Below are 57671 nucleotides of genomic sequence, written 5' to 3' on the forward strand. Positions count from 1 at the left end.
ACTGTCGATGATTTTCCCAAGTGTAGCTTGATCAAAGTCTTCTTGGGCATACAGTTCAACGGTAAAGCCATCTTTTTCCCAAATCACAATTCCATTTGCAAAATAAACCTTAGTCCCGTTGATTACTTCTGTCTTCACTTCTTCTGTAGTGCTGATCCCATTGTCGCCACCCTTGGAGATTAGAAAATTGACAGCTTTATCCCCGGAGTTATACTGCACTTCAACCATGCTGCTCCCCTGAAGAACAACATTCACAAACTCATAGTCTCCCATCCAGTCTGGTGCCGGGAAGTTCATTCCAAGCTCCGCACGTGCTTCATCCAGGCTCAACTTAGGCGCAACCGGTAAATCAATGGCAACATTCTCCCCTCCTTGGGCCTCTTCAGATGGAGTGATTGACTGTGCAGCTTGGGGGATTTCCTTATCGTATTGCGTGATTTCAAGATTTCCCACTTCAAACTTTGCCATGATCGATTGGAACATGTCCTGTGCATAGGAGGTTGCAGAGAATGCCCCACCCAGACAAATGACTGCACTACCAATCACTATTGCATTTCTCCAGCTACTTTTTTTCATCGTTATCCCGTCCTTTTTCTCTGATTGGGGTTCAAGAGCTCCTTGGTCCAGCTTGTATACTAAACGGTTATAAATTCTATCTTTGGTGGCGGTGCTATCCTGTTCAACATTCTCAAGCAGCTCTATGGTTTTGCTGAATTTTGAGAGATCATTTTTCTTATTCATGGTTGAATCCTCCTGCTTTTAAGGAAATATGCAGTTTTTTCAAACTTCTGTGCAATACAACGCCAATATTGGACTCACTGACACCCATGATCTGTGCGACTTCAGAATTTTTAAGTCCAGCCCCATATTTCATCGCAATGATATTGCGTTCCTTCTCACGCAGCTTGGAGAGCGCCTTAAACAGTGCTTGATTATTATCCTCACGAATCGCCAGTTCCTCCGGAGACGGCTTCGGAAATATCAGCTCCAGTAAAGTATCCAGTGAGGTGTAGCTTCTTTTCTTCTGCCCCCGGAAGTAATCCGTCACAGCGTTTCTTACAATGGCAAACAGCCATACCTCAAAATTCGATTTTTCCTCTGAAAAGCTATAATACTTGCACATCACTGTCTCAAACACCTGACTGCAAATGTCCTCCGACACGTGGTGGTTATTAATACGATAACTAATATATTTGTAAACACGCTTGTAATACGTATCATACATCCGGGTAAATTCCTCTTTTGACATGATGGCATCGCGTGATCTTTCGATATTCTTGTAACGATCCACTGTACCCTGGATAACCTCCATCTCCACCCTCCTTCCACCTCACCTTCATCGAAAAGCTAAACAAATTGCGCAATTTGTTGTGAAGAAACTTACATATGTTAATACGTAGAAACGCCCAAACCATTAACAAATCTTCCTATGTAATTGTGGGATAGCAAGAAACCATCATACAACTTATAGTTCACCAAATGGAGACGGAGGACCTTTTTCAGGGTTCGTTCATGGGGTTAACAAATCACAACATAAAAAACGCACCCTCGAAAGGCTGCGTTAATGTTAATCCCTTACTTCCTGCTCCCCCTAGCCTAATTAATTATTTTTGCAGGTGCAAGCTTAAGCAATTCCACGGTAAGGCGTTGCTCTGCTTCCTCATCAATACGATACCCATCTGCTTCTAAGCGTTCAATTTGGCGATCCAAAAAATAAACTGTATTTAAAATCTCAGTAGCACCCAGTACAGACAAGACGGGTTTTAATGCATATTCAATGGCTAGAAGATGGCCTAACGAACCCCCAATAGCAATAGGTACAATTCGCTTACCAACCAGCGATTTTTGCGGAAGAAGATCTAAATAGGTTTTTAAGATCCCCGTATAGGAGGCTTTATAGATAGGCGTTAATACGGCAACAATATCTGCTTCTTCCACTAGCGCATTGGCCCCTAGAATCTCCTCGCTGGCGAAATTGGCCGTAAGTAAATCAACTGCAGGTAGCTCATGTACATAGATCGAATGATGCCTAATCCCCTCTTGCTCCAAAAATCTTTCTACCTGCTGATGAATAGCTGTTAACCGAGACTTTCTAGTATTTCCTCCATTAATAATGACTGCTTTGCTCATTACACATTACCTCCTGTTCTCGCACCGATTAGTGCTTTTTCAAGTGTTGGTACAACAGGTACAGATAGCCCTAAATTCCCTCGAAGCGTATTACTCTCATATTCAGTACGGAATAAGCCTCTACGCTGTAATTCAGGAATCACCAATTCAACAATATCGTTAAAGCCCTCTGGGAAATGGGGAGGCATCACATTAAATCCATCTGCACCTTCGTTTAAGAACCATTCTTCTAATTGATCTACGATTTGTTCAGGGGTGCCAACGATTTCCCGGTGTCCTCGCGCTCCAGCGATCCGTTCATAGATGGCACGTATAGATTGCAGGTTCTCACGTTTGGCAATATCACGAATAATTTTGTAGCGGATACGCGGATTGGTCTCATCTTCAATGGAACTGAATTCCGGTAGTGGTTCATCGACGTCGTACCCTGACAAATCAATGTTGGTGAAAGCCGACAAATACGATAACCCTACTTCAGGCAAAATATAGCTGTTTAATTGCTGCTGCTTCAGCAAAGCTTCTTCCTCTGTTTTCGCTACAGTAATAAACACACCAGGCATGATCTTCAAGTCCTCCGGCTTACGACCATATTTAGCCAACCGACCTTTTACATCCCGATAAAAGGTTTGGGCTTCTTCAAGCGTCTGCCATGCAGTAAAAATAACTTCCGCAGTCTTCGCCGCCAGCTCTTTTCCAGATTCAGACGATCCGGCTTGAACAATCACAGGATGTCCTTGTGGTGTTGTTGATGAATCAAGTGAACCTTGTACTTTGAACCAGGCTCCTTCATGGTCAACGGGATGTACCTTCTCTACATCTAAATACTGGCCTTGCTCCTTGTCGATGACTAGCGCCTCAGACTCAATGGACAACCAAAGCTGTTTGACAACCTCCACAAATTCCTCAGCACGTTCATAGCGGGACGCATGCTGCAAATGTTTATCCTTACCAAACAGGAGAGATTCACCCTCATTGGCTGATGTTACTACATTCCAGGCAGCACGCCCTTTAGACAAATGATCAATGGCTGCGAATTTACGCGCTACATGGTATGGATCGTTATAGGTAGTAGTCAAAGTGGCCGTTAACCCGATATTCTTAGTTACCGCTGCGAGTGCCGAAATAATAATCACGGGGTCCAGCTTCAATGATGATTGTGCATTTCCGGACAGCTTTTGACCTAATACATCTGCAAAAAACACCATATCGAACTTACCGCGCTCAGCCGTTTGTGCAATCTCCGTTAAATACTCCAAATCAAATGCCCGACTTGCCCCTGAAGAAGGATGACGCCAGCTTGCTACATGATGACCGGGTAGATTAATGAATGCCCCTAATTTCATTTGTTTTTTTGTCATGCTAACCACTCCTATTTTTATTTTTCGGATCAAAGCCAAAATCAGCGGTTGACCGATTGAGAACAAGCCGCTACGGGTTCGGAGGGTTCTTACGATCGCTGTTAAAGCCTGAATTCTCGATTTAAAAAAGATTAGCGGTTGAAATCAGGCTTTAAAGGCGACCACTGACGTTTCTCCAGAATCCCTCCGACCCTCCGCTCTATTCGCACATCAAGTCAACCTCTAATTTTTTGATAGAGCCCTTTATATAAAAATTTATTTAGCAAAAGGATTAAATTCGTTCGTATATAACTCTTCCGGTTTCAATTGGCCTTCCTTTAGCTCCCCATTTGCCACAAGCCAATCGATCCAAACATCGTATTCCGATGGTGTGATCACACCGCCCTCTTCCGAGATGCCCGTACTCTTCCAAAACTTAAGATTGTCTGTTGTTTCCTTTCGTTCACGCTTATTAATAATTTCCTCGAATCGTGTGATTACTTCCTCCCTAGGTGTGGTTCGAGCCCATTCAATGGCCTTCGCAACCCCATCTACAAATTGCCTTACGGTATTCGGATTATCCTTGATATACTGATCGGTAAAGAAATAATCACCCGCAGTAAATTCTGAGCCAAACACATCAATATCTTTAAAAATTTCTGTAAGCCCTCCTGTTGATAACGCCCGATCCCGAGCAATCCCGCTTAACAAAACAACGTCGATCTGACGATTTCGCAGAATCTGTTCTGCACTTGAACTCGGCACCGTCACTAAGGTTACTTGTTCAATTTCTTTTTCGGTCAAGTTAGCTTGGCGTAAATAATCTTTAATGACAAACTCCAAATGGGCACCGAGAATATTCACTCCAACTTTTTTACCAATAAAATCTCTATGCGACTTTATGGCTCCCCCCTCGAGGGCATACGCACCGATATACGTATTTTTATCACTGCCATAGGAACCAATGACAGACTTTATTTTTACGTTTTTGGCGTAAGATTTAATAATGGCCCCATTAAATGCTGCACCAAAGTCAATTTGTTTCGTCGCAGTTAATTGAATACTTTCTGGACCACCCACGCTGTCACCTATAGATTCCAACTTCAAATCTCCTAAGTAGCCTAAATCCGCAGCTAGCTCTGGGAAAGAGACACTTCCAGGCGAAGACTGATATTGCAGTATCTGATCTTCTCCACTTTTGGCAGAGGACTTCCCCTCTGAGCAGCCAGATAAAATACCACTAACCAAGCCTACAAATATAAGTAGTGCTGCTGTTTTGTTCATCTCGCTTCTCCTCCACTTTTCATTTTATTTGATTAAGTCCAACTCATAATATTATTAATCTAATATGTTTAGTTGGTATTACCACTAAAAAAACTTCTATATAGATTGAACTTGAAAATATTCAAAAAGGGAAAAGTGATGGAAGGGAATTTTGGAACTGTAGGAGCGGTAGCGTCCGCCTTTGTCTGCGGATTTCAACCGTTAAAAACGGTATAAATCAAGAAATCTGTAGACAACAGCGGCCGGAAGTCCAAACATTCTCTGGAGTCACGACCAACCCGAAATAGGGAAATCATCAGTTCAATCTATATATAAACATCATCCTTCTATTCATTCACCGGCTGCTTCCTTCCATTTAGAAAATTTACGTTCGAGCAAGGTCAAGCCTTGGTTGATTAATAAGCCCAACAAGGCAATGGTTAATATACCGGCGTACATTTGCGGGATTTGAAAGTTATATTGAGAATAAGTGATTAAATAACCCAAGCCTTCTTTGGCCCCTACCATCTCTGCAGCAATCAATACTAATATCGCCCCTGTTCCTGCCATCCGAATACCCGTGAAAATAGTTGGAACGGATGCCGGCAAGATCACCTTCAGAAATAATTTAAACGACTTAATATTCATGGATTTGGCCGCTTTAATAAGTAAAGGATCAACGTTACCTACAGCAGCAATCGTATTTAACAGAATAGGCCATGTGCAAGCAAATAGGACGATCGTAATCTTGGATGTTTCACCAATCCCTAACAGCAGCATAAATACCGGAAGTAACGCTAGTGCAGCCGTATTTCGGAACAATTCCAGTACTGGATTTAACAGCTCTCGGGCTAATGGATACCAACCAATCAGTAATCCTAACGGGATCGCAATCAATAACGCTAACGCAAATCCACTGAACGAACGAATGATACTCGCTAAAAAATGCGTGAAAAGCTCACCTGAGACGATCAAATTCCACAAGGCAGTGATTACTTCAGAAATAGGTGGGAAAAATGCTGCGTCTACTAAACCCGTCCGTGGTGCGATTTCCCATAGTAAGAACAATAAGACTAAGACAATAGACTGTTTAAACACCTTAAGCAGGCCGGAAAAAGAAACAGAATTCCGTTTCTTAAGCTGTAACGTTGAATGAGCAGTCTTTACAGATTCGATGGGAATACACTCCTTTCTCAATTAAATATATGCACCTTTGTATTCAGGCTCATGTAAATAACCCCACACTTCATGACGAGCCTTCACAAAATCAGGATGTGAGCGAATATCCGCATCTTCCAATCGTGATTTTAGCGGAATATCTACAATCTTCCTCACCGTACCAGGCCCTGGTGTTAAGACGACTACTCGCTCCCCAAGATAAACAGCCTCATCAATGCCATGCGTAATAAAAATGATGGTTTTTTGTGTCTTCTGCCAAATTCGTAAAAGCTCACTTTGTAAGGATTCTCGTGTTTGGGCGTCCAGTGCGGCAAAAGGTTCATCCATTAACAAGACGTCTGGGTTAAAGGCAAGACTTCTGGCAATGGCTACACGCTGCTTCATCCCCCCAGAAAGCTCATGAGGATAACGGTCACCGAAATTACTGAGCCCAACTAACGAAAGAAAATGATCAACCTGCTCTTTACGTTCGTGCTTCGGGATCCCCTTTGCCTCCAATCCAAATTCAATATTGCCACGCGCGGTCTTCCACGGAAATAAAGCATACTGCTGAAACACAATGCCCCGATCAAGCCCTGGACCTGTTATGGGGTGACCATCTATTAAAATGCGACCCTGTGTTGGCGATGATAAGCCGCTGATCAAATCAAGCAAAGTTGACTTACCGCAGCCACTTGGACCTACTATGGTTATAAATTCACCTTTTCTTACGGAAAAGTCCAACTCTTTTACCGCTGTGAATTGCTGCGTTGCCTCCTTTTGCTTGGGATCTCGGACACTAAATGTTTTCGTGACACTCTCAAACCTGATTTTTTCAGAAGCAGCCATGGACTTCACCTCTTATAGTTATTATTCGGATAAGTAAACAAAAAGGCTCAGATGACAACGACTAGCGTTTGTCCTCTGAGCCTCTGGTTGAACCAGTCAGCTTATTTTGTTTTACACTTACGATTACTAAAATTCAAATAAATAAAATTTAGATTAATCCGATGTGATTACTATATTTTAATCGGGTGGCATTGTCAACAATAAATTCAACTCTACTTAATAAATCAAACCCAGTCTTGGCAGTGTCATTTAGCGAATAAAATGCTGCATGATAAATGGTGCTACGGACGAAGCTGTAATTAAGCTGAACAATGAAAGTGCATAGTCGTTCAAAATATGCGCGATACTAGATGCCCAGATGTTCTTAGTTTTCATATAAGCCCCTGTAAGAACAAGACGTACCAGGCCAATACCTACAATTGCTTGTACGAGATTCCAATGATAAGTTGGTAGGTGAATGGCTCCGAAGATTACAGCTGTAACAAGAAATGCAATCCAGATTCCCGCTCTGCGAGAAAGCTTGAAATTTGCCACACACAATTGCAATATAAACAGGAATGGTAAAATTGTTAACAATTCTTCACCAACAAGTTGAATCCCCATTTTGACAAACATCAATACTTTACCAAGAGAATCAAGTTCTGCAAAGACATTAATTGCCGCATCAGCTACAGTATTAACTTTTACTACATAGACTAGAATGAGACCGACAATCGGAGTAGCGATGATATTAAAGATAAAGAACAGCACACCCCACTTAACATCATTCTTTGTAATTTTACGAAACAGGTGATTCGCATGACCCTTAGATGCCCACATGAATGCAACAAGCGGAATTCCCGTGAATAAGATTGGTGCTAAATATTCATTAACTTTCAATGGAATAAATGGTATGCGAGTGGTCAACGCGATAAATCCCAATACAATCCCTACCATTACTACGAGCCATTTCATAACAGGAATTTGAACGGGTAATTCATTGTAAAACGGGTAATCTAGATTTTCTTTTGCTTTTCTCATGGATTATCTTCCTTCCATATTTCGTACTAAACTTTTGATACCCTTAAGTTACACTACTTATATGAACCAAATATGAACTGGATGAATATACAGAAATTTTTCAGAAAAAAACAAAAAAAGTGCCAATCTCATTAGGAGTGGCACTTATCTATTCCATTTGATTTCGTTATTTGCCCGTCGCTTTTCTTTCGCCAAGCAAAGAATTCAACTGCTCCAACAGATCCCCGCCACCCGTAAAAGATATGGATCCGATTTTCTCGCATATTCTCTCGAGGAATTCCAGCTCTTTTAGTCGGAACAGCGTCTCATTCTCGTCCATCAGCTTTGCGGTGTTAAGCAAACTTCGGGTCGAGGCCGTTTCTTCACGACGAGTAATTAGATTTGCCTGTGCTCTTTTCTCCGCAAGCAGAACGGTGTTTATAATATCTCTCATTTCCCCTGGCAAAACGACATCCTTAACCCCAGCACTCAGGAAATCCACTCCGAACTCTTCACCCTTCTCACGTAAACGGGATAGGATGAACGACGCAACATCCTCTTTTCGTTTCAAAAGATCATCCAATTTGAGCGTTCCAACATATTCTCGAAGCAAAAGCTGAAGCTGGATATGGATTTGCTCGTCAAATGACTTCATTTCCAAAGCACGTAATGGCTTTACGATCTTGTACTGACAAACGAAGTTCATCCGCAGCGAAACTTTGTCTTCTGTCATGATTTCTTGGCCGATGAGATCCATTTGCTGTTGTCTTAAATCAATCGTCTTTACCACAGTCGAGACTGGACCTCTCCAGAAGTGGTACTTGCCAGGAGGGAGCTCTCGTTGTAATACGTGATCATAAAACAAAAATCCAGATTCGTAGCTCGCAATTTCGCAGGACAGCACATTAGCTGTTAGCTTCGATACAATTGCACGGTTTACCTCGACAGGCAATTCAGGTTGTCTGATATCTGCATGGAAAAAGGTATTCTCCTTAAGTATGTTCCAGAATGCGTAGACACCAGGCTTAAGTAATTGAACAAATTGTCCGTCCTCGTGGTACAGAACGTACTCGTGATCTTGTACACGTACGACATCGAGCTCACGCACGAGATCTTCATCATGAAGGAATAGCTTCATATCTTTTCCATCCACATTAAACGGTTTAGCGATATTCAACACCACAACGGTGGATTTTGACCACATTGAAAAGTGATAGATCCCCGGCATCAGCTTTTTCACATAACTTCCTTTATGAAATAGCAAACCACGTTCGTCAGCTTGAATCGTTACTTTGTTCAACATAATGTTTCCCCCTAATTAGTTCGACCATTGGACTTAGAATCCCACTGAAGTTACGGCGGAATCTCGTTTTAGCTAAGCGATTTATCTGTTGTTTTCATGGATATTCTCACGCTTTAATCCAAGAAAACTTCCTGAAACTTCGCTCTAGCGGTATCCACGGATTGCAAAGCCTAACTTCAGTGCACTAAAACTAGCTGCCAGGGATTCTAGCCTTTGGTCTTTTCTTCAAATTTTCGCTCGATTATCAGTCGAGTGCTCTACCAGAATCGCGTCCAAGGCGATTGGGGAATCGAACCCCTAATAATGGGATTCTTACCGACCCGATCGTACAGGATACCGTAACATACCATGCACGGCACTGCGGGATAAATCGATATCCGCGCCTCGTTACGACCGTCCAAATAAGAACCAATGTATGATGAAACGCCATTTGGCGTTTACCAACTTGCTAAATGCGCCTTACAGGTTCTATAATCGCTCATTTCAGCATGAACGAACATGGTGAAAGTATTACGACTGCATATAAACTTTTCCATTACACCCAAATCCCTCCCCTGTTACAATGGAAGAAGATGCTTCATTTGAACGGAGGATACCCTTGGCTAAGGAAAGCTTTGATAAAGAAATACAGTTTCTACGAATGCTGGTGCTTACGAGCGGGGCATTCAGCAGACAACAGTTCGCAGACAGATTGGGCATTTCCGTTCACACCTTTGATAAAACGATCCGACGACTCAAACAAGTAGCTAGCTCCACGCACCAGCACTTGGCGGATGAACAGAGCAGGGAATTTTCCGAGACCTTTCGCCTCAGATATTATGACTCCACCGATCCATTACTCTTATTTCTATTTCGCGCCAAATCCGTAAAGGAATCTGAAAGTCAGCGAGTCTCACTGCTTCTTGGTGCGATGAATGGACATGCCTTGACTGCGAAAGATTTATTGGAGAGGTGCTGCAGCAGTTTACCTTCCGATCTACCTATGCCTGACGAAAAGACCATTCGGTCGGATCTCAAATACTTGGAGGAGGTCGGAGTCATTAAAAGAGAGCCGGGACCTCGCCCGTACCGGTATCGAATCCAAGACGACTTGATTCGAAGCTTATTGGATGAAGAGCTTATCGATTTATATGATTTTGTAGATGTGATGGCGAACACTCAAGTCCCTTCCGTTCAAGGATATTTACTCCGTGATGGATTGAAAAAGCATCTTCTCCGCAATCAAGTTGAGCGGCATGCCGTAGAACCATTTTTATATAAGTATCACTATTACTCGAGGATTTTGGATGAGGCGCATCTGTTTACACTTCTTCATGCCATGCGTCATCGCTGCAAAGTCAGGTTTCTGTATTTTTCACCGAAGTCTGAGAAAAGCTACGCATCCAAAAACACCAATCCCCTGTTTGAACGTGAACCAGAGGGCAAAGCTGAAAAGGTGGTTCCACTTAAAATTGTGTACGATCATCAATATGGAAGATGGTATTTGCTTTCCTATGATAGACAGGGTATTCGGAAATACCGGATGGAAGGAATTACGCAAATCGAAGAAGCTGAACCTGTGGATGAGATCTGGTACGACGAAAAGAATAAAGAACTTGCCGAGAAGATTAGGTACAGTTGGTTGATAGATACTGGCCGGCCGGTGACCGTACGTGTCCGGTTTTTTAATCCGGGAGGTTCGGAACCGAACTTCATCAAGGAACGGGTACTCTTGCAGGGACAATGGGGGGAAATTGTGTTTGAGGATGAACATTCGTTTATTTATGAAATCATCGTAAACGGGGTTACTGAAATTAAGCCATGGCTGCGTAGCTTCGGTTCTAGCTGCGAGGTTCTGGAGCCCGCTTCGTTTCGCCAGGAAATCATTGCAGAATGGAAGGAGATTCAAGCTTACTATGAATCTGTTTGAGAAAATATTCAATCACCAGATCATTTCCCGATTGGAGGATTCCGGTACTTTCATGATCACTTCGCACGAACGGGCCTGGCTGAAGACGATGCTGGAGCATCCCTCGGCAGCTGATGCTTTCACTGCGGATACTATGGACAAGCTACGTACTGCCCTTGAGTCGGAACAGGGGATGGATATTTCAAATCATTTGATTGAAAAAGCCCGTACGCTAGAAAAGCAGGTCTACCACCCTCTTCTGCGATCTTTGCGTCGGCACATCATGAATAAAACGGGCATTCTTATAACTTACGCGGTTAAGGGTGACCGTATTAATAAGGATCATTTGGGGTTTCCGTATAAGCTGGAATACTCCATGGTCAAAAGAGAATGGTATTTGCTCTGGTATCACACTAGGCATCACTCCTTGATGAGTACCCGGCTAAAGAAGATCCAGTCCGTCACATCAGAACCAATCGAACCCTCAGCAGCAGAGAACATTCTAAGGAAGATCGGAAAAACGCTTGAATCGCGCAAAACCGAAGTCATCATTGAAATTGTCCGCGTTTATAACGCAGAGCTATCCCGTATTCTATACGCCTTCTCCAGCTTTGAAAAAAATGTTGAGTATGACACGGAGAAGGATACCTATCGAGTCAGAGTTTCTCTGCTTGGGGATGAGCTCGAGTATTTACTTTCCAAGATACGTTTTCTTGGAAAGCGGGTTTGGGTGGTCGAAGGCGATTATTTGAAAAGACGGATGCTCGAATCCTCTTCAAAAGCTTTAGAGCGTTATGGAATCATACCAACCGATGAAGAACTCTCTTCGTAATCTGAGACAAATAAGAGTCATGTAGTTAGCAATCTATGCCTACATGACTCTTTTGAATTACCTATTAATATTTGGTCAATATAGTTGTTAATACTTCTCCATCAATGTTGCCTCCGCTTATGACAAGAGCAATGTTAGTTCCACCAATTCGTTCTCTGTAATCCATGATGGCTGCAACTGTTGTGGCACTTCCTGCTTCTACAATATATTTCTCTTCTTTGGCCATAAAACTTACAGCTCTAGCGATAGAGTTTTCTGATACTGCTATGAAATCATCAACATAATCTTTTGCCATCTCATAACTCAGTTTCCCAACGCCACCAAGAAGAGCATCACACAATGACTCCTCGTTAGGATATTCTTCATAGAAAATGTTATCTTCGTAAGATTTCAACATAGCAGGACAAGCCTCTGTCTGTACTCCAATAATACGGATAGCTGGATTAATCGCTTTAGCCGCAACCGCGATCCCTGTAATAAGACCTCCACCACCTATCGGAACTACTATGGTATCAATATCTTTATTCTGTTCCAGAATTTCAATTGCAACGGTCCCTTGTCCTCCATAGATTTCTGGATCACTATAGTATGCGTCAATATATGTTAACCCCCGTTCATTAATATACTTCATGCCTAAAGAATGAGCCTCATCATAGCTTTTACCTAATTGCAATACATCGGCTCCGAAATACTTGATTTTATCTATCTTACTTATGGGAGTACCTAGTGGCACAATTACAATTACATTTTTTATTCCTAGGATTGATGCTGCATAGCTTACAGAGCTTCCATGGTTTCCTGAAGAAATTGCTGCTACACCACAGTTTTTTTCTTCTTCAGTTAACGTCATCATTTTGTTTAAAGCACCTCTGATTTTGAAGCTTTTCGCCCTTTGTTGAGACTCAAGCTTGAAGAAATATCTTCTGTCTTCATCACCTAAATAAAAGGACTCTTCAAGTGGGGTTCTGTTCACATAGTTCTTGATCCGATCATAAGCTCTTGTCACATTTTCATAATTAAAAGTCATCTCATTCTCTCCTTAATTGTTAAATTCGACACCGAGATCATTTTCTTCTGCACTCTGTAATGCTATTTTCGCTGCGTAGATATCCAAAATCGCCATACCTGTAGCATCAAAAATCGTGATTTGCTCATTATCCGTCCTACCATTTATTTTCCCAAGAATTAAATCACCTATTTCACCAGATATATTCTTCTCAGTAATAATGCCCTGTTTAAGAGGGATCTCTATCTCGCCAACTTGCATACAGTGTTCCTTGTCATCTAAGAAAATACTGGCATTTGAAACAATGCGTGAGTCTATTTCCTGTTTTCCGGCCATATCCGCACCTATGCAAGAAATATGCGTTCCTTTTTTTATCCACTCCATTTTTATGATCGGTGTTCTTGAAGACGTCACAGTGATGATGATGTCACTATTGCTCACTGCATGTTCTAAACAATCCACTGCTTCAAATATAATTGTTCCAGCATCCATCCCAAATTCAGATTGAAGTCTATGGGGTAAGCTATCGACAAAGCTTTTCAATTTCACTTGATCTCTGGCAGCAATCCTGACTACTTTCAAATTCGGGAGTGCATACAAAGCAGATGCGATTTGATAAATGGCTTGGTTTCCAGATCCTACAACAAGCAGATTCTCAGATTCTTTTCTAGCCAAATATTTTGCTCCGATAGCCCCTGAAGCTCCTGTCCGTATTCCTGTAATGAAAGCAGCCTCAGCAATCCCTAACGGTTGTCCTGATTCAGCATCAAATACAGTAATTAACCCCATTAAAGTTGGAATATTCTTCTGTTCATTATCAGCAAACCACGTGACTGTTTTATGTCCAAACACCTTATCTTTCTTTAGGTAGCCTGATTTAATGTCCATATCTGCCTTGCCTGGAACAAAATCATAAAAAATGGTTGGCCATGTCTCCGTTTTATGATCACTTTTAGATTTGTAAACTGCTTCAACAAGATCGATTACCTGCTGAACATTCAATACTTTTTTAACATCCTTATCACTTAATATGCGCATTTGTTATGACACCTCTATACATTAGAATGGGTTTAAGAAGAAACGGCTTTGCCGTCCTTTTAGGGACGGTATCCGTTTCTTCGAAAAATAGAAGGATAAGTTATCGTGTGAAACATATAAATTCTTATATTTTAAAAAAAGGCATTGAATCTCACCCCTCCTATAAATAGGCCCTAATGGGAATGAGATTCAATGCCTTTGTAAGTTTTTACCCGGGGATAAAAACAAGCATGATATTTATTTGTAGCAATATTATATCTAATTACCGTTGAATCTACAACAATAATTCATAGCCCTTGAATAAAGCCTTCGTTCTATACTAAATTCCAAAAAAGAACGGTATTCGCCAACATATTGTGCAACCATCCATAGAAAAAATAGATGCGATACGATACGACATAGCGCCCTCACATAAGCAAAAGAAATTAATCATTGACACAACACGCAATCTTCTGGGATAATAATAAAAATTTAATCAGATACCTTTAATTCAGTCCCGTGAGGCTGACAAGGACAGCGGAATGATGATCTATAATAGGGTACGTGTGTGTTTATCACGTCCTTTTATTTCAATGTGATCAGAACGGCTTATTGTCAGGAACTTGGGCAATAAGCTTTTTTTATTGCTCAGCAACCTAAATGGTATGCGTTTGTTCTATGACATGAGTGAACTCAGCATTCAATGCAGCTGTATTTCCCTAAGGTATCCATCACAACTAGATCTGATGGAGGATTGTACATGGAAAAAGTAGATTTGGAATTTTCATTACAGGCAGTACCGCAAGCACATCGTAATGGTTTTTGGAAGATTCTCGCTGTTATGCTCGGGTTCACATTCTTCTCGGCAAGTATGTGGTCGGGCGGAGCACTTGGAGCTGGACTGGATTTCACAACCTTTATCTGGATCGTCTTGGCGGGGAATTTAATTTTAGGCGTTTATACTGGAGCATTGGCGTATATTGCCGCTAAGACTGGATTATCGACACATTTGCTGACCAAATACGCTTTTGGTGTGAAAGGCTCTTATCTCTCTTCTCTTCTACTCGGCTTTACTCAGGTTGGCTGGTTCGGGGTCGGTGTTGCGATGTTTGCAGTTCCGGTCTATAAGGCAACAGGCATTAATGTATACTTATTGATAGTATTATCAGGAATTCTAATGACAGTAACGGCCATCTACGGGATCAAAGCGCTCGCCATTCTTGGGGTTATCGCCGTTCCTGCCATCGCGATTCTCGGTAGTTATTCGGTCTTTGAGGCAACCTCAACCGCTGGTGGATTTCAAGGTCTGCTCTCCTTTCAACCGACCGAAGCTATGAGTCTTGCCGGAGCGCTGACGATTTGTATCGGTTCATTTATTAGTGGCGGTACACTTACAGCTGACTTTGCACGATTCGCGAAGACTACCCGTTCTGCCGTTACAGCTACAGCCATTGCGTTCTTTGTTGGCAATTCACTGATGTTCTTGTTCGGCGCTGTAGGCGCAATCGTATATGGAAAAGCGGATATTTCCGATGTAATGATTATGCAGGGCTTGCTGATACCAGCCATTATCGTATTAGGTCTAAATATTTGGACGACGAATGAAAATGCGCTGTACGCATCCAGCTTGGGATTTACCAGTATTACAAAGCTGCCGAAGAATGCGATTGTTATCTTCAACGGTGCGGTTGGAACGATTACAGCAATGTGGCTGTACAATAACTTTACTGGGTTTCTGACGCTACTAGGTTCAATTCTGCCATCGATCGGTGCCATTCTACTTGCAGATTTCTTCATCTTGAATCGCGGAAATTATAAGAAGCTCGAAGAGATGACCTTTAAATCCGTGAACTGGATTGCCATTCTGGCATGGGTCGGCGGCATTATCATTGCGGAGGTCGTACCAGGCATCCCTCCGGTCAATGGCTTGATTGGTACAGCAGTACTATACGTAATCGGCATGAAAGTATATCCCATAACATCAAACACATTAAAGTCAGCAAGCAAAGGGGCATAAACGATGATTATTCAACAAGCAAAGCTTAGAGGAATCGAAGGATTATGGAATTTGGAAATTGTGGATGGCTGTTTTCGAAATATTACACAACAGCCCTTAAGCACAGAAGGTCACGAAGTAATTGAGGCACATGGTGCGCTGCTTTTGCCACCTTTTATTGAACCACACATCCATCTGGACACAACTTTAACGGCGGGTGAACCGGAATGGAATCAAAGCGGAACCCTATTCGAAGGCATTCAACGCTGGTCGCAGCGTAAACAATCCTTGTCCATTGCTGATGTCAAAGATAGATCAAAAAAAGCACTTCAATGGCAGGTCGCACAAGGCATTCAGCATGTAAGAACCCATGTGGATGTAACGGATCCTACGCTCACAGCATTAAAAGCCTTGTTGGAAGTAAAGGAAGAGCTGGCGCCCTATGTGGATATTCAATTAGTCGCTTTTCCACAAGAAGGCATCCTATCCTATCCGAATGGAACCGAGCTGCTTGAAGAGGCGTTGAAGCTTGGTGCAGATGCTGTAGGAGGAATTCCTCATTTCGAGTTTACGCGTGAATATGGCGTAGATTCCATGAAGCTTGTATTTGATCTGGCAGAGAAATATGATCGCCTGATCGATATCCACTGTGATGAAATTGATGATGAGCAATCCAGATTCGTAGAAGTCGTAGCGAAGGAAGCATATGAACGCGGGCTCGGTAGACGCACAACTGCAAGTCATACAACAGCGATGGGCTCATATAATGATGCCTATGCCTACAAGCTGTTCCGGTTATTAAAAATGTCCGAGATTAATTTCGTATCTAACCCGCTTGTGAATATCCATCTGCAAGGCAGATTCGATACCTATCCGAAGCGCAGAGGTTTAACACGTGTGAAGGAGCTGCAGGAAGCAGGCCTTAATGTGTGCTTCGGTCACGATGATATCTTCGACCCATGGTACCCACTTGGAACAGGTAATATGCTGCAAGTGCTTCATATGGGTATTCATGCCTCACAGCTGATGGGATATGATCAGATCGTGAACAGCATTGACCTCATTACGAAAAATAGTGCCAGAACGCTGCAAATTGAAGAAACGTACGGAATTGAGGTGGGCAAGCCTGCTAACTTCATCATTCTAAATGCGGAGAATGAATACGAAGCGATTCGCCAGCAAGCCACCGTCCGTTACTCTGTCCGTCGTGGCCAGGTGATCGCGGAGACAAAGCCGCAGGAAACTACAGTAAAGCTCGGCGATCTGGAAGAACGCGTATTGTTTCATAAATAATAAATTATGTACAATTTTGGGAGCTGTCTCCAACGTCATAAATAATGACGAGGGAGACGGCTCTATTTTATATATTGGATACGAAAAAAGCTCAAGTGAATAGTAGCTTAAGCTGAATCACAACAAAAATAACGTATCACTATAGCCTCATATAATTAGTATTCAAAATCCCCTCTTTCCTCTCAGTCTATTATATAGAATAATCCCTCTTAGAAAGGAGGGATGCCTTGTGACAGTGTTTGAAGCAATGATGGTTATGCTAACCTTTGGTTCGCTTATTGTAGCGCTACTGTCCAATAAACGCACTAGTTTTTTTGCTTTATTTTCTGTACATGAAGCTTGCGAATCTCCACATCGGTGATATTGACCTGAAGCAAATGCTCATAAATCGATTGTATTTGCGCCGGAGAGATAGAAGGTTCGGGAGTTCCTGTTTTTAAACTGAGCAGTTTCCTAGAGATAAACTCACTTAGTTCCACATCATAGACAACCAGTTCGTCCGAGTGGATTTTCCGAAGCTCCGGGTCAATACTAAATCGACATCTCATCGTGAATGAAACCATAGAGATAAATTTCACTGCAGCTATACCTTGTATCAGACTCTCGATGGCCTTAATATGTCCATAGTTTTGCTTCAGCGGATTATACATCTTGTATCGGTTGCTAACTGTCCATTGTTGGTCCGTTCGTCCACCTTTAACTTCACCAGTGTAGTTTTTCGTCTCAATGACAAATAAGCAATAAGGGGAAATAACAACATGATCAATTTGGTTGTAACCTGTTCGAGACTTGGAATTAGGAAGCATTAGATCGCTTAACGATTTACACTCTTTAGGTAGCTGGTCAAGTTGGATATTGATTTTATGCTCGCCTAGCTCTCCAATTCGTGTAGGAGCAACCTTCGGTTTCGGCTTGGAGGTTGGTGCGTTACGCGCAGCTTGTGGCGGTTTGGATTCGGATCTTTTAAAGAGAGAAAATAGAGTTTTCAGCATAATAGAACCTCATATGATCTAGATTTACAATATGTATGGGTATTCGACAATATGGGAACATATCCCTTTTTTCCGATTATGAGTGGAAGTCTGCCCACTTTTTGAATGAATAACATCGAAAAAAACTAGAATTTCAAACATATACAAGAAAAAAGACTGTCGCATGTGCGGTCCGAAAATAAAGTATGCGTTTATCCCCTTTGGTTCCGATACCTATGTGTTTTTCCAGCAGCTATAGGGCATGCCTTAGTCCGAGAGAACTGAAGGAGCAGTAAAGGCATTTGCAAGCTGCACGCCATCCTTTAGTCCTTGTAGATATAGGCGTTCATTGAAAACGGCTTGCTTTAATTGAAACTTATCCTCCCAATCCTCAAACTCAGGTATACGTGCAACGTCCATGGAGGCAAACAACGCTTGGAAAGCCGCACTCTCTTCTTCGAAAACATATCTAGGCTCGGATTGATGCTCAATCTGTGCAGTTACCTCATCCAATCGACCTTGAATCGTCTGTAAAAACCATACCGGAAAGCCCACCACATCCCCTCCAATACAAAAGTTCAAACGAAAAAACGCCGTATGTCCAACTTTTTCTTGATACATCCGATTAATGAGTTCGTCCACCTTACGGCTCTGGGCCTGAACCGCTTCATTACTGCTTAACGGAATTCCCTGCTCCAGTGATTTCTGTCCGAGTTCATTCAGCTTGCGTTTTTCCTCCTCATATTTGCACTTCAGATGTTGCATTGCACCCCCACCTTCTTGGAAAAGCTATGTCTGTAGACATCACTCACACTGATCATGAACAGTTTTTAATACTTTCAGTACGTATACCTTTTTCATTAGAAGTATTAGTGCACTCAAGAATGGGATAAAAATAGATGCTAACAAGAACAATAAGTTTCTATTCGTTACGCTTATGCGTACCATACTTGGAAATATTATACGGTACGCTTATGCGTATAGTCAAGATTTAAACTCAGAAAAAGCGAGGAGATCCTAGTGGGAAAGAAAGTTATCGTGAAAATATCTCAGTTGACGAAAAAGCATGGAATCTCTCTACGAGAGTTGTCAAGAATATCCGATGTTAGACATGCTGCTTTGAGCGAATTGGCCAACGATAAAAGAGAAGGTATTAACTTTAATCATATTATTAGAATTGCAGAGTCTTTAGAAATTAACGATATTCGAGAGATTATTGATTTAGTTGATACTGACGATACAAATTGACTAGTAATACTGCGAGTAATCTCATGGTCAACTTTCTAGGAATTAAATATCAATTTAAAATCAATAAAAAACGAGAATACCTGATTCTAATACGTCAGATGATATTCTCGCTTTTTCGTCTTCAATCATTTACTTCAATCTTTTTTATCTATATTTCATTCTTCCGTACCATCAGTATTATGACTCAACCCGAATGGGATGAATGTCCAGTGTAAACAAACTTTATACGATGGGTCCCCATGAAGGCTTGATACATGACCGCTTGCGAGATAGCGTAGTCATTTGAAGTAGATTTACCTGGTGCATTTACCGATCTTGGCTCTCCACAAATACTATTTTCTCTCCCTTTATGAGTTCAGCGATAGAATAGTATCGTGCACCAGAGTTATTAATCAATGGCTTGGGTAGATGCTTCAAATGAATCACACCCTTACTACAAAGATTATAGAAACGATACTCTTCTCCCGGATGATTAAATCCATAACCACCATTTATACGATTTGATATATATTCTTTAATTCTGGTAGCAAAATCTATCTGTATACCTTCTAATAAAATGTTGAGTGAAGGGGACAGCGGATCGAGCACAACAATCTCATCAATCTTATATAGAAACTCCATTTCCCCACCACCACTAGATCTGAACGTTATATATATTGGAGTTTTATATGAAAAGCCCCTCGCAGTATGTGGGCATGCATGAACAAAATGATTTTTCGTTAACTCATGCGTCTTACCCGCTGCAACCGACAGAACTTCAACCTCGTAATATTTCATTCCTTTTCTCACCCCTTTAATAAAATCGATAAATTCTGTTGCAACAGTTACATCCTCACCTCTTCTTTTCTCTTGACTAATTACATCGTTTATCATTTCTATAATGTCTGTCCAAGTAAGACCGACAAATCCATTCTCAGGTGGATGAAGCACTCTATACTTTGTTAAGGTTACACCTACCTTAGGCACATTAGCATCGAGCGGAAAATTTGTTGGATCAAGATACGACTCCAGCTGTCTTGTGATATCCTGTTGCTGTACAGAGGCACTTACACTCTTTGCTTCAATTACTATAACTAGTTTTTTAGTGTTCCCGTGGAATAAAGACAAAGTAATATCGCGTCTTATTTTCTTTGCTCCAGCTGATAACATTTCTGCGTCTACTTGAACAAAATCAATTCCCTGCTTAAATTCTGGGTACTTATATTTAGACATATGATTAATTTCTTTTAAAAATAACTGTATCAAGTTAGGATATCTTGAAAATAGGTACGAGAGTCCTTTGGTCTGCTTCGTCTCTGTATCCCCATGTATCAAATCAAAAAAGGTCGAATGGTAATCCGTATTTCCTTCATGATAAAGACGTAGCATAGTTTTCATTATCGATTCTCCCATACAAGATAAATAGGTTTCGTATTCACTAGATGCTATCATTCATTCGATGAATAGTCTGTCAGAAATCTTTCATAATATCCCTCAGTAGCCCAAAGCCCTAAAACGGGCTACTAAAGCTCTAGCTTATAAGTGGGAATTCCCTGGGGGCAAAATTGAGAAAGGCGAAACGCCTCCCTACTAAATTCACTTCAAATAACTCTGTGCGCACAAAAATACCCCGAATAATGATCGGGGTAAGATTATCATTCCATAAGCTTACTTAACATCTCTAAGCATGTTCAGGCCAAAGTACTAAAATGAAAAAGTAAGGAGATAACAATGTGGTAAAAGTATAGAGGTCATATAGCCGAAAATCCGAATAATCGAATCCCATTATTTTTTTTGCAGAATGACATCTTATTTAACAACTTTTTAAACAAGCTTAGGTAAGTCCCTAAAGGCCTCTCCTACCGTTACATAAGGATTTGGAGTTAACAAATCCGGTATCTCACAATGTGTTGGAACTGGAAGTTCCATACGACCTAACTCTTTTTTACAACCTAGGAAGAAGAGACGTTTTCTAAGTTGTGGTGCACCATAATCAGCTGCTAACAGCGGGGATACAGTCACATTATAACCAAGTTTATACATTCGCTCTAATATGTCGTTATAAAGTTCACCCCGCTGAACCCCCTTTAAATTAGCAACATTTTCCATTATAAAAAAAGGAGGTTTAACTGTTTCTACGAATCTTAAATATTCATAAATCAAATTTCCGCGTGGATCGTTAAGAGCTTTTTGTTTACCCGCTTGACTAAACGCTTGGCATGGCGGTCCTCCAAATATAATGTCCGGTGCCTGATCACAATTAGATTCTTGATACCAAAATAATCTTGGATCAACAATTTCAGAAATGTCACCTTCTAAAACTTTAGTCCTACCTTGATAGTATCCTCTAAGTGTGTCACAAGCATCTTTCCAATTATCCAACGTAACTAAAGTCTTTACTTTCATTGATTTATATGAAGCTTGCTCCGCACCAATATCCAACCCTCCGGCACCACTGAAAAGACTAAATGCAGTTAAGTTTTTTTTCCCATATCCCAGTTTCCTTATTGAAATCAAAACAGCTTCAAACACCGCTTTAGATAACTGAATAGGTACTGCATTACCCACTTGCAACTGAGTACTTGTTAATGATCCTTCAAATTTAACATAATCAGGAAACCCCTGAAGCCTAGCAGCTTCACGCATACTTACAAAACGATTTTCATACGGATGTACAAACTTATTGAAAATATATCCAGTTACTGTTAATGATGGTTTTGACGGGTCTAGTCGAATCATTCTCATATTAGGTCCGCCCCGTCTATTTTGATCTTCTTTTACATAGTAACGAAAACTCTCATGCCATAGCTCCTCCGGCAAATCCTGCATTTTTTGTCCGATCTTCAACGCGTTTATTCGCTTTTGGACCTCAGTCCCAGAGCGACGGTAAATGTGGTTTGGTATCTCTTTACTTTCATCCTTAGAATTTGAAATTTTCTCTAATCCATTCATCTCTCGGGTGATTTCGTGTAAAGGAGATGATTCCGTCAAACAAGTTGTAAATTGGTGCTTCATTATCCAGCTCACCCGCTTTCTTCGCTAGTCCTGTTTCATCTAATGTCCAAACTACATCCTGTAGTGATGTAAGGTATTCCTCGTAATGTCTCGCTGCATGTATATTTGAAAGAAGTGCCGTTTTAATGTGATATTGCTTGTTAAGAGGCTTACTCGCTGTACCTAACTTAAGAACCTGATAGATTCCTTTTTTTATATCATCAGTTCTATCCATTCCAACACTAGTCTTTCCATCAGAAATGGATTCAAAACCAGTTCCCGATCTTGGGGGCCAATCAAACGGTCTTGGTTTAGGGTGTCCACATCCGTTGGTCAACCAGAATATATTACTTGTTCTGTCTTTAGCGTGATATGCAGCTTGGTATGCTTCAAATGCCCTCATCCAGCTATCTAAGTATAAATCAAATAATTCAGTATTTGCCCTAAAAATATTTTCCAGTTGAGCGTATGCCCAGTTGGTTCCAGAAAGATTTTCTTCTTTAGTTTGGAATTGTATTAATTTGTTGTGCCAGGTTCCATCTTGATATATTGGTAGTAATAAGCATAAATCTGATGTCGACAATGACGAATTATCAACAGCAGAATGAGGTAACTCTACTATTTCATCATCGATTAAATCAGTGAGCTTTTCCTCCTTATAAACCATCAAGGGCAATGTAATGAGCGGAGCCGCCTTAACCTCAGCTAATAATAATATGTTTTCAACTTCATCATGAATTAATATATCGATTGGTTCATTCCCCTTAAAGATTTTGAAGTTTTTAGATGTTTTTGCGAAAATTCTATCTAAGAAAACACAAAGCAGTCGGGAGGTCGCTTTTCCAATTTTCGCAGATTCCGGCTTGTTAGAGCGATGATAATAAAATTTACCCGATAAAACACATGCTGGACATGTATTTGTATAAGGGAACAATAAATATTGGTGCTCCGGGCAATAACACCATCCCCGATTGGTTAGATTTCTATAATACTCTGCACTTACCAATAAATCGAACGCAGCTGCTAAAGTCAAACCAATAGGAACGTTCGTTCTCTCCATTGTATTGTAACATAGATCAAGTAATGTATCAGCTAGATTTTGTTCGTGAATTTCCAATTTTACAGGCTGTGCTTTAGTCAACATTTCGCTAGCCCATAATGACTCTATAACCTCATCCATATCTTATCTCTCCCTGCAATTAAAGGCATAAAAATAGTATACCTGTTTTGGTCATTGCTATCTATTGTTTCAAACGTTCTCACGTACCTTAACGCAACTTTACACTCACTCTCTATCCTGTGCTTAATGATTGAAAAGGCTTTTTTTTTCGAATAACTTCCCCCTTGTTTTCCCCATAAATACCCCGAATGATCGTGGTAGGTTAATCATTACTTTAGTTTGCTAATACGATAAACTAGTGCCGTAAATCATAAGGAACACTCTTAACTTCCAACATCTTCGAGTATACCTCGATCCGGTCACCCCATGTGTGACGGGTCAGCATACGACCTTCATTTGTACAGAATATAGGCGTTTCTTTCTTCCATTCCTTGGGGTGATGTGCTATTTATTAGATCGCTAAAGGCTTTAGCTGTCTGAGAGCTTATATTTAGCGTCCTAGAGACTCTTGTTTTAGCATTCTCCGCCCTTACATACAATTCATTTGCCCGTGGATTAAATTCATTGGGCAACAAGGTAAAAGCTTCCTTAGGACGAACTCCAGTATCAAGAGTGAGGAGGATCAAGGCATAATCACGCTGACCTAGAAACGTCTTCTGATCTGGTGCATTAATGAGATTAATTAATGTATCCCCATTATGATCCCCTCCCCTCATCCATACGCATGTTGAAGTCTTCCAAGGTGTTTTGGCTAAGTAGTTCTCTTTTCTCCACGCACCATTTAAAAAACGCCCGTAGATATACGAGACGATTATTATAGGTTGCTGGTTTGATTTTATCCGCCAGGTAATCACAAAGTTGATTTTCCAGTTGTTGTTGCTGACACCCAAAAGCATCAGGATAAAGTTTAAAGAACTGTCCTATATGCCTTTTGTAATCATCAAGCGTTTGTATACTAAGCCCCTGAGCCTTCATCCACGATATGAATTGCTCCAAGGTTTCTTTCCACATCGTCGGGATATGCTCACTTATTTTCATTACTCTTGCATTAGCCATACTATTAGACTCCTCTCATTCTGATCTACACTAACAATCGCTGCATGTAGGCATTTATTTGAGAAAGGAAGTTGAGATTTTTTCACTAAATCCTGTGTAACAAAAAAAGCCCTGATGTGGTAATTTACCACACAGGACTCCTTATGTATTCTGGTTAGATACCACCTATAGAAAGTGATAAAACCTAGTGATGCCGAGAACAGGGGTTGTACCCGTACGGTACTCACTCACCGCAGGATTTTAAGTCCTGAAGTGGTCTTCGTAGCCCCTTTTCAACACTGGAAAGCTCGGAAATAAATCCTTTAACCATGCGAGTTCAGAGTTTTTTTGTTTCATACTCTCTATGATCGGGAATTTGTATTTGCAGCCAGGTAGCAAAAAATAAAGGGCAGAATCTTTGCTTTACTGCACTTTATTTATAAAAGCGTTCCTCATCACTGCCAATGGAGTAACGAGGGTCTGTAATATAAGAATAAACATACGAGTGCCTTCTAAGATAATGTCTTTTTATGTTCCTTCGTTCAAGCACACGGTAATGCTCGGACAAGAAAAGTATCACCAAAAATATGACTATTAGAGAACGAAAGCCTCTAAATATTTAAATTTCATCACCAGTAATATCTTGATACCTTATTAACGTTTTTCTAATTTCTGAAGCAATAAGCTCAGCTTGCTTTGATGGAACACCATTACTTATTATTTTGTATTTTGTAGATAATGTGATATCGCTAGGTAAAACATATTCATCTGGAACTGTCTGAAGCCGTAACGCTTCACGTACAGAGATTCTTCTCGGTTCAGTTGGATGCAAATGAACCTCATTATTTCCATACGCAACTGTAGGACTGTATCTAAAGCGATGTAATCTTTTAAAAGATTTACGTCTTGTATCACCTTCTGATATTACTGAAAATTTGTTTGATTTAGGATTAAAACGATCTAATTGATTTGGGGTAGTGTCATTCAGACCATTAAAAGCGTAATTAACTTGCAGTTTCTCGTATTCTCTAGGAATGAAAGAAATTCTGTCTTCACCAGTTCCAAAGTCCCACATACCAGGCCAATCAACGCTTATTTTCACATTTTCAAACTGAACTTTAGGCCACTTAAAGATAAAATTATCATTATCTGTAGTTTTTAAAAGAGCATTATCCATTGAAAAGATAAATCCTCCTGCTAGCAGCCTTCTAACTATTCCCTTCCTAAAACCAACAACTATTATTCTTGGTCTATCCTGAGGTAAGCCATAGGAAAGAGGATTAACTATATCATACCAAAGTATGTAACCAAGCGATTCTAGCTCATTACAAAGAGCAAGAAAACTAACTCTATGTGTTTTGTTTTTATATAAGCCCTCAACATTCTCAAAAAATAAAAATTTGGGATGAGTACGTTTCACCAAATTAAGGTAACTGAAAATGAGTTTACCTCTGCTTCCTTCAACACCTTCATTTTTACCACCCACGGAATAATCTTGACAGGGAGGCCCACCAATTAATCCTGTAATTCCTTTTAACCTTTTGCCCATAGATATTTGAATTTTTTTATCCGAAACATCTTTTCCTTGTAATATCTGTTTATGCATAATTTTTTTTGTGTGTACAAAAAAATTACTGGAATTTTTCAAATAATTGTCTATAGCGTAATTATATCCTTGAATAAAGCTTTCATTTATTTCTAAAGCTTCTTCAATTTGAAATCCGTTATTGATAAATCCCAAATCTAACAACCCTCCTCCTGAGAATAAGGAGAGTACAGAAAATATCTTTTCATTCTGTTCCGGCAAATCAACAACCCCTGTCTTAGCTACCCATAGGCAATGTATGCATTTCTTCAATCGATTCCACTTCAATTATACCATCCATTAGATTAATTCTTATATTTAATTCTGGTATTAGGATACCCCTTTTTAATGTAGGTACATCTAATTGATTAAACTTGTCTTTATTCACATTGAATAGATAATTTTTTTGTCTTTCATCCTCTTTAAAAATATAATAAAGCGTCAGTGCTTTCTCTTTAGCTATTCTTTTTTGCTCACTATTAAGTAAGTCTGTTACTAAGAATTTATCTTGCTGCAACAATACTTTATGTTTTCCTACTTGATACGGTAAAATGATTTGAATAGAGTCAACTCGATTTCCTAAAATAATTTTTTTGAATATAATTTTTGACGACTTATGCTCATAAACTACTTTTTCTAACTCAATTATATTTTCTTGGATATTGCTTAGTAACGGGTATTCTTCTTTTAGAGATTCAATATTGATGAAATACGACATTTTCTTAGGATCTATATTTCTTTTCCTATCAGTTCCCTTTCGGATATACACATCAACATTCATATCTTTTATTTTTTCAAATTCCAATCCTGGTAATCCAATTTTTAAATCCAAATAGTTTATCTTCTCTTTATCCAGATAATTTATGGTATTTATACCAACCCGTTTTTTATATTCCCAGTAAGAATTCAGAACTATTTCACGAAATTCGCGTTTGATTCTTGCCACTCTCTTTATAGGATAACTAAAGACATCATTTTCAAACTCATAATTAACTGCTGATAGGTCATTGCTCTGCAATAGTTCTAATTCCAAGCCATTAGTCTCACATAGTTCACGGTAGCTTTTATATTGATTTAGGACACCTTGCATTTTAGTGAAATATTTAGACCAAGGCATCGGTAACAGTGCTTTAATTTTTTCATCGAGTTCGATTCCAGTTTCAAGCTTACTTTGTCCATCACTATTCAAAGAGCATAGATCTAGAATAATAAAATCGCTAGTAGATATTTTTTCATAATCAATCTTTAGAATTCCATAATTATTATTATCCAATGAACTATCCTTGAAAAAATAGTTCAATTCAAGTGATTTAGATTTCTTTTGGTATTTATCATAAATTTGAGTCGCTATAAATTCAGCGTTCAGTAAATCAACACTTTTTGCTTTTCTGACAACTTGCGTTCCCCTTACCATAAAATCACAATCTTGACCAACTAAGATTCTAAATGTTCCATCAGACATTCTATAAACATCACCTGGGGTCGGAGGTTGGTGTTGATAATTGATTGTATAATCAAAAATTTCAAATGAATTTAGACCTTGTAGACTCTCCCAATTTCCTTCTTCTAAAAATAATTCACTTTCTAAAAATTCACCACTCAAAAATTTAGTTAATCCTACCAAATTGTGATATTGAAATATTGTGTTTTCTTTAGTGAATGCACTTTCCAGTTGATATTGCGTAGCAAGCTTAAACCAATTAGAAATAGCTTCGTATGGCGTTATACCCTCTTCATTTGCCATGCTTGCTAAATAAATCATGTTGTCTTTTCGTGAAAGAGCTACTTGAAATGCCTCATCAATAGAATTTTTATGAATAAAATTCAATCGGCTGAATATCTCAACAAATGTACATAGAGAAACAGCAGATGTTAATTTAGAAATAATTTCCTTATCACTCTTATCAACCTCAATTACATAATAATCCACTAGGGTCTGTGGAGTTGTATTTTGCGGTTGACTTGTGTATATAATACTGATGATATTTTTGTTTTCAGTATTCGGAATTAGCTCATTTTTCAGGAAATGAACTCCATCTTCTTCCTTGAGTACTCTATCAACGATACACAAACAAAATTGATTAGGAGCTAAAGATTCATTAATGTCTTCTAATATACAATCAAGACTTGGTTTTTTATTATATACTCTATAATTAATACTTTTGGTTAGATCCATCATATCAGAATAACTATTAACACTCCCTAAACCGACACCAAATCTAAGGAAGAGTTCGTGTGTTTCTCTCTTTGTTTTAAGAATTTGATCAATACTATTGATAAGTTTATCTGCCAAAATCTTATTATCAGTATTGTTCAAGTTATCATAAAGTTCTAAATAACGAATTATCATTTTCAAATCAGTAAATAAAGGAATATGCTCCTCAAGTAGCGGAAGAGTTTCAAATATATCGCGAAATTCTTTGATTTGTAACACTAATTCCGAATAGTCTCTCTCATTAAATTTTCCAAGTAATATTGAGAAACTTTCACTCTTCAAGAGCAATAAATCACATACTATTTCTTCCAGAGCAGTATCCATAAAAATAAAATCATCATCTATAAAAATAATTAGACCTGTTTCTAATCCTTTCAAAAGTTGAAGAAACTTCTCCCCGCTATTATTCATCTCCATGACTGAGTTCTTCCTCCACTTTAAGATAAATAGCAAATATATAACGATTACCAGCAGTATTTCTATCAGGTAATAGCTCAATATCTCCACCAAAAGATCTTAATAGTTGTCTCACTATATATAGTCCCATGCCGCGTCCATTTTTGTCTTTTCCAGATTCTAGCGGTTGAAACAATGTGTTTTCCATTCTCTTAATTATCCCTGTACCAGAATCACTGTAGTAAATAATATCTTCGCTCTTTTTTTCAATCTTTATAACATCAGATTCATTTCTAAAATGTATTTTATTATGTTTTTGTTTTAACCGTCTTTCCTTTATCCAATATAAAGAATTATCCATTAAGTTATAGAAAATATGTATTAATACACCTCGTGGAACTATCCATTGCATGTTAATATCTTCATAAATGAACTTCACTTTAGTATCGGTTAATCTATAATCCATTCTTCTTTCTAGTACATTAAAAAACTCAAATAAATTTTCTTCCTGAAAATCATCGATTGTTCCATTATAAAGAAACGTTTTCTCCATAAATGCATAAAAATGACTCAATTCCCGAACTCGTTCATTAAAAAATCTTGCTTGATCTCTAATCGGAAATAAATGTGTTTTTGTCAATGCATATTCTTTATTATCTACCAAGTAATCTTCAATAGGCTTAAAATGTAATTCATTTATTTCCTTTTGTTTAATGTTTGTTAGAATTGAATGTAGTTCATGAGTTAGAACTTCAGTTACTAATCCATTCGCCATCAATTTGTAATTATTATAAGATTCTAACGCAATTAATTGTTTCTCATGTTCAACTTGTTTTACAAGATTCTTAGATTCTTCTAATTGTGTTAAAGTACTATCGATGGTTTGTTTAAAAGCTGCCCCTGAAACTGAGATACTATTAATAAAATTGTCTGCTTCCTCTTTATCAATTTTTGTTTCTGAACTTATGTAGGAACTCACTTTATCAAGTAAAGCCTGAAATTGAATAAACTGTTCCCTACTATTCTTAGCTTTTTCATCTGCCTCATTGACTTTATCTTTCAATTTATCAAGAGAGCGTACTGGTATGCATCCTTCATCACTCAGTATTTCACGGGTGATATAAAATGCGGACTGACTAAACGTATAAAACTTTTCATTAAAAACACCTTCCAAAAAAGCTAATAATGATACGGAGTAGATATTATCGGTTAAGTTCAACCTTGAGCTTGTTTCTCTAATATAATCCTGATAAGGATCATTTATATCAACGTAACCAATTGTATTACCTAATTCAAATCTGAAAAATTGTTGACCTTTTGTACGTGCCTGTTGCAACTTAAGCCAATCGTTATCTGTGTCTCCTAATTTCGCTATTCTAAATTTCCCCCTATACAACTTTATGCCATTATGCGAATCTAAAAATCTCTTTATATTGTTTACTTTATAATCCCTGTCAATTTTTTTAGTTTCTTTTGCCGATCTTATTGCTAAAGCTGATAGAGCAGGGTCTCTTTTAAAAGAATATACTTTCCCTTCGATTGGTAATATCTCCATCAAGTTTTCTAATTTCACATCTTCAAAATACCTTATAAGATCTGTACCAATCAATTCTATTTTCAAGCTTCTATCATATTTTTCTTTATATTTCTTTAGTAAATTTTCATATTCAACCGGTGACTTCCTCCACTCACTAAACATATCCTTATCAATTAATCTCTTATGAATTCTTTCAATATACCAAGGATTTAAGGTCATAGACATTTCCAAAAATTGTTGACCTTCCTCAAAATCCAGTTTAAAATAATGCTCTGTTTCAGATATATTTATTGCTTCATTTTTAAAATCCGAATTTACCTGGTCATTATTCAAATATACTTTTATATAAAAATCTTCATGTAAGTTATCGAATGGTGACATAAGAAAACTAAACGATGATAAAAGGTCATCTTTTAGTTTTAAGCTCAGTGAAGGATCTTCAATCTCCTCAAATAAACTCAATTGTTTTTCCCTGTTATCTTCTACGAATGTTTTAAACTCGAAGTTTAATCCAATAAACCAAAATCTAGTATATTTTAACGAATATTTATTGAATGTATGACTTTCCATTTCTATCTCTTCTAGTTTTTCACTTTGATCTATAAAATCGGACCAATTAATTTTAATCAAATTAGTTTCTAAAGAATTTTCACTAGTTGTTTCAATTATTAATACCTTACTGAGGCGCTGAGCAGCTAACCTCCCAATACCTTTTTCCCCTAACGGTAAGCGAGAATCAGAAGGATCTTTTTTATCTTTTCTTCTTTTTTTCACATCAGTTCCGATGGTAAAAAAACCTTCCTCTAACTCCTTATATGTCATTCCACTACCATCATCTTCTAATACCATGATATTTTCATTATCTATATTTGAAGCTTTAACAAACGATAGTATTTCATTATTTATCGGGACTAAAGCTTTTTTTTTAGAATTAAATTCGTTTATATTATCAATGAGATGTATGTAAACTTGTTTAGCGTATGCATCATATGAGTTTTTCACCAATTCAGTCAATGCTATTTCATCGCTGTTAATCAGATCTTTTCCTAAATGTTCTAGAACCCGCGAATTAATTGAAAAGCGCATTTATTTAACCTCCATTTTTAATTTGTACATAGGAAGATTTCTCAGATATTTCTATAGGTAAAATTCGACATATTCTCTCTTTCCCCTCTTTTGAACTATAAATTCGTTTCAAAAAACCTATTGTGCGAAAGTGAAATAGTATGTCTATAAAAATCAAATCTACATTCCTTCAAAAACTAAACAGCAAAAAAAATAGAGTTACCAGTACTACGGGAAGAGCACCACTCTTCCCGTTTATTTTGCGTTAATCCCTAAAAATAGATAAAATTCATGTATAAAGTAATTGAAACTGCCGGGAGGTCAGCGCTGACCGCAGCAGGTCTCTTAATTGGAGGAGGAGTCGGTGCATCACTAGGCACAGCGATATTTCCCGGCGCAGGAACAGCCGTTGATTGTTTATTTGGTATTGGGTATGGAACACTCAGCGGCTTGAAACTTGGAACCATTAATCTAAATAAATTATTGGAGGAATAGAAATGGATGAGTGATTTTTTGGAACGTGTACAGCTAAAGATGCAGTGAAGCAAACAATCGAAAACAAGTTTGATGTGATTTAAACCGCGCAATATTTATATGATAAGCATAAAAAATCCACTTATAAAGTTAAAACAGAAGTCGAAAAGACAATACATTGAGAAGGAGGCTTTTTTCTATTCATAATGCTGATCTCCAAAGTATTTTGCATCATACCATCCAAATTTGGGAGCAAACTAACACCCCATTCTGGAGGAAACAGATTAGACTGCAATTCCTCATCCTAATGCGAAACATTTTCAAAGCCTCCAATAGCGTAACAGACCTCTGTTACAGATATCCGAAATGGGTTAATAGTTCCCTTGCCTTGATCGAAACGATGCTGAGGCGATCTGCGATCAATCATTTTTAGAAAATCGCACCACACCACCGCATGAAGGCTAGAGTTAATAAAAAAACCGAGAAAGGACACTTCATTTAAAAGTGTCTATTTCTCAGTTAAAGTTTATTCATCCGTTATGTTAACTAGCTAATTACCCTTCCATCGTTCTAATGGATTCATCAACCTTCACCATCATGGAACATTCTAGTCTCTTGTGGTAGATGTCACAGCTGAAGTCATAGGTTCCGTCCAGGGAACCAGTCGCGTGCAGCGTATTGGCAGGACAACCGCCGCTGCAGTAGAGATGCGCCCAGCAGTTCTTGTATTCCGGCTTCGAGTAGCAGTTGCTCTCTTAAATTGACATTGCAACTCTGTGCTCTTCATCTCCGACGAACTGGTGGTAAGGAAACAAAAAAGAGATGGAAATGATGCCATCTCTTTATTAAAATACTTACATTTTTCAATTGATTTACTGTTCTAAAAAAGATTCAATAACAATTTTGTCTCATTCGTGACTGTAAAGTCCAATAAATATAAGAATTCATTACACTGTATCATTCCTTACCAGTAGAGCGACACTCTCCACATGTGTGGAGCAATCAGTGCGGATAAGCTTAATATGATGCGACCCCTTCAAATGAAAGTCCGAACACAGAACATCGTGGTCCGGCACTTGTTTTTCAAGCGACCGATGATCATAATCCAGAAGCAGAGGCCAACCTTTAAATTCCATTCCTACCTCACCCAATAATCTTAACCGCATTCTCTTTAATCTGTGTAACCATCTCTACAAGTCTTCGTTGCTTCGTCCCGTCAAATAGCTTGATGAAACTCTGCGGCTTGTCAAAAGGCGGCTTAATCAGCTCAGACACATTGTCGATATAACCGTTCTGAACTATATAATCAATTACCTTTTTAACAAAGACAATCTGCCCTTGACTGAGCGACTGATCATTGATGAATTCCGAAAAAGCAGCCGTTGCCGCCTCGTACTCCAGCTTAGCGATTTTGCGCACCAGTAAGCCAAACGGGGTGTCCTTGAATTCTCGTTGATAGTCCTCCGCGGTACCGAGTTCGCCTGTAAAAATCATCTCCAAGGCTTCATAGTCCAGAGCAGTTAACGGGATATTATTTCGGAGCTTGTGAATCACAAGATTGTCCCGGTTCTTCTCAATATATCTGTTGACCTTGAGCTTATAATCCTCAAAGGTATAGGTCTCATACATTGCTTTTCCCTCATGGACTTCAAGAACTTCATCGGCAAGGTTGGTATAAATCGGATTCCTACCGCCTTCATCTACGATAAATTTAATGAGACTGCGTAGCTCAGTACGTACTTTTTCAAAATTCAGTATATTAGCATTTTCCCAGAACTCGTCCGTCCCTATGGTTTGGATAAGCGTTATTTTTTCTCTAACCTGCGGTATAGTTGCACGCTGCAATAGGGTTGTAGCTACCTCTATCAATTGCTTCTTACTCTTCTTGTATTGTGGCGATTCCTCAACCTGTGCAAGCATAAGACCATATATCAAATTATCAAAACGTTTGGCATGCTCATCTACATCATCCATGTAGACAATAGGCGCGAGATACTTAATCAGATTGGATTGATCCTGCTCCAGCAGGCAGACAAAAGCCGCATTATGTTTATACTTCTCTATGTATTGCAGCTGCATTTTTACAGATACTAATTCCGTATTAAGGGCTTGAATTTGTCCAATTACTATTTCTATTAAATCAGCACGAATCAATTGATAGGGTTCATCTATAAAGAAAGACTGCTGCATATGATGAATTAACCGAACCCGCTTGGCAAAAATAGCTTCGGACAAGCTGTGGGCTTCATTCCCCTGCAATCCCTCCTTATGTTGACGGAAGAACTCGAAGTTGCCCAAATAATCAAAAATAACAAAAATTGTCTTGTCTTCTCCCTCTCCAAACAGATCTTTACGAAGCCTTGTCCCCCGGCCAATCATCTGCCAGAACTTGGTTTTGGAGCGAATCCGCTTGAAGAATACCAGGTTGACAATTTCCGGCACATCTATTCCTGTATCCAGCATATCTACCGTTACGGCGATATAAGGACTTTTATTGGGTATTTTGAAATCATCAATCAGGCTTTGTGTGTAATTGTCACCCGATACAATTCGCTGAGAAAAATCCCCCTTATACTGAGGATACAGTTTATTAAATCGATCTACGATGTATTGTGCGTGTTGTTTGGTTTGTGCAAAAATAATCGTTTTTCCCAGTCGGTCTCCGCCTGACACTTTAATACCCTGAGTCATTAGATCCTCCAGCACTCGATCCACGGTTGCCTGATTAAAAATAAAATCGTTGATTGCTGGAGAGGGAATAAATTCAGGCATCTCACCTTCATCATCTGTAAAATCCTCTTCATATCGCGCCTTATCATCCTCAGAAAGAGTCTCATAAGTGATGCCCTGCTCCAGAAACTTCGTCGTAACTTCAATATTATGATAAGGCACCAGAACGTGGTCAATCTCTACAGCCGTCTCGTAGGGATAGGCGTAGGTCGGCACGCCGCTCTCCATCTCGAAGAAATCATAGGTGTTACGATCAACTTCCGTCTTGGGAGTAGCTGTCAGCCCCACAATAATGCCGTCAAAATATTCAAAAATGGTACGGAATTTCTTAAAAATACTCCGGTGTGCCTCATCCACAATGATTAAATCGAAATGGGCGGGAGTGAATAAACGCTTGCCGTCATCGCTCTTAGCCCTATCAATAGCATTCAGCATCGTAGGATAGGTGGAAAAAACAATGCGCGCCGTCTTGTCATCCTTATTACTAAGTAGATTACAAAGAGACATATCCGGCAGGTAGTTCTTAAAGTCGTCCTTTGCTTGTTTGACCAGGGCTTTTCTGTCGGCCAAAAATAGAATGTTGGTCACATACCCTCCACGGGATAACACATCAGTTAGACTGGAGGCTGTTCTTGTCTTCCCGGTTCCTGTCGCCATTACCAGCAAGGAGCGTCTATGACCTGTTCCAATATTCTCGCATACCGCACGAATCGCTTCCTTCTGGTAGTAACGGTCTGTGATCTTATCATCAATAACCACTTCATCCAAAACTTTGCGTTCCTTCCGCCGATTCATCAGCTTCTGCAAATCAGACTTGGAGAACACGCCGCTCACCTTACGCTGTGGAGAGGTAATGTCATCCCACAGATTGGTCTCGAATCCGTTGGTCGTGAACATCATCGGCCGTCTGCCAGTCATTTGCTCCAGACAATCTGCATACAGCTTGGCCTGATGGGTTCCGACCTTCGGGTCTTTGGAGCTACGCTTGGCTTCAATAATCGCCAGAGGTAAGCCATCTTTTCCATAAAGCACATAGTCGGCATACCCTTTTCCCTCATTATTAGGCATCCCGTACAGTTCCACTTCTTCCCTTACATCATCACCGATTGTCCAGCCAAGTAGCTTCAGGTCTACATCTATGTATTTCTTGCGCGTGCGGAACTCCGAAATATCCTCTGGAGTAAAATGGCGCTCTTCCTGATGCTGCTCTTTATCCGCGGTAAGCTTGTTACTCATCGCCGCGATCTGGGCACGCAGAGCTTCTATTTCAGATTCCTTTTGCTCGATTAAACTGTCTTTCTCTTTGATCCTGGCTTGATCAAGGATTACCTTCTCTACAGGGATATTACTCTCTGCGAAATGGCGTTCTTCATAATTAGCACCGTAGCAATAATCAATCCACTGTACGAATTCAAATAAAGCGGCAAGTGACAACACTGCATCACTACTGCTGATCGCCTTATCCGTATGTACCGCAAGGTTTCCCAGCTTGATAATATAGGAAAGCTTACCCCAAGTCTGGTTATCCATTGCGAATTTAAAGGTGGATTCATGAATCAATGCCTGCAAATTGTCCTTATACGGCATAGTGATAGTGTTATCGGCAGCGTACACCCATTTCACAGCAAGCTCAAAAGCCTTGCGACTGCCCACCGCCGCCATTGCCGGAGAGGTAGCAAGCACTCTCTCCGCTTCAATGGAAGCTGTAGCAAATAACTTATATTCCGTTTGTCCCTGTAAGAATTCAAAGTTAGCAGGCATTGGATTCACCTCACGGGTAGAATGTGGTAGAGATTAATTGAAAAGAGAAAATGATTAGGATAAGCAATCCGCTCGTTATTCGAAGTACTCGCTCATTAGGCTGTCGAAGAGGTGCTGCGTTTCGTCTATGGCCTGTTTGACGAGGGCTTTTTGTTCTTCTATTTTGGTGACGAAGTTGGCGAATTGGGTTTGGAGTTCGATTGGCGGAGAAATAATATCTAGTTCATTCAAAATCCTCAAGTTAATATTTTTTTGAGCAGACTCAGGTGCTTGCGCTTCAATAATTTTTTGAAAGAAGTCAAACCATATATATACAAATATATTATTTGTCTTCTCATTCGCATTAAATCCTACAACACTATCTGGAAAACACGCATCAAACCCTAAAATAGCAGTTTTTGCGATATTTGCTGCTATTGTTATACATAAGGTTCCAGCTTCCCATTTTTTAGATTGTTTTAAACCTAAATCTGAATATGTTTGCTTATACTGCCGAATAATAAAATCAGCATTTGCAATATCACCTGTTTGAATAAGTGGGTGAATACCACCTAAAAGAGTAGGTTCATTTCTCGGTCTATGTTTTGAGATTCCCCTATTCAAATCGCCTATTTCTGATAATCTTTTAATTCTCCATCCTTTTTCATTAGTCACAGGATCACCAAACATATCATAAAAGGTGGATTTAATAAGATTGTCCAGCTCAGCAAGCTGCTGTTTACGCATGGCAAGCAGTTCTACGGCGGTGTCTAATGATATGGAAATTCGCTTTTGTGTTACGAGAGATGGTAAAAATATCTCTGTTTCTTTAATAAATCTATCTAATTTCAAGTTAGAAATACCAGTAGTTTTATTTGTAAACTTTCTTGTACCACCCATTCTATAATTATAAAATAAATGATAAAACAAATATTTAGGGGAATTAACATTTTTATCTTTTAGACGTATTACCGATGTGAAATTATTAAAGAGATATTTATTATTCCCCCCTTCAAAGAATACCACTCTGCCCACTGGTTGTGCTGGACTCCCACCTGATTTTTCTATAATTATATCTCCGTTTATTAAATACTTCTCTTTCATTTTTTTAGCATCTATTGTCCTTGTAACGACATTTGAGTAATCAATGGTACCGTTATTAGTGAAATTCGTAGTGCGTAAAACAGGTGTTCCTTTACCTGCATCATCGTCACTCCCCCATTCTCCAGGTAACGGTTTTTCAATTATGTCTAATAACTTACTCACCCAGTACCCCCCTCAATTCCTCCATCTTGGAGACAATATCAAGGTTCAACTCATCTAATCGAGCCATGATTACTTCTGGCTTATCGTACTCTACCTTCCTATATACAACCTCTTTATATCTATTAATAGATAGATCATAGACATTGGCTTCAATCGCAGACTTGTCAACCAGGAAGCTTTGCTCTGTAGGTAGACGATCAGCTTCACCTTCAAGTTTATGGTAACGGGCAATGATATCTGGGATATCGTTAGCTTCAATAGGAGAACGTTTATCATCCAATGAATACCCATCCGCTTTCATATCATAAAACCATACTTTATCCGTACCACCCGCACCTGTCTTGGTAAACAACAGAATCGCCGTGCTAACTCCTGCATAAGGTTTGAACACGCCGCTCGGCAGGGAAATTACCGCTTGAAGCTGATGTTTCTCTACCAGCTCTTTACGAAGTGATTTATGCGCCTTGGTCGAACCAAACAGAACGCCGTCCGGAACGATACAAGCGCAGCGTCCACCTTTGCGGAGAATACGAAGGAAGAGGGCTACGAACAAAAGCTCTGTCTTTTTAGTATCCGTTACTGTTCTTAAGTTATCGTTGATGCTCTCAGCGTCTACAGTTCCGGTAAAAGGGGGATTCGCTAGCACAATATCATAGGCAGATGCCGTATTATTTTGTCTGGAAACACTGTCCACGTAATCAATGTTCGGCTGGCTAATAGAATGTAGCATTAGGTTCATGGTAGACAGGCGCAGCATCGTTCTGTCGGTATCATAACCTGAGAACATTTCACCTGAGAAATGCTCCCACTGCTCACTGGTCATTTCAGACTCATATTTTTCACGAATATATTCGGCAGAAGAGACAAGAAAGCCTGCTGTACCGCATGCAGGGTCAACGATCTTATCATTAGGTGTGGGCGCTAGTAGATGGACCATCAAGTCGCGAATATGCTTGGGTGTTCTGAACTGGCCGTTTTGTCCAGCCGAAGCCAGTTTGCCTAGCATGTACTCATAAAGATCACCCTGCATATCCAGGTTCTTGATATCATGTTCATACAGTTCATCAAGACCTGTGATCATCTTTTGCAATACTTGCGGTGTTGGAACTAGGAACATGGCATCCTGCATATAACGCGAGAAAGCCGTCATGTTCGTTCCATTCATTGCTTTGATAAAAGGAAATACCTTCGTGCCGACAATATCATAGATGATACGGGCATCTTTGGTTTTGAATTTACTCCAGCGCAGCTCTTGCCCCTCTTCGTCCTGGGGGAAAATCTTCGCCATGACTTCACCGCTTAAAGCCTCAAAGCTCTCATTCTCCAGTTCCTTCTCATCAAGGGAACGAATAAACATCAGATAGGTAAGCTGTTCAATAACCGTTAAAGGATTACTGATACCACCCGCCCATATATCAGACCATATTTTATCAACCTTATTTCGAACTTCTCCTGTTAGCATCCATATTGCTCCGTTCTATTCCATAGTCATTCTTTATTCAATAATACTCCTTTATTATACACCTATCTTCTCGATCAAAGTACCTAGATTCCCTATACTACCGCTGCCCTCAGTCAGATCTACAAAATAAATATGAATCGTAACTCCGTCATTACTTCTATATATAATTGGTGCTGTGATTTCAGACATCGCGGTTGTCCAAGGATAGACCAGAATCACGGTTCGGGCGTTATATTTTCTATGATACGCATAGGCTTGATACATGTCCGCTTGCGAGATACCGTAGTCTTTAGAAGGCGACAGCAGTTTCCATTTTGTATCCAAAACCACTATACTCTCACCACTGTTCACCACGATATCTGGTCTTAGCGAGAATCGTCTTGGATCATCATAGAGATGATGCAGGCGATCCTGAGCCGTTAGAGAAACATGCGAAGACCTCAAAGCTCCTCTTAATTGTCCAACAACATAGCTCTCAAACACCTTTTCCATAGGGAACAAAAGAGCATAGGCTACTCCGCTCCCCTTGAACGGAGTATAGCTATTTTGATTCAGGAACACTTTACACCATTGCAGGATGTTCCCATATTCACTCATATTCCGATCGGATGTCACCTTAGCGAAATCCAGTGTATGATCTGAAGAGAGATCTACAGCCTCAAATGCGGCTAATAGGGTGTGTAGATCCTTCTGTTTTTTTCTGTTAGAACAGACTTTTCTCAGAAGCTCTATTGTTGTTTTGATTAAGCGGTTCTCGGGACGATTCACGCTGAAGATTTCATATTCTATATAGAAACGCTCTTTGTGAGCTGCATTTAATCGGATATGCTGAGAGAAATTCAGCTTCCCTTTATAAAAATATTCGTTATCTTGATGTTCAGTATACGCAGACTTCAAACCGCGCTTCACCAGTATATAAGCTTCCTCAATGAACATCCGAATAAATATCTCCAGAATTGTGTGTGTATCCAGGTTCAGATTCGAGAAATTAAAATGCTTAAAGGGCATTTCCTTAAGCGATCTTAGCATATGCAAAAATACTTTTTTGGTATCATCCGCTGAGCTTTCGTCGTTCCGAGAATAGATTTTGGGCAAAATCTCAATCTCTGTTCCATTCTTCATCGTGATCAACCCCACATAGTTGCGGGCGCTGATAACCTTACCTATCCCCCGTTTGCTTGTTAACGTCATTAATTCTATAGCTTCCGTGTCGGTAGCGGACTCTTGCCGATTGGATAATACAAACTGCTCTAATTGATCAAAGACAGGCTCAGGTAGAAAGTGATAGGTTGCAGACGTTATATTCGGATTTTTGGTAAAAGAATCATATTCTTTAATGGTATACTTCATTCTGTTCATCATTGTCACCTATTATGGTAAATCTTGCGGTATGCTTCAATACGGCTAAAAGCCTCTTCATGGATCTCATAAGATACTTCGTCATCCAAATCATAACCGTTCAAATCTCCAAACAGTGCGTTTATATTCAACTGCTTAGCATGTATAAACTGGTCTTCTTTACTTTTATTATTGTCACCCAATACCAGCCTGATTTTGTCATAATCCTCATAGAAGTATTCCTGCAGAAGAGGGATGATCGTATTCCGAAAAATATGGCCAAGCTTGTCCAGTGATGAGTGCTCACTTAATGACATGAAATAAGCATGCCCAATCATATGCTCTCTGTCATACAGCACCTCGATACGACGGTTGATCATATTAAGCATTTCTGAGAGCTCAATTATTCCGGCATCGGTCACCAATTCCTGCAAAATCTCCGGCCTAGGCATCATCTCTGCAAAATAAAAGCGGCGGCGCAGAGCCGTATCCAGTCTGGCGATTGAGCGGTCAGCGGTATTCATTGTTGCCAAAATATAGACATTTCTGGGAACCCCAAACTCATCTTGGGAATACGGTAGGCGCAGTCTGATTTCTTCCTTTTGCCCCATACGCTTCGTTGGCTCAATTAATGTAATTAATTCCCCGAAAATCTTTGAAATATTGCCTCTATTAATCTCATCAATAATGAACACATAGTTATTCCCATTCTCCTGAATAGCTGTGCTGAGAGAAGTATTCAGTTTGTTCATAATGAGTAGTATATCTGCTAGAGTAATTCTATTCAGTCTATACACAGACCCCAATGTCATAACCTTGTTGCCGTTAAGATGATAAATGTTCTCGCGGATATCTTTAACCAGCCATTTCACTTTACGAGATCTTTTGTAGTCGTCCATTTCCTCCAGCCACTCATATTCACCAGTTACAACGCCAATCGCATCAATAGTTTTCTCATTATGTAATGCCAGCACAATATCACCGATCACCATTTCATTGATAAAGCGGGACAGAATAGTTTTTCCCCCGTGGTCTTTAAAATCTGTTTCCTCTGTAATCCGCTCTCCATATGAATCCCAGCCGATGCGTATTCGATTATGGTGAAAACAATCCCGCTTGACCGAATTGTCCCCTGAGCCTCCCAAAGATACTTTCCAGATTGTTGGATCTTGACGAATACCATACGTATTACTGTCTTGAATCACCGGTGTTTGCGCTCTTTCACAGAATTGCTTAAAGACCCCCGCCTTGATCTCGTACGCAATCTGATCATTGCTCTGGTCTGTGTCGCTATCCGATAACATCTTAGGTTTAATACCTTCGATAAACTCCTCGTAGCCATATGATTGATGGAATGTGGTAAATTCGATTTGCCCATTCTCTTTATAGTCGTGATAGCGTGTCAGTACCCTGTCATAGCCACTAGTCCTAACTTCTTGTAGAACTGTATGTACAGGCTTATTTTCAATAATAGCAACGGCATAGGCAATCGTATTGTATGTTTTACCGGTTCCTGGCGGACCGTATAAAATGATATTTTTATCGTTTAGGTCTACAAGATTATTAGTAACTATTGATTCCGTTGTAGACGCTTCTTCTAAAAAATCATAGCCCCTCTCCTGCTCTCGTAGAAAATCCTCATAATAAGCAAGCGCGTACTGAAAGGCTCTATTCCCAGCTTTAATATTCACTTGTTCAAAATTCTCGGCCCCTTCCATCAGAAGCCTCATCTCATGAAATTGATTAGCTGAAGTAATCTCAAATATATCAGCTGTTGGCAGCTCAATACCTATAAGTCTTGCTGGCGCCGTAGATAAAGAAGAGACATAAGAGCCCACAGTATTTTCTGAATATAACTTGCCGTTTGATTTGGTCTTTCGCTTTAGCCAATCTGCATATTGTCTTTTTTGAAGTTTAGATAAGTCACTCATTGTATTTAGGCTCCTCTGCTACAAAAGTCCTGTTTTTGAGATTATTATAATATGTCCTTGGCTCACAATACCATTTTTTTCAATTTCATAGATAACCTCAAATATCTCAGTAAGGTAAAAAACCTCCAACGAAGCCACTAGAGTATTATTGAACTGCAATAACGCTTTGATCCAATCTCAATAGATAACTGACCATGGAAGACATGATTATTGACCTGCATCGGACGGAATTGTACCCGGCATATTCCTATCATAACTAAAGATAGGAACGTGAATATACCACGTCCCTTTTCGTCCAAAACCATAGGCTACTAATTGTGGGTTTCTGCTATGATTTATCAAGTTCATAACCATTTCAGCAATGAAAGTATTCCTCTTATAGTGCCACCAATCTTTTATGATACCAAAATTGGAATAATTACCATTCTTCTTTACTTATCCTTTATATCATCTTCTTGCAATTTATTTATCCCTACGTAATCTTTTATTATCAATTCCTCTTCCATCGTAGAACTAATGATCTCATTAAGATGAGTATTCTTCGAATAGACTTTTGAAAACCATTGGAATAACCTGCCATATGTAATTATCTGATCTTTGTCCTCTGCTGTGAATACTTGCGTGTCAGAGTCAAGAAGCTTAGGTGGGTATTCTTTAACACCATTAAATTCGCCAATCCTTGTTAATCTTCTTTTTTCGTTTACTGCACGTAAATAATTATAATTATTTTTTAGATGATCCCCGTCGCACCATTGGCTGATTCTGGCCGAATTTACTTTATTGACACAAATTTTTTGGGCTAAATGCTGAATTTCAGTTTGCTTCAATGACACAATACATTTGACTTTTGTTAACTCAATAGCCTCATAAGTCAGTATTAATGCAGCTAACCATACAGACCCGAAAACGTCATCTGTAATATTTCCATACACATTTAAACTCATATACACACCCCTTACTTTTATCGTTATTCCAAAAACACTAGCCACTCCAGACTGCGCAATCGAAGTTTACTTTTATACTAAGCAGATGTCGGTTTATCTATTAACACTCTATGATTTTTTTCTCGATTGGTATATACATACTCTCATTGCACCTCAAAAAAATCCAATATGATAATATGGCATACGCGGAGTAAAGAGAATACTTCGAGTTCTGTACGTAAGATTGGAACATGCAAGTAGAATCTCATCAAAGTACCTAAATTCCCTATAGGAACAGTAATTTCAGACATAGTGGTTCTCCAAGGATAACCTCTAACATAGACCCAGCCAAACAACAAAAAAGCGAATTCAGCCCTATGCTGAATCCGCTTTTCCATTTCCCATCACAATTTAATCAATAAACCCAGACTTCTGCAACAACCGCTGAATCAGAACTGCCACTTCCGCGCGGGTGACATTAGCCTTCGCCTCCAGCTTATTGTCGCCACGGCCGCTGATTAAGCCTGCCTTGGCTGCAAGTGCCAGACTATCCTTAGCCCAGACGCCTATGTTGCCTTCATCTGTAAAGGCAGCAAGTACACTTGTCGCATCTACTGTACCAGTCTGGTCCGCAAGACCTGTTAACTTCATCGCTTTGGCGATAATGTTCATGGCCTGTTCGCGAGTGATTGGAGCATTCGGCTGGAATGTTCCGTCCTCAAAACCGGTGATCAGACCGTACTCGGATGCCGTTTCAACCGCTCCTGCATACCAGCTATTCGCTGGTACATCCGTAAATGCTGTCTTCCCTTCCCCAAGTTTCAGTCCCAGACCGCGTACGATGATCGCTGCGAACTCCGCCCGGGTGATATCTGCGTTCGGGTTAAACGTCGTTTTGTTCACTCCATTAATCACTAGACGAGATCCCATATCGTTCACTGCGTCCTTCGCCCAATGATTCTCCACATCCGAAAAAGTCAGCGGATGCCAGATCACCGAATACGAGCTGTTCGTCATACTCTTAATAACTGCGTAGTATTTGCCGTCCTTCAGAACGAATCTGGTCGGTACATGGCGTACTGTTCCATCTGGCTCCACAACGACTCCAGTCGTAATCCGGTTTGGATCAATACCATCCGGAAGCACCACTATCCGTTCCACATAAGCGTTGAACTGGCTCACTTCCACTGTCGATGTGCCGTAAGTAGCGGTAACACTGAAATCTAGTGATGGTGTAACGAGTGTGAAGCCACCTCTACTTACCGCACCCGCCACTACCTGATTCATGGATGGCGAGGTCTCGCTGATCGTAATCTTCAGTGTGATATCTTCCAGCTTCAGGCCTTTTCCAAGTTTCTCAGCTAACGCACCGATGTTGATTTCGTTGGCTGCCAAAGTATAAGTACCTTTGTTTGTCTGAAATACCAGGGTAGCCGATGCGTTCTCCATGTTCTTGATCATCTGACCGTTTAACTCAGCGACGATGATGTTGGAATTCAGCGTCACTGGAACTGTAACTACCGCCCCATTACCTTCCACGTCCAGCTTCGCTTGGAGTTTAGCTGGATCAACGACGATAATCGTTGTTCCCACGTTTCCTAAGGTCGTTGTTGTTGCTGTGCCCGCATTCTCTTCCTTACCATTAACAAGAACGATCACATCGGTAACAACTGTGTTCGCATTACCGGGGGTTATTCCGCTATTCGAGTTCCCTCCGGTTTCTGGGCGGACCGGATCAGTACCAGGTGTTAGGGTATCAGCCGCCACAGCTGCTGTTGCACTACCGTATTTCACCGCCTTACCGTCAGCATCTACCTCTGCAATCCCAATCGTATCCCCATTGGCCGCAGGAACCAATCCCTCACTGCCTACAAGATTGTATCCAGTCAGGACATCTCCCACATTTGGTACGACGACGCTACCTGCGCCAAAATTTTTATAAAAGAACTTATGTCCTTCAGTCAGTGCAGGCGTAACGGTGATTTGCGTATAGCCGTTATTTGCCGATCCACTCGGATCGATGGCGCTCACGTTCAAGCCATCCGCAGGGATAAGTGTATTAATTGTAAAGGTCAGCGTAGTTGCCGGTCCCGCTGGAACGGACCCGCTAGCTACCACCCGTACCTTAACGATGTGCTCACCGCTCAAGTCTGGCAAGTTGGTTCCGTCGTACCGTACGTAAGGTCCGTCGTCCAATGAAAATTCCATACTTGTGTCCAGACCAACAATCGTATTGTTCTGATCATCAGCCGTGACTTCAGGCGCAGACGGGATGACCGCATTCGAGTCATGAACAGTAATCTGAGCGGCAATAGAAGCGAATGCTGTTGCCGTTGCCTTTTCCCGAACATAATACGTGTCCGGCGCAAGGTCAGTAATAACTGTGTCTGTAACTTCTGTCCAAAGGCCAGTACTGCCTATTTTGTACTCCATGTGAACTGTCACATTCTGAATGGTGCCGTTATTAGCCCCATTGTACGTCACATCCGTAACAGTCACACCCACCGGAGCCGCTGCACGAGATGAAATGCTTAACGTCTGTACCGCACTGTCCGCAGTTGTTGAACCGTCACCTTTCTTAAGGATGCTCAGTGACGATCCCAACCAACTACTATCAATTTCCAGCTTGCCATCTGCTGTCGCCACAACCGCCGTGCCATTTACCGTGTACAAGCCACTTGGCGTCAAGCCTGTCAACTGCTCAGCCGCGTAGTCGATAACGGCCGCAGGCGTCGCTTCCGGCGTTGCCACGAATGCAGCCACCGTTATGCTCTGCACTTCTGACGCAAATGCCGTCACAGTCGCTTTCGTCCGCAAATAATACGTGTCCGGAACAAGTCCTGTTACGGTTGTGCCTGACATATCCGTCCATGCACCTGCAGTGCCCTTCTTGTATTCCATCACGGTTGTTACGTTCGTCAATGTGCCATCATTAGCACTTATCGCCGTTTCATCTGTGGCGGTTACGCCAGTCGGCGCCACTGAACGGGACGGAATGCTTAGTGTCTGCGCCACACTATCCGTTGTCGTTGAGCCATTGCCTTTTTTCACAATGCTCAACGACGTTCCCAACCAACTGCTCTCAATAGCTAGTTTACCGCCTGCTGTCGCTGTTACCAAAGCCCCGTTTACTGTGTACGAGCCGTTTGGCGTCAAGCCTGTCAGTTGTTCAGCTATATAATCAATAACGGCTGACGGCACTACTTCCGGTGTTGCCACAAAAGCAACCACCGCCACTTGCACTGAAGCTGAAGCAAATGCCGTCGCAGTCGCTTTCGTCCGCACATGGTACGTGTCCGGAGTTAGTTCCGTTACGGTTACACCCGGTACACCCTTCCACGCACCTGCCATACCCTTCTTGTATTCCATCTCGGTTGTCACGTTCTTCAATGTACCATTGTTAGCATTTATCGCCGTTTCGTCCGTCGCCGTTATACCTATCGGCGCCACTGGACGGATCGGAATGCTTAGCGTCTGCGCTGTGCTATCCGTAGTCGTCGAACTGTTGCCCTTCTTCACGATGCTCAGGGAGGTTCCCAACCAACTACTATCAATAGTTAGCTTGCCATCAACTGACACTGTTACCAAAGCGCCGTTTACCGTGTACGAGCCACTTGGCGTCAAACCTGTTAACTGCTCAGTAGCATAGTCAATGCTAGCTATCGGTGCTGCTTCCGGTGTTGGCACAAACGTAGCCACCGTAGCGCTCTGTGCTTCTGATGCAAATGCATCCACAGTTGCTTTCGTCCGCACATAATACGTGTCCGGAACAAGTTCATCTACGATTGCACCTGGTACATTCGTCCATACACCTGCTGTACCCTTCTTATATTCCATCGCGGTTGTCACGTTCGTCAAAGTACCATTGTTAGCACTTATCTCCGTTTCATCCGTCGCTATCACGCCAGTCGGTGCCCCTGCACGAGACGGAATGCTTAGCGTCTGCGCCGCGCTATCCAATGTCTTCAAGCCATTACCTTTCTTCACGATGCTCAGCGACGTTCCCAACCAAGCACTATTAATATCCAGCTTACCATCTATTGTTGCTGTTACTGCCGTACCGTTAACCGTGTACGACCCACTTGCCGTCAAGCCTGTCAACTGCTCAGCCGCATAATCAATGATGGCTGCCGGTGTTGCTTCCGGCGTTGCCACGAACGTAGCCACCGGAACGCTCTTCGCTTCTGACGCAAAATCCGCCGCAGTCGCTTTCGTCCGGACATAATAAGTATCCGGAACAAGTCTCGTTACGGTTGCACCTGAAACATCCGTCCACGTACCCGCCACACCCTGCTTGTATTCCATCGCGGTTGTCAGATTCGCCATAGTACCATCTTCAGCACCTATCGCCGTTTCATCCGTTGCCGTCACACCTGTCGGCTCCCCCGGACGGGATGGAATACTGAGTGTTTGTGCCGCGCTATCTGTTGTCGTCGAGCCGTTGCCTTTCTTAACGATGCTCAGTGACGTTCCTAACCAACTGCTGTCTATAGCCAGCGTACCATCTGCTGTCGCCGTTACCCCCGTACCGTTGTTAACCGAGTACGCGCTGTTTGGCGTCAGTCCGGTCAGTTGCTCAGCTGCATAGTCAATGATGGCTGCCGGTGCCGGAGATCCTTTCTCAAATATTTTGGCGGTTATTCTATAATGATCAGCATCCGTATTATCAGTTGTCACTAAGACAAGATTATCCCCAAAGGTGGGATACAATCGGAAGCTTGGATAATATTCCACAGCATACATCCAAGTGTCTTCATTGTAACCCTGCATAACCACCGGAGCGGAATCTACAGGCTGATCCGATGAAAAGACCAAATTGCCGTCATTGTCATAATAATTCAGGTAAGCATACTGCGTTCCCGACCATTCTTTACCGTTGTTGTATGCATCATTGATGGCATCAGTAGAAGCGGAGTCCGTACTTACTGTTACAAATCCCGGATTTACACCATCCCTATAAATAGCAGCCGAGGATTCACCTAGATAGCCACTTACCGTAAAACCGCCCTTTCTCGTACCATCCTTATCATATAAAGAGACCGTTGACGAGTTGGTTCTATAGTTATATTGGCTGAACATGAAGTTCCCGTTGTTCAACGTAGACAAAAACAGCTGTTTTTCATCCGTTCTTATTCCTTCATCAATCGTTTTTAACAGAGTCCCATTATTACTGAATATTTTCAGAAAAATTCTATCCGTACCAGGTCCCGAATTGTACGCAACCATATATACGCCGTCTCCAGCAGATACATAAGACATGCTCGCAACATACTGAACCAGAAGTGTTTCGCTTGAAACAGGTGTACCAGAGACTGGGTTACCCGAAACAGTGAACACACGTGTAGCCGTGCTAATATTGTCGTTTCGCTGCCAGGAAAAAGCTACATTGCCGTCCGACAACTCCGTTATGGATACAAAGCGTGTGAGTGCCGGACTACTAGCAGAAAATGTATTTATCTGCGTCTGACCGACCACCTTTTGTCCGGACTGGTTTAGCACCATAAAATAGGCATTAGGAGTGCTTTCCTTAACGGTCCCCAATTGCAAATTGCCAGCACCGCTGTCGCTTTTATGGTAAGTAATCAGAATCCTTCCATCACTTAGCGCAAGCATATTTACATCAGTCATTTGGTAATAGGTATCCATTAAGTTACTTAGAGGAACATCCGTTTTAGGAGCTCCTGCGCTATCAAATACCTTCAGAAAATAAGTATAAACGGGGGAATTTCCTTGGTAAGCGAATGTGTTCAGCACTACTGCGGTACTTCCGCCAGGAAGAATATCAACATCAGAAACATTCTTGCCCGAGGCGTTTGTAACCGGAGTCTGAATGGGAAAGTCCAGTGTTTTGGTGAATGAAGGCATAGCAGCGTATGCCCGGAGTGAAATCATTGGCAACAGTCCAATAACCAATATAAAAGCCAATCCAATCTTGCCTATCTTTTTTAACATTGCTTTCCTCCTTGTCGAATGACTATTCATATAATTGTTAACGCTTCCTTAATTGCAGTTACTACAGAAAAGAAGATTTCTATCCTATTATATCGACATTTCTCGGATAAAAGTTTATTTTTAGACAAATAAAACTATTGAATTGCGAATTCATTGTGCCTTTTGTCATATATATATTATTAAATTAAAGTAAAAACCCGGGATTTTCGCATTAAAAAAAACCGAGAAAGGACACTTCATTTAAAAGTGTCTATTTCTCGGTTATAGTGTATTCATCCGTTATTTTAATTAGTTAGGCTGTTCTTCCATCGCTCTAATGGATTCATCTACCTTCACCATCATGGAACATTCAACCCTCTTACGGAAGATGTCACAGCTGAAGTCATAGGTTCCGCCCAGGGAACCCGTCGCGTGCAGCGCATTGGCAGGACAACCGCCGCTGCAGTAGAGCTTCGCCCAGCAGTCCTTGCATTCCGGCTTCGAGTAGCAGTTGCTCTCTTTAAATTGACATTGCAGCTCAGGCTGTGTGATTCCATCCCAGAGGTTTCCCATGCTGTACTCTTCATCCCCTACGAACTGGTGGCAAGGAAAAAGCTCTCCCCAAGGGGTGACAGCAAGATATTCCGTTCCTGAACCACAGCCAGTAATTCTCTTTTGGATGCAAGGTCCTTCCGAGAGGTCTAGCATGTAGTGATAAAAGGTAAACCCTTTGCCTTGCTCACCACGCCCGATCATTTCCTTGGCGAGAATTTCGTACTGGTTGTATATCTCCGGGAGGTCCTCCTCGGTAAGTGCATAAGGTTCCTTTGGATCACAGATGACCGGCTCCATCGAGATCTTGTCAAAACCAAGGTCTGCGATATGAAAGATATCATTGGTGAAATCGACATTTTCACCAGTGTAAGTTCCTCGTACATAGTACTCTTGGTCCCCACGCTTACGAACGAATTCCTGGAACTTCGGAACAATATGATCGTAGCTGCCTTTTCCGTTAACCGTTTTGCGAAGTCGGTCATGAACCTCTTTTCTTCCATCCAGGCTTAATACGACATTGTACATTTCCTGATTTAAAAACTCGGTGACCTCATCGTTCAGCAGCATCCCGTTGGTCGTGAAGGTGAAGCGGAACTTTTTTTTGTATTCTTGTTCTTTGCTTCTTGCATAAGCTACGATTTGTTTAACTACTTTCCAGGCCAAAAGCGGTTCCCCGCCGAAAAAGTCGATGTCCAGGTTTCGATGATGACCCGAATTTTCAAGCAGGTAATCGATAGCTTTTTGTCCAACCTCATAGCTCATGATTGCCCGATCTCCGTTGTATTTCCCCTGGCTGGCGAAGCAATAGTCGCAGGATAGATTACAGGTATGCGCAACATTGAGGCAGAGCGCCTTAACATAAGTTTTTCGTTTTTTTAAATCGAGCGAGAGGTTCTCATACTCATCTTTTGTAAAAAGCTGTCCATCATTTTTAAGTTCCTCGATATCCGCGATGGTTTCTCGAATGTCGCTCTCGGAAATGCTGGAATCATCTTTATATTTATCCAACAGCGTTGTCACGATTTTTTCGGGGGAAGTTTTCTCATAATCCGCTATAATTTCATATGCTAGGTCATCAACAACATGCACCGAGCCACTATAGGTATCGAGCACGATATTGTATCCGTTTAGTTTATATTGATGAATCATACTTACTAATCAAGCTCCTTTTGCACACAAGTAGAAACGGCTTTGCCATCCTTTAGGGATAGTATCCATTTCTTAAAAATAGCCGCCCATCAGCAGAGCAATGGGCGGTAAAATTCCGAATCCTATCTGTTCATTGCATTTTCACACTTCTGGTTTGCAACGCCGCAGGAAGTTTTACAAGCGGACTGGCAAGATGTCTGGCATGCGCCGCATCCGCCGTGTTTTGCGGTATCCATCAGTTTGCGGGTGCTCAGTGTTACGATTCTTTTCACGATAAATAACTCCTTCTGTAATTTCTTGTGATCACTTTCACTTAATTTCCATGGAACATCGTAGCAACCTCACGTAAGTACGTCTATGATTCCCGTCACCTAGCAGAGCAGAGAGGGCTTAAACATAAGCATCAACGTTAATTTTCGTGCAGTCTTTCATGCTTGTGATCGTAGGATGCCGTAGAGGGAACCAGAGTCAGAGCAATGCTAAAAAAGTGACCAAAGAAACAAAAAAGAGACGGCAATGATGCCATCTCTTGAATAACGATTTTTCCTCATACTTGTCCGTAAAGTCCAATAAATATAAGGATCTCATAACACTGTATCCTTCCTTACCAGTAGAGCGACACTCTCCGATTCCATATGCACCATATGCGAACATCCCTCTCATTATCATGGCTATTGTTATGGTGGGAAGAAGTCGCGTAGAATTAGGGATTTTTGTAGGGAGTGTTTCTTGAATATTCAATGAAGTTATTTATTTTTATAATGTACTACGCCGTAGTTCATAAAAATATTGCACAATTGGATGCTTTAACTTCATCTTCTCGCTCATGTTTAAAATCCGCTTTTTTCCAACTCGTCTGTCCACTAAGGCTAGAATATTCAACAAGATATCGTCGCTTTCTAAGCTCTCCTCTATGGAAATAGATAAATACTTAGTAGCTTTAACAATAAAATTCGATTTACTTAATGACGTCTGTGCTGACAAAAGCTCCTTTGCAACTTCTGATATTTTTCTACTTCTTGCAATGACTATTAAACGATCCTCCGGGATGATCCCCTTGCTATCTTTTCTAACCGCTTCAATTTCTTCATGGTTGATAGGAATTTGAAGATCTGAATCATTCTTAATCTCCTGCTCTTCTGATACCATCTAATTGAGCTAGTTCTATCATTCATATTGAGTACGTTCTTTTTATCTACCGAAATATAACAACTCCCTGATTTATCAGGTAAATAACGGTAACTACTTGCGCGATATTCAACCCTGCCGTATAACGCAGGACAGAGAAAACTCTCCAGTTGTTGCTTCAATTTGCTCCAGGACATGTATCCTCCTATGTTTTATGTTATATATACCTGTTGAGGCAGTCGTTCTATTATACAATACATAATACGATCCCACTAAAACCTGAATCATATCTTGATATAATCTAATCCTCTATTTGTCACGCCTTTATTCAATTTCAGGCACGGGTTTATTATGGAGCTATACCCATTATGAAAGAAGAGATCCCGTCTTGTCATCACCTCTGTACATAGAAACAAGCCGATTAGGTATAGACCCCGTGGTCTGGCACCTAATCGGCTTGTTATGTTACGCCTCAAACGTTTTTACTTCGGTTATTAGTCTTACTCGGACAGATAATTCGATAACCGGTACAGGAAGTTTCAGCGCGGGTCGTATTGCTGCTTGGATGGTTTATTTCTCCATTACTTATCGTGACCTTTACCCGGGTTTTCTTTTGAGTATTCAAAGGTCACTTTTACAGGCTCGCTCATATAGCCAGTCGATAGATACGCCTCATTGGTTCCCTTTAAATTACCCGTAAGTTTGAATGTGAATTGGAAGCTTCCCGCGACTGTACTCTTCGTCTCATCTTCGAGATGAACCTTGCCTTTCGGATCAAGAACCTTCAACTTCACATTTGTAAGGACGCCATTCATCAACAATCCATCAATCGTTACTTTTTTCGCTTCCTCGTCAACCTTTACTTGTATGCCCTCAATGCCCTTCACGTCTACAGCGCCCGAGAGGTTATAGACACCAAACTCGTAGATGGAATATCCGTAATCGGTTGCTCTTTTTATGCCTTGTAACTTCATGTATCTTGTCTTGACCGGGTTGAACTGAATCGTTTCTTTGCCATCATGCGCAGGCATGACATTGATCCAGTTCTGCTTATCGTTCGACACAAGAAGTTTGTATTTATCGGCACGAGCATATTCCCAATCGATTCGAACCGTATCCATTTCCTTCACTTCATCGAGATCGACCAGGAACCAAGTATTGTCCACGTATTCGCTCGCCCATCTTGAAGCAGGGAATCCATCGACGGCTTTAGCCGGTGCATAATTCGCATTATTGCCTTCGGTCGACGAAGCTTCTACCGTTTTATTCTGCGCCAAATTGCCTATTAGGTAATAGACGCTTTCCTTCAGCGTATTGTACGCCTCATCTTTTATCGTACCCGCCTTCTTGAATTCATCCAGCTTTGCGTTAAAGCCTTGGAGATACTTGGTGACTTGCGCTGCATCTTTCCCTTCATAGCGCTTCATCATTTCCAAATAGTTGTTCAAAGAACGCACCGTTGCAGAATTCGTAAATTGCTTCGCTTTTTCGAAGCGGTCGACTAACGCTTTCATACCAGATGCATTCGTCGTTGCTTCGATAACATATGACTTTGTCACCATACGCCCCGCCGTAACGGTAATGTTAAGCTCATGCTTGCCAAGCTTGCCTGCAAGCGGAATAACGGTACCCGCTGTATAAGGCTTGCCGTCATACGTCGCCGTCACTTTCATCAGACCATCATCCGTTCTAAGCTTCCATGTAAAGGATACGGATTCTGAATCGGGCAGCTTCATCCCGCTCTGGAACGGCTTGCCGTTCATCTGCACGTCTACCTCGGAAGGCGGAGCCTCGTTGACCTGATACGTTCCTTTAACAAATTGATACAGCCAGTCGTAAAGAACGCGTGTCGCTGGATCTTTACTTACCGCGGTGTTATAGACTGCATTGTTGCCTTGGTAATACGGTTTGAAGCCATCCTTCATGAGCCCTGTCTTCGCACCGCTGTTCAAGTAATCGATATACCTCTCCCGGAACACACCGTCCGTCAGCATCCGATCATCGAACTCGAACTCATTAGTCATCCCATAAAGCTTCGCGATGTTCGAAGCATCTTCAAAACGATCATAACCTATCGGCGCGAAGAAATAGTTCGGTTGGAGCGCTACCGCATCGAAGCCGACATCCTTCCACATATAAGCCTTGTACGCCAAGGAATGCGGAATCCAGAAAAATTTCATATTCTCCGCATGCACTTGCTCACTTACAGCTTTCACCAAGTCCGGACCGGCTGCATCGATGCCGATTTGTTCTTCCAGCCAGTACATGCCTACCAGTTCAAGATTCGGATATTTCTCCTCAGGCCAGAGCGACTTCACCTCATTGATATACCATTGCGTTGCCTTCGCACGATTTGTAAGCGCTTGCTAATTGTGGCCAGTAAAGTTGAGATTTCCGTCACCGAGATCTCCGAAATTGACTACGCCCTCATCCGGATACGGAATCATCAGAACAACCTTTGTCTTATGATTCGGTTCGCCGAGCTTCTGACCGACTTGTTTTGTCGCTTCATTCAACTGCTGCATATCGCCAGTTGCCGCAAACGTTTTTTCCAAATACCATTTCCAGTCTGCAAGAATGGATGGATTACCCGACCCCGCCCCGAAACTGCGTCCTTCTGGAGAGTTCGTCCCGAGATAGAGGATGCCGTCGAAGAGCCATGCCGTCGGATTATTATCCTTATCCACGTAACTGATATTCGGAATAATCCGGTCCTTCTTCCAATTCCCTATTCCAGGTTTATCCGCATAATGTCCGTTATTGAGCAGTCCAAGATCCTGAATGCCCGCCGTCGCTTCGCCAGGCGCCAGGAGCTTCGCCTCCTGCGTCGGCACGGTTACCGCTCCCGCTGCTTGCCCGTCTTGACCGATAATTTCAATCTCATCCACGAGGGTCATCGCCGAAGGATGCATGGAGAACGTCACTTTGACGTACCGAGCATACGCGATTTTCGCATCTGGGCCGATCGCTTTAATGCCGTCCTTGCTGCCGTCCCACACATAGGTCTCCGTGTATTTGCCGTCATTCCACAGCTTCTGCGTGGCATTGTCTTTTAGCAGTCCCCAGTTCACCTTGTCATCGGAGACATACATCGATACCGTGAGTGGCACGAGTACATTGTTCGTTGGCCAATCTTCGAGGAAATTGGCTTTAATACCCGTGATGGATTTCTTCGCCCCCAAATCAAACACAACTTCGCGTGTCTTACTCAAATGATGTCCAACCCATACTACGTCGGATCTATTGCTTGCCCCATATATACCATCCGTAAGTGTGTTGCCTTCATCCGGATAGGAAGCATCCGGCTCTTGCGACCACTCATAAGATAAGCCCGCTACAAGATTGTGATATACCGCCCCATACACTGACGCAATAACACCCTCCGTACCCGCTCCCGGTAGGTCTGATGGATTCGTCACCTCGACCGGATCGGCTTCGCCCGGCGGGTTCGCTGGTGTCTGTTCCTCTGTCTGTGTAGGCGGCAGCGCCTCTTCCGCTTGCGCGATCGGCATCATCGTTACGATCATGATCGCAACCATGACGAGAGCTACCCATTTTCTACTCCTCTTCATATCGTACTAACTCCCTTCTGATTCTTGAGTTAAGAAACATCAATCTCCTAAATGGTATATGCTTCCATTTCAGCTTACCTCGATGCTCTTTCCTCCCTTCCGAGATTCCGACACGTCATAGAAGCTTATAACATATGTCAATGTCCTTATAGTAACATTATGAAAAGTGGCCTTTCTTTCAAATAGATAATTAATGACATTGGGTATACACTTGTTGACATGAAGGCCTTCACGTCGCGTTTTTATAGGTATAAAGATAGCGCTTACCTCCTTAGGTCCTACCTATTTTCTATCAATGTAGTGTGCTGAGGAATTGCTTCACGGTATTCGCAAAGCTGAATGCCATCTTGTTAGCTTTAGACTTAAAATCTGGCATTGTAAATTATGTGGATGATATGCCTGTGTCTAGCAAAGTGAAGAAATTGGGATGGCACCTCTAAGCAATCCGCCAAATAAAAAACGCAACCCCCTCGAGGTTGCGTCGTGTTTATATATGGTGGCGCCTAATTGCTGCGGCGTTCTACTAAATTAATGCCCACGCCGAAGAAAATAACGGCCATCATCAGCAGCTTGGCAAGCGGCAAATAGATTTCCGTCCAACCGTATTGATAGAAGGCGGCTCCGAGCATAGCATCCATGGCGTGCTGCAGAGGGCTTCAATCCTATTATATACAACAGGACGAGAATGGCCCTCCTATCCATAACCGAACGGATGCTTTTTGTACTCTAAGGGGCTTGAGCCGACTCTATTTTTAAACACACGACTAAAATAGTACTGGCTCTTATACCCTACCTTCACGGCCAGATCCCCGATTTTGATATTCGGCATTACGTCATCCAGAATCTCCTTCGCCTTCGATATCCGAAGCTCGGTGACATAGTCAAGGAATGAAGCACCGATTTCTTGCTTCATACGCTTGCTAAGATAGGTTTGGTTGATATGAAATAGCGCTGCTACTCGAGTAATAGACAGCTCCGGATCCTGATAATGACTGTCAATATACTCGGTCACTTTTTGGATAAGCACTGTTCCATCCCCTGTATACCCGGGAAGCTCCCGCTCCTTATCCACCCTGCTTTCATGTGAATGCAAAGGATATTTTGCCTGAAGATGCTCATCGATCCGATGAAGCAGCTTGTTCAGATCACTCTTCGGCACAGGTTTCAATACATAATCGAATGCTTGCAGTTGCACGGCTTGACGTGCATATTCAAAGTTATCGTAGCCGCTGATGATGACAACCAGAACCGACGGGCAGCGTTCGCGCAATATATTCATCAGATCGAGCCCATTCATATTCGGCATGTTGATGTCCACAAGACATACATGTGGTTGGGCTTCCTCCACCATATTCAATGCTTCGTTTGCACTTTTCGCTTCTCCTGCAACTTCAAAAAGATACGAACTCTCCTCAATGTATTGTCGCAAGCCTTTGCGAATGATCGTTTCATCATCGACGATGACAATCTTCCACAACTTCATTCCACTCCCCTTCCAAAGGTATACGAATGACCATAACGGTAATGCCATCTTCGCTCTTCACTGCAAGGCCATATGGCACCCCGTAAGCTAGTCGAATGCGATGGTTCACACTGTATAGCCCAAAGCCTGTGGCAGAACGATCATATTTATCATCAAGAAGGGCTTGATTCATCTGTTCAAGCTTCTCTTCAGGAATCATAACCCCATTATTTTCAACCTTAATGACCAAATAATCGACCTGTTTATATGCTGTAATCGAAATTTTGCACTTTTGATCCCCAAGTGGCTTAATCCCGTGATAAATCGCATTTTCCACCAACGGCTGCAGCATGAAGCGAACGACTTGGCACTGAGCAAGCTTTTCATCATATCGAAGCTCATAGTCCAGAATCTCCTCATATCGCACGCCTTGAATATGAAGATAACTCTCGACGTGGTACAACTCCTGATCAAGCAGAATGTAGGGACTGCCTGTGCCAAGCCCTAATCGGAAATACGCGCTAAGCGCTTCCACCATCTCCACCACATTGTCTGCTCCATGTTCCATTGCCATCCACTGGATCGTATCCAATGTGTTGTATAAAAAGTGCGGCTTGATCTGCTCATGAATCAGTCTGAGTTCCATCTCCTTTCGGTCCTGCTCCACAGCGTATAATTGAACAAGCATGTCATTGAAGCTTCGCCCAAGATCACCGATCTCATCCGAGCGCGTAACATCTGCTCGTATGGTTTGGTTGCCGTTCTGCACATTTTCCATTACCTGGCGAAGCGAC

At 41.2% G+C, this 57671-nt stretch carries 40 protein-coding genes and 3 pseudogenes (2 of these 43 running past the window's edge); 6 read left to right on the top strand and 37 right to left on the bottom strand.

Going from position 1 to position 57671, the window contains the following annotated elements; genetic code table 11:
* From NSS67_RS30790 to NSS67_RS30830, 9 genes are all read right to left on the bottom strand, one after another.
* Positions 1 to 741, bottom strand: partial view of a hypothetical protein gene (locus tag NSS67_RS30790; protein WP_339317584.1) — the 5' portion only. It extends 117 nt beyond the left edge of the window; the window shows 741 of its 858 coding nt (coding positions 1-741); the start codon lies at positions 739 to 741; its stop codon lies off the left edge, out of view.
* Positions 734 to 1312, bottom strand: coding sequence for a sigma-70 family RNA polymerase sigma factor (locus tag NSS67_RS30795; protein WP_339317585.1), 579 nt, complete (start codon positions 1310 to 1312; stop codon positions 734 to 736). The genes NSS67_RS30790 and NSS67_RS30795 overlap by 8 nt, the downstream gene beginning before the upstream one ends.
* Positions 1313 to 1596: 284 nt before the next feature.
* Entirely contained in the window at positions 1597 to 2130 is a 534-nt protein-coding gene (gene ssuE, locus NSS67_RS30800) for an NADPH-dependent FMN reductase (RefSeq protein WP_339317586.1), read from the bottom strand.
* Positions 2130 to 3488 carry an LLM class flavin-dependent oxidoreductase gene (locus NSS67_RS30805; RefSeq protein WP_339317587.1) on the bottom strand — a complete coding sequence of 453 codons (1359 nt, stop codon included), beginning with the start codon at positions 3486 to 3488 and terminating at the stop codon, positions 2130 to 2132. Before NSS67_RS30805 ends, ssuE begins: the two co-directional genes overlap by 1 nt.
* Before the next feature lie 255 nt (positions 3489 to 3743).
* Positions 3744 to 4751: an ABC transporter substrate-binding protein gene (locus NSS67_RS30810; protein WP_339317588.1), complete on the bottom strand. Its 1008-nt coding sequence runs from the start codon at positions 4749 to 4751 to the stop codon at positions 3744 to 3746.
* A 330-nt stretch (positions 4752 to 5081) separates the two neighbouring features.
* Entirely contained in the window at positions 5082 to 5906 is an 825-nt protein-coding gene (locus tag NSS67_RS30815; protein ID WP_339320753.1) for an ABC transporter permease, read from the bottom strand.
* Between the two features lie 21 nt (positions 5907 to 5927).
* Positions 5928 to 6737: an ABC transporter ATP-binding protein gene (locus tag NSS67_RS30820; RefSeq protein ID WP_339317589.1), complete on the bottom strand. Its 810-nt coding sequence runs from the start codon at positions 6735 to 6737 to the stop codon at positions 5928 to 5930.
* Between the two features lie 249 nt (positions 6738 to 6986).
* Entirely contained in the window at positions 6987 to 7757 is a 771-nt protein-coding gene (locus NSS67_RS30825) for a CPBP family intramembrane glutamic endopeptidase (protein ID WP_339317590.1), read from the bottom strand.
* A gap of 166 nt (positions 7758 to 7923) precedes the next feature.
* On the bottom strand, positions 7924 to 9039 hold the full coding sequence (locus tag NSS67_RS30830; protein ID WP_339317591.1) for a slipin family protein: 1116 nt from the start codon (positions 9037 to 9039) through the stop codon (positions 7924 to 7926).
* Between the two features lie 598 nt (positions 9040 to 9637).
* Between NSS67_RS30830 and NSS67_RS30835 the strand changes: the two genes are divergently transcribed.
* Both NSS67_RS30835 and NSS67_RS30840 read left to right on the top strand, forming a co-directional pair.
* Positions 9638 to 10948, top strand: a complete 1311-nt coding sequence (locus NSS67_RS30835; RefSeq protein ID WP_339317592.1) for a WYL domain-containing protein — start codon at positions 9638 to 9640, stop codon at positions 10946 to 10948.
* On the top strand, positions 10935 to 11759 hold the full coding sequence (locus tag NSS67_RS30840; RefSeq protein ID WP_339317593.1) for a WYL domain-containing protein: 825 nt from the start codon (positions 10935 to 10937) through the stop codon (positions 11757 to 11759). Before NSS67_RS30835 ends, NSS67_RS30840 begins: the two co-directional genes overlap by 14 nt.
* A 64-nt stretch (positions 11760 to 11823) precedes the next feature.
* Here NSS67_RS30840 and NSS67_RS30845 read toward each other — a convergent pair whose 3' ends face one another.
* Positions 11824 to 12786, bottom strand: coding sequence for a threonine/serine dehydratase (locus NSS67_RS30845; RefSeq protein ID WP_339317594.1), 963 nt, complete (start codon positions 12784 to 12786; stop codon positions 11824 to 11826).
* A 12-nt stretch (positions 12787 to 12798) separates the two neighbouring features.
* A complete protein-coding gene (locus NSS67_RS30850; RefSeq protein ID WP_339317595.1) occupies positions 12799 to 13803 on the bottom strand; it encodes an ornithine cyclodeaminase family protein in 1005 nt (334 codons plus the stop codon).
* 739 nt (positions 13804 to 14542) lie between these two features.
* Here NSS67_RS30850 and codB point away from each other — a divergent pair.
* Both codB and codA read left to right on the top strand, forming a co-directional pair.
* The gene (gene codB, locus NSS67_RS30855) at positions 14543 to 15799 is read left to right on the top strand and encodes a cytosine permease (protein ID WP_339317596.1); all 1257 of its coding nucleotides are present in this window, start codon (positions 14543 to 14545) and stop codon (positions 15797 to 15799) included.
* Positions 15800 to 15802: 3 nt separating this feature from the next.
* On the top strand, positions 15803 to 17071 hold the full coding sequence (gene codA / locus NSS67_RS30860) for a cytosine deaminase (RefSeq protein WP_339317597.1): 1269 nt from the start codon (positions 15803 to 15805) through the stop codon (positions 17069 to 17071).
* A 305-nt stretch (positions 17072 to 17376) separates the two neighbouring features.
* On the opposite strand, the gene NSS67_RS30865 is transcribed toward codA, so the two are convergent.
* Together NSS67_RS30865 and NSS67_RS30870 are read right to left on the bottom strand one after the other, a co-directional pair.
* Positions 17377 to 18063 carry a nuclease-related domain-containing protein gene (locus NSS67_RS30865; protein ID WP_339317598.1) on the bottom strand — a complete coding sequence of 229 codons (687 nt, stop codon included), beginning with the start codon at positions 18061 to 18063 and terminating at the stop codon, positions 17377 to 17379.
* Positions 18064 to 18309: 246 nt separating this feature from the next.
* A complete protein-coding gene (locus NSS67_RS30870) occupies positions 18310 to 18807 on the bottom strand; it encodes a hypothetical protein (RefSeq protein WP_339317599.1) in 498 nt (165 codons plus the stop codon).
* Between the two features lie 255 nt (positions 18808 to 19062).
* Here NSS67_RS30870 and NSS67_RS30875 point away from each other — a divergent pair, with 255 nt between their 5' ends.
* Positions 19063 to 19290: a helix-turn-helix transcriptional regulator gene (locus tag NSS67_RS30875; RefSeq protein ID WP_339317600.1), complete on the top strand. Its 228-nt coding sequence runs from the start codon at positions 19063 to 19065 to the stop codon at positions 19288 to 19290.
* A 306-nt stretch (positions 19291 to 19596) separates the two neighbouring features.
* Here the strand turns inward: NSS67_RS30875 and NSS67_RS30880 are convergent, their stop codons facing one another.
* The 8 genes from NSS67_RS30880 to NSS67_RS30915 all read right to left on the bottom strand — a co-directional run bounded on the left by NSS67_RS30880 (position 19597) and on the right by NSS67_RS30915 (position 31237).
* Positions 19597 to 20667 (bottom strand): hypothetical protein, encoded by a 1071-nt coding sequence (locus NSS67_RS30880; protein WP_339317601.1) that lies wholly within the window; start codon positions 20665 to 20667, stop codon positions 19597 to 19599.
* A gap of 426 nt (positions 20668 to 21093) precedes the next feature.
* Complete coding sequence (gene dcm, locus NSS67_RS30885) at positions 21094 to 22221, bottom strand: DNA (cytosine-5-)-methyltransferase (RefSeq protein WP_339317602.1); 1128 nt, start codon at positions 22219 to 22221, stop codon at positions 21094 to 21096.
* Positions 22190 to 23443 (bottom strand): hypothetical protein, encoded by a 1254-nt coding sequence (locus NSS67_RS30890; RefSeq protein ID WP_339317603.1) that lies wholly within the window; start codon positions 23441 to 23443, stop codon positions 22190 to 22192. Before NSS67_RS30890 ends, dcm begins: the two co-directional genes overlap by 32 nt.
* Before the next feature lie 332 nt (positions 23444 to 23775).
* A complete protein-coding gene (locus NSS67_RS30895; protein WP_339317604.1) occupies positions 23776 to 24099 on the bottom strand; it encodes a tyrosine-type recombinase/integrase in 324 nt (107 codons plus the stop codon).
* Positions 24080 to 24439 carry a phage integrase N-terminal SAM-like domain-containing protein gene (locus tag NSS67_RS30900; protein WP_339317605.1) on the bottom strand — a complete coding sequence of 120 codons (360 nt, stop codon included), beginning with the start codon at positions 24437 to 24439 and terminating at the stop codon, positions 24080 to 24082. The genes NSS67_RS30895 and NSS67_RS30900 overlap by 20 nt, the downstream gene beginning before the upstream one ends.
* A 598-nt stretch (positions 24440 to 25037) precedes the next feature.
* Positions 25038 to 26225 carry a DNA cytosine methyltransferase gene (locus tag NSS67_RS30905; protein ID WP_339317606.1) on the bottom strand — a complete coding sequence of 396 codons (1188 nt, stop codon included), beginning with the start codon at positions 26223 to 26225 and terminating at the stop codon, positions 25038 to 25040.
* Between the two features lie 16 nt (positions 26226 to 26241).
* Positions 26242 to 28635: a hypothetical protein gene (locus NSS67_RS30910; protein ID WP_339317607.1), complete on the bottom strand. Its 2394-nt coding sequence runs from the start codon at positions 28633 to 28635 to the stop codon at positions 26242 to 26244.
* Entirely contained in the window at positions 28622 to 31237 is a 2616-nt protein-coding gene (locus NSS67_RS30915; protein WP_339317608.1) for an ATP-binding protein, read from the bottom strand. The genes NSS67_RS30910 and NSS67_RS30915 overlap by 14 nt, the downstream gene beginning before the upstream one ends.
* A gap of 270 nt (positions 31238 to 31507) precedes the next feature.
* On the opposite strand from NSS67_RS30915, the gene NSS67_RS30920 reads away from it, so the two are divergent.
* Positions 31508 to 31711, top strand: a complete 204-nt coding sequence (locus tag NSS67_RS30920; protein ID WP_339317609.1) for a hypothetical protein — start codon at positions 31508 to 31510, stop codon at positions 31709 to 31711.
* Positions 31712 to 32244: 533 nt separating this feature from the next.
* On the opposite strand, the pseudogene NSS67_RS30925 reads toward NSS67_RS30920, so the two are convergent.
* The 16 genes and pseudogenes from NSS67_RS30925 to NSS67_RS31000 all read right to left on the bottom strand — a co-directional run.
* Positions 32245 to 32445: pseudogene (locus NSS67_RS30925) on the bottom strand (thioether cross-link-forming SCIFF peptide maturase); the annotation flags it as partial.
* Between the two features lie 388 nt (positions 32446 to 32833).
* Positions 32834 to 36181, bottom strand: a complete 3348-nt coding sequence (locus NSS67_RS30930; RefSeq protein WP_339317610.1) for a DEAD/DEAH box helicase family protein — start codon at positions 36179 to 36181, stop codon at positions 32834 to 32836.
* 75 nt (positions 36182 to 36256) lie between these two features.
* Positions 36257 to 37426 (bottom strand): restriction endonuclease subunit S, encoded by a 1170-nt coding sequence (locus NSS67_RS30935; protein WP_339317611.1) that lies wholly within the window; start codon positions 37424 to 37426, stop codon positions 36257 to 36259.
* Entirely contained in the window at positions 37419 to 38888 is a 1470-nt protein-coding gene (locus NSS67_RS30940; protein ID WP_339317612.1) for a class I SAM-dependent DNA methyltransferase, read from the bottom strand. Before NSS67_RS30940 ends, NSS67_RS30935 begins: the two co-directional genes overlap by 8 nt.
* 54 nt (positions 38889 to 38942) lie before the next feature.
* On the bottom strand, positions 38943 to 40250 hold the full coding sequence (locus NSS67_RS30945) for an McrC family protein (protein WP_339317613.1): 1308 nt from the start codon (positions 40248 to 40250) through the stop codon (positions 38943 to 38945).
* A gap of 2 nt (positions 40251 to 40252) precedes the next feature.
* Positions 40253 to 42157 carry an AAA family ATPase gene (locus NSS67_RS30950; protein WP_339317614.1) on the bottom strand — a complete coding sequence of 635 codons (1905 nt, stop codon included), beginning with the start codon at positions 42155 to 42157 and terminating at the stop codon, positions 40253 to 40255.
* A gap of 431 nt (positions 42158 to 42588) precedes the next feature.
* Positions 42589 to 43101: a hypothetical protein gene (locus NSS67_RS30955; RefSeq protein WP_339317615.1), complete on the bottom strand. Its 513-nt coding sequence runs from the start codon at positions 43099 to 43101 to the stop codon at positions 42589 to 42591.
* A gap of 390 nt (positions 43102 to 43491) precedes the next feature.
* Positions 43492 to 49032 carry an S-layer homology domain-containing protein gene (locus NSS67_RS30960; protein ID WP_339317616.1) on the bottom strand — a complete coding sequence of 1847 codons (5541 nt, stop codon included), beginning with the start codon at positions 49030 to 49032 and terminating at the stop codon, positions 43492 to 43494.
* Between the two features lie 288 nt (positions 49033 to 49320).
* Positions 49321 to 50715 (bottom strand): thioether cross-link-forming SCIFF peptide maturase, encoded by a 1395-nt coding sequence (gene scfB, locus NSS67_RS30965; RefSeq protein WP_339317617.1) that lies wholly within the window; start codon positions 50713 to 50715, stop codon positions 49321 to 49323.
* Between the two features lie 122 nt (positions 50716 to 50837).
* Complete coding sequence (gene scfA / locus NSS67_RS30970) at positions 50838 to 50987, bottom strand: six-cysteine ranthipeptide SCIFF (RefSeq protein WP_076098734.1); 150 nt, start codon at positions 50985 to 50987, stop codon at positions 50838 to 50840.
* Positions 50988 to 51471: 484 nt separating this feature from the next.
* Positions 51472 to 52040, bottom strand: a pseudogene (locus NSS67_RS30975) (hypothetical protein).
* Between the two features lie 384 nt (positions 52041 to 52424).
* The gene (locus tag NSS67_RS30980; RefSeq protein WP_339320754.1) at positions 52425 to 53606 is read right to left on the bottom strand and encodes a discoidin domain-containing protein; all 1182 of its coding nucleotides are present in this window, start codon (positions 53604 to 53606) and stop codon (positions 52425 to 52427) included.
* A 69-nt stretch (positions 53607 to 53675) separates the two neighbouring features.
* A pseudogene (locus tag NSS67_RS30985) lies at positions 53676 to 55415 on the bottom strand (DUF4855 domain-containing protein); the annotation flags it as partial.
* Positions 55416 to 55918: 503 nt separating this feature from the next.
* Positions 55919 to 56053, bottom strand: coding sequence for a hypothetical protein (locus NSS67_RS30990; RefSeq protein ID WP_339317618.1), 135 nt, complete (start codon positions 56051 to 56053; stop codon positions 55919 to 55921).
* A gap of 56 nt (positions 56054 to 56109) precedes the next feature.
* Positions 56110 to 56898, bottom strand: a complete 789-nt coding sequence (locus NSS67_RS30995; RefSeq protein WP_339317619.1) for a response regulator — start codon at positions 56896 to 56898, stop codon at positions 56110 to 56112.
* Positions 56867 to 57671 carry the 3' end of a sensor histidine kinase gene (locus tag NSS67_RS31000; RefSeq protein ID WP_339317620.1) on the bottom strand. Its footprint extends 833 nt past the window's final position, so the window shows 805 of its 1638 coding nt (coding positions 834-1638); its start codon lies off the right edge, out of view — the gene reads right to left on this strand; it ends in the stop codon at positions 56867 to 56869. Before NSS67_RS31000 ends, NSS67_RS30995 begins: the two co-directional genes overlap by 32 nt.

It is taken from the genome of Paenibacillus sp. FSL R10-2734, assembly GCF_037963865.1.
In the GTDB taxonomy this organism is placed as follows: domain Bacteria; phylum Bacillota; class Bacilli; order Paenibacillales; family Paenibacillaceae; genus Paenibacillus_AQ.

What these genes read in the sequence shown, in the direction of transcription:
- NSS67_RS30830 (WP_339317591.1), bottom strand. Translation starts at nt 9,039, where the DNA reads ATGTTGAACAAAGTAACGATTCAAGCTGACGAACGTGGTTTGCTATTT.
- NSS67_RS30900 (WP_339317605.1), bottom strand. Translation starts at nt 24,439, where the DNA reads ATGGCTAATGCAAGAGTAATGAAAATAAGTGAGCATATCCCGACGATG.
- NSS67_RS30870 (WP_339317599.1), bottom strand. Translation starts at nt 18,807, where the DNA reads ATGCAACATCTGAAGTGCAAATATGAGGAGGAAAAACGCAAGCTGAAT.
- NSS67_RS30915 (WP_339317608.1), bottom strand. Translation starts at nt 31,237, where the DNA reads ATGCGCTTTTCAATTAATTCGCGGGTTCTAGAACATTTAGGAAAAGAT.
- NSS67_RS30810 (WP_339317588.1), bottom strand. Translation starts at nt 4,751, where the DNA reads ATGAACAAAACAGCAGCACTACTTATATTTGTAGGCTTGGTTAGTGGT.
- NSS67_RS30825 (WP_339317590.1), bottom strand. Translation starts at nt 7,757, where the DNA reads ATGAGAAAAGCAAAAGAAAATCTAGATTACCCGTTTTACAATGAATTA.
- NSS67_RS30880 (WP_339317601.1), bottom strand. Translation starts at nt 20,667, where the DNA reads ATGAAAACTATGCTACGTCTTTATCATGAAGGAAATACGGATTACCAT.
- NSS67_RS30890 (WP_339317603.1), bottom strand. Translation starts at nt 23,443, where the DNA reads ATGGATGAGGTTATAGAGTCATTATGGGCTAGCGAAATGTTGACTAAA.
- NSS67_RS30795 (WP_339317585.1), bottom strand. Translation starts at nt 1,312, where the DNA reads ATGGAGGTTATCCAGGGTACAGTGGATCGTTACAAGAATATCGAAAGA.
- NSS67_RS30930 (WP_339317610.1), bottom strand. Translation starts at nt 36,181, where the DNA reads ATGCCTGCTAACTTTGAATTCTTACAGGGACAAACGGAATATAAGTTA.
- NSS67_RS30845 (WP_339317594.1), bottom strand. Translation starts at nt 12,786, where the DNA reads ATGACTTTTAATTATGAAAATGTGACAAGAGCTTATGATCGGATCAAG.
- NSS67_RS30990 (WP_339317618.1), bottom strand. Translation starts at nt 56,053, where the DNA reads ATGGATGCTATGCTCGGAGCCGCCTTCTATCAATACGGTTGGACGGAA.
- NSS67_RS30980 (WP_339320754.1), bottom strand. Translation starts at nt 53,606, where the DNA reads ATGAACGGCAAGCCGTTCCAGAGCGGGATGAAGCTGCCCGATTCAGAA.
- scfB (WP_339317617.1), bottom strand. Translation starts at nt 50,715, where the DNA reads ATGATTCATCAATATAAACTAAACGGATACAATATCGTGCTCGATACC.
- NSS67_RS30995 (WP_339317619.1), bottom strand. Translation starts at nt 56,898, where the DNA reads ATGAAGTTGTGGAAGATTGTCATCGTCGATGATGAAACGATCATTCGC.
- NSS67_RS30840 (WP_339317593.1), top strand. Translation starts at nt 10,935, where the DNA reads ATGAATCTGTTTGAGAAAATATTCAATCACCAGATCATTTCCCGATTG.
- dcm (WP_339317602.1), bottom strand. Translation starts at nt 22,221, where the DNA reads ATGAATGGATTAGAGAAAATTTCAAATTCTAAGGATGAAAGTAAAGAG.
- NSS67_RS30895 (WP_339317604.1), bottom strand. Translation starts at nt 24,099, where the DNA reads ATGAGGGGAGGGGATCATAATGGGGATACATTAATTAATCTCATTAAT.
- NSS67_RS30960 (WP_339317616.1), bottom strand. Translation starts at nt 49,032, where the DNA reads ATGTTAAAAAAGATAGGCAAGATTGGATTGGCTTTTATATTGGTTATT.
- NSS67_RS30820 (WP_339317589.1), bottom strand. Translation starts at nt 6,737, where the DNA reads ATGGCTGCTTCTGAAAAAATCAGGTTTGAGAGTGTCACGAAAACATTT.
- NSS67_RS30910 (WP_339317607.1), bottom strand. Translation starts at nt 28,635, where the DNA reads ATGGAGATGAATAATAGCGGGGAGAAGTTTCTTCAACTTTTGAAAGGA.
- NSS67_RS30940 (WP_339317612.1), bottom strand. Translation starts at nt 38,888, where the DNA reads ATGCTAACAGGAGAAGTTCGAAATAAGGTTGATAAAATATGGTCTGAT.
- ssuE (WP_339317586.1), bottom strand. Translation starts at nt 2,130, where the DNA reads ATGAGCAAAGCAGTCATTATTAATGGAGGAAATACTAGAAAGTCTCGG.
- NSS67_RS30945 (WP_339317613.1), bottom strand. Translation starts at nt 40,250, where the DNA reads ATGATGAACAGAATGAAGTATACCATTAAAGAATATGATTCTTTTACC.
- codB (WP_339317596.1), top strand. Translation starts at nt 14,543, where the DNA reads ATGGAAAAAGTAGATTTGGAATTTTCATTACAGGCAGTACCGCAAGCA.
- NSS67_RS30950 (WP_339317614.1), bottom strand. Translation starts at nt 42,157, where the DNA reads ATGAGTGACTTATCTAAACTTCAAAAAAGACAATATGCAGATTGGCTA.
- NSS67_RS30805 (WP_339317587.1), bottom strand. Translation starts at nt 3,488, where the DNA reads ATGACAAAAAAACAAATGAAATTAGGGGCATTCATTAATCTACCCGGT.
- NSS67_RS30955 (WP_339317615.1), bottom strand. Translation starts at nt 43,101, where the DNA reads ATGAGTTTAAATGTGTATGGAAATATTACAGATGACGTTTTCGGGTCT.
- NSS67_RS30920 (WP_339317609.1), top strand. Translation starts at nt 31,508, where the DNA reads ATGTATAAAGTAATTGAAACTGCCGGGAGGTCAGCGCTGACCGCAGCA.
- NSS67_RS30850 (WP_339317595.1), bottom strand. Translation starts at nt 13,803, where the DNA reads ATGCGCATATTAAGTGATAAGGATGTTAAAAAAGTATTGAATGTTCAG.
- NSS67_RS30865 (WP_339317598.1), bottom strand. Translation starts at nt 18,063, where the DNA reads ATGCTGAAAACTCTATTTTCTCTCTTTAAAAGATCCGAATCCAAACCG.
- codA (WP_339317597.1), top strand. Translation starts at nt 15,803, where the DNA reads ATGATTATTCAACAAGCAAAGCTTAGAGGAATCGAAGGATTATGGAAT.